This is a genomic window from Gilliamella sp. B14448G11, assembly GCF_016101765.1.
Classification (GTDB): Bacteria; Pseudomonadota; Gammaproteobacteria; order Enterobacterales; family Orbaceae; genus Gilliamella; species Gilliamella apicola_N.
Window position 1 is genome coordinate 1 of the sequence record NZ_JACFPX010000003.1, and the last position, 57,671, is coordinate 57,671.

54 protein-coding genes, 1 rRNA gene and 1 pseudogene (1 of these 56 running past the window's edge) are annotated in these 57,671 nt (G+C 33.5%); 34 read left to right on the forward strand and 22 right to left on the reverse strand.

Going from position 1 to position 57,671, the window contains the following annotated elements; all coding sequences use genetic code 11:
* Nucleotides 1-128: 128 nt before the first annotated feature.
* The 8 genes and pseudogenes from rrf (at nt 129) to H3S88_RS02590 (ending at nt 5,746) form a co-directional block, all read left to right on the forward strand.
* Nucleotides 129-244, forward strand: a 5S ribosomal RNA gene (rrf, locus tag H3S88_RS02555).
* A gap of 172 nt (nt 245-416) precedes the next feature.
* A complete protein-coding gene (locus H3S88_RS02560) occupies nt 417-977 on the forward strand; it encodes a pseudouridine synthase (protein ID WP_198227742.1) in 561 nt (186 codons plus the stop codon).
* Between the two features lie 180 nt (nt 978-1,157).
* Nucleotides 1,158-2,081, forward strand: a pseudogene (gene ftsY, locus H3S88_RS02565) (signal recognition particle-docking protein FtsY); the annotation flags it as partial.
* A 6-nt stretch (nt 2,082-2,087) separates the two neighbouring features.
* Nucleotides 2,088-2,747, forward strand: coding sequence for a cell division ATP-binding protein FtsE (gene ftsE, locus H3S88_RS02570; RefSeq protein ID WP_198227738.1), 660 nt, complete (start codon nt 2,088-2,090; stop codon nt 2,745-2,747).
* Nucleotides 2,748-2,749: 2 nt separating this feature from the next.
* Complete coding sequence (ftsX, locus tag H3S88_RS02575) at nt 2,750-3,718, forward strand: permease-like cell division protein FtsX (RefSeq protein ID WP_198227736.1); 969 nt, start codon at nt 2,750-2,752, stop codon at nt 3,716-3,718.
* Between the two features lie 136 nt (nt 3,719-3,854).
* Nucleotides 3,855-4,715 (forward strand): RNA polymerase sigma factor RpoH, encoded by an 861-nt coding sequence (rpoH, locus tag H3S88_RS02580; protein ID WP_065738159.1) that lies wholly within the window; start codon nt 3,855-3,857, stop codon nt 4,713-4,715.
* Between the two features lie 211 nt (nt 4,716-4,926).
* Nucleotides 4,927-5,514: a DUF2975 domain-containing protein gene (locus tag H3S88_RS02585; RefSeq protein WP_198227734.1), complete on the forward strand. Its 588-nt coding sequence runs from the start codon at nt 4,927-4,929 to the stop codon at nt 5,512-5,514.
* Between the two features lie 13 nt (nt 5,515-5,527).
* On the forward strand, nt 5,528-5,746 hold the full coding sequence (locus tag H3S88_RS02590) for a helix-turn-helix transcriptional regulator (protein ID WP_065738161.1): 219 nt from the start codon (nt 5,528-5,530) through the stop codon (nt 5,744-5,746).
* Here H3S88_RS02590 and H3S88_RS02595 read toward each other — a convergent pair.
* Nucleotides 5,736-6,428, reverse strand: coding sequence for an aspartate/glutamate racemase family protein (locus H3S88_RS02595; RefSeq protein ID WP_198227732.1), 693 nt, complete (start codon nt 6,426-6,428; stop codon nt 5,736-5,738). The genes H3S88_RS02590 and H3S88_RS02595 overlap by 11 nt on opposite strands.
* Before the next feature lie 155 nt (nt 6,429-6,583).
* Between H3S88_RS02595 and H3S88_RS02600 the strand changes: the two genes are divergently transcribed.
* Together H3S88_RS02600 and cobB are read left to right on the forward strand one after the other, a co-directional pair.
* Nucleotides 6,584-7,399, forward strand: a complete 816-nt coding sequence (locus H3S88_RS02600) for a hypothetical protein (RefSeq protein ID WP_198227730.1) — start codon at nt 6,584-6,586, stop codon at nt 7,397-7,399.
* A 49-nt stretch (nt 7,400-7,448) separates the two neighbouring features.
* Entirely contained in the window at nt 7,449-8,135 is a 687-nt protein-coding gene (gene cobB / locus H3S88_RS02605) for a Sir2 family NAD+-dependent deacetylase (RefSeq protein WP_198227728.1), read from the forward strand.
* A gap of 9 nt (nt 8,136-8,144) precedes the next feature.
* Here cobB and mtgA read toward each other — a convergent pair whose 3' ends face one another.
* Together mtgA and mobB are read right to left on the reverse strand one after the other, a co-directional pair.
* Nucleotides 8,145-8,837 carry a monofunctional biosynthetic peptidoglycan transglycosylase gene (mtgA, locus tag H3S88_RS02610; protein ID WP_198227726.1) on the reverse strand — a complete coding sequence of 231 codons (693 nt, stop codon included), beginning with the start codon at nt 8,835-8,837 and terminating at the stop codon, nt 8,145-8,147.
* Nucleotides 8,838-9,884: 1,047 nt separating this feature from the next.
* Nucleotides 9,885-10,385: a molybdopterin-guanine dinucleotide biosynthesis protein B gene (gene mobB / locus H3S88_RS02615; protein WP_198227724.1), complete on the reverse strand. Its 501-nt coding sequence runs from the start codon at nt 10,383-10,385 to the stop codon at nt 9,885-9,887.
* A gap of 72 nt (nt 10,386-10,457) precedes the next feature.
* Here mobB and H3S88_RS02620 point away from each other — a divergent pair, with 72 nt between their 5' ends.
* Nucleotides 10,458-11,489: a low specificity L-threonine aldolase gene (locus tag H3S88_RS02620; RefSeq protein ID WP_198227722.1), complete on the forward strand. Its 1,032-nt coding sequence runs from the start codon at nt 10,458-10,460 to the stop codon at nt 11,487-11,489.
* Nucleotides 11,490-11,679: 190 nt separating this feature from the next.
* Here the strand turns inward: H3S88_RS02620 and mobA are convergent, their stop codons facing one another.
* Nucleotides 11,680-12,264, reverse strand: a complete 585-nt coding sequence (gene mobA / locus H3S88_RS02625) for a molybdenum cofactor guanylyltransferase MobA (protein ID WP_198227720.1) — start codon at nt 12,262-12,264, stop codon at nt 11,680-11,682.
* 238 nt (nt 12,265-12,502) lie between these two features.
* Here mobA and H3S88_RS02630 point away from each other — a divergent pair, with 238 nt between their 5' ends.
* Nucleotides 12,503-12,772: a YihD family protein gene (locus H3S88_RS02630; RefSeq protein WP_198227718.1), complete on the forward strand. Its 270-nt coding sequence runs from the start codon at nt 12,503-12,505 to the stop codon at nt 12,770-12,772.
* Between the two features lie 14 nt (nt 12,773-12,786).
* Entirely contained in the window at nt 12,787-13,500 is a 714-nt protein-coding gene (locus tag H3S88_RS02635; RefSeq protein ID WP_198227716.1) for a DsbA family protein, read from the forward strand.
* Between the two features lie 124 nt (nt 13,501-13,624).
* Here H3S88_RS02635 and H3S88_RS02640 read toward each other — a convergent pair whose 3' ends face one another.
* Together H3S88_RS02640 and H3S88_RS02645 are read right to left on the reverse strand one after the other, a co-directional pair.
* Nucleotides 13,625-15,595 (reverse strand): MacB family efflux pump subunit, encoded by a 1,971-nt coding sequence (locus tag H3S88_RS02640; protein ID WP_198227714.1) that lies wholly within the window; start codon nt 15,593-15,595, stop codon nt 13,625-13,627.
* A gap of 2 nt (nt 15,596-15,597) precedes the next feature.
* Nucleotides 15,598-16,797 carry an efflux RND transporter periplasmic adaptor subunit gene (locus H3S88_RS02645; RefSeq protein WP_198227712.1) on the reverse strand — a complete coding sequence of 400 codons (1,200 nt, stop codon included), beginning with the start codon at nt 16,795-16,797 and terminating at the stop codon, nt 15,598-15,600.
* A gap of 362 nt (nt 16,798-17,159) precedes the next feature.
* Here H3S88_RS02645 and H3S88_RS02650 point away from each other — a divergent pair, with 362 nt between their 5' ends.
* Together H3S88_RS02650 and H3S88_RS02655 are read left to right on the forward strand one after the other, a co-directional pair.
* The gene (locus tag H3S88_RS02650) at nt 17,160-17,921 is read left to right on the forward strand and encodes an IclR family transcriptional regulator (RefSeq protein ID WP_198227710.1); all 762 of its coding nucleotides are present in this window, start codon (nt 17,160-17,162) and stop codon (nt 17,919-17,921) included.
* Nucleotides 17,922-17,972: 51 nt separating this feature from the next.
* Nucleotides 17,973-18,737: an IclR family transcriptional regulator gene (locus H3S88_RS02655; RefSeq protein ID WP_198227708.1), complete on the forward strand. Its 765-nt coding sequence runs from the start codon at nt 17,973-17,975 to the stop codon at nt 18,735-18,737.
* A 31-nt stretch (nt 18,738-18,768) separates the two neighbouring features.
* Here H3S88_RS02655 and H3S88_RS02660 read toward each other — a convergent pair whose 3' ends face one another.
* From H3S88_RS02660 to H3S88_RS02680, 5 genes are all read right to left on the reverse strand, one after another.
* Complete coding sequence (locus tag H3S88_RS02660) at nt 18,769-19,707, reverse strand: sugar kinase (protein ID WP_086327062.1); 939 nt, start codon at nt 19,705-19,707, stop codon at nt 18,769-18,771.
* An 83-nt stretch (nt 19,708-19,790) separates the two neighbouring features.
* A complete protein-coding gene (locus H3S88_RS02665; protein WP_065738175.1) occupies nt 19,791-20,255 on the reverse strand; it encodes a YhcH/YjgK/YiaL family protein in 465 nt (154 codons plus the stop codon).
* An 81-nt stretch (nt 20,256-20,336) separates the two neighbouring features.
* A complete protein-coding gene (gene kduD, locus H3S88_RS02670; protein WP_198227706.1) occupies nt 20,337-21,098 on the reverse strand; it encodes a 2-dehydro-3-deoxy-D-gluconate 5-dehydrogenase KduD in 762 nt (253 codons plus the stop codon).
* Nucleotides 21,099-21,127: 29 nt separating this feature from the next.
* Nucleotides 21,128-22,132 (reverse strand): zinc-binding dehydrogenase, encoded by a 1,005-nt coding sequence (locus H3S88_RS02675; RefSeq protein ID WP_198227704.1) that lies wholly within the window; start codon nt 22,130-22,132, stop codon nt 21,128-21,130.
* Between the two features lie 22 nt (nt 22,133-22,154).
* Nucleotides 22,155-23,099 (reverse strand): C-terminal binding protein, encoded by a 945-nt coding sequence (locus tag H3S88_RS02680; RefSeq protein WP_198227702.1) that lies wholly within the window; start codon nt 23,097-23,099, stop codon nt 22,155-22,157.
* Between the two features lie 466 nt (nt 23,100-23,565).
* Here H3S88_RS02680 and kdgT point away from each other — a divergent pair, with 466 nt between their 5' ends.
* From kdgT to H3S88_RS02695, 3 genes are all read left to right on the forward strand, one after another.
* Entirely contained in the window at nt 23,566-24,540 is a 975-nt protein-coding gene (gene kdgT / locus H3S88_RS02685; protein ID WP_198227700.1) for a 2-keto-3-deoxygluconate transporter, read from the forward strand.
* A 66-nt stretch (nt 24,541-24,606) separates the two neighbouring features.
* Nucleotides 24,607-25,044 carry a nuclear transport factor 2 family protein gene (locus tag H3S88_RS02690; protein ID WP_198227698.1) on the forward strand — a complete coding sequence of 146 codons (438 nt, stop codon included), beginning with the start codon at nt 24,607-24,609 and terminating at the stop codon, nt 25,042-25,044.
* Between the two features lie 317 nt (nt 25,045-25,361).
* The gene (locus H3S88_RS02695; protein WP_198227696.1) at nt 25,362-25,616 is read left to right on the forward strand and encodes a YfhL family 4Fe-4S dicluster ferredoxin; all 255 of its coding nucleotides are present in this window, start codon (nt 25,362-25,364) and stop codon (nt 25,614-25,616) included.
* Between the two features lies 1 nt (nt 25,617).
* Here H3S88_RS02695 and ispH read toward each other — a convergent pair whose 3' ends face one another.
* The 5 genes from ispH to folE all read right to left on the reverse strand — a co-directional run bounded on the left by ispH (nt 25,618) and on the right by folE (nt 31,890).
* Nucleotides 25,618-26,565, reverse strand: coding sequence for a 4-hydroxy-3-methylbut-2-enyl diphosphate reductase (gene ispH / locus H3S88_RS02700; RefSeq protein WP_198227694.1), 948 nt, complete (start codon nt 26,563-26,565; stop codon nt 25,618-25,620).
* A 1-nt stretch (nt 26,566) separates the two neighbouring features.
* Complete coding sequence (gene lspA, locus H3S88_RS02705) at nt 26,567-27,040, reverse strand: signal peptidase II (RefSeq protein WP_198227692.1); 474 nt, start codon at nt 27,038-27,040, stop codon at nt 26,567-26,569.
* A 107-nt stretch (nt 27,041-27,147) separates the two neighbouring features.
* Complete coding sequence (gene ileS, locus H3S88_RS02710; RefSeq protein WP_198227690.1) at nt 27,148-29,955, reverse strand: isoleucine--tRNA ligase; 2,808 nt, start codon at nt 29,953-29,955, stop codon at nt 27,148-27,150.
* Between the two features lie 37 nt (nt 29,956-29,992).
* The gene (gene ribF, locus H3S88_RS02715; RefSeq protein WP_198227688.1) at nt 29,993-30,931 is read right to left on the reverse strand and encodes a bifunctional riboflavin kinase/FAD synthetase; all 939 of its coding nucleotides are present in this window, start codon (nt 30,929-30,931) and stop codon (nt 29,993-29,995) included.
* 299 nt (nt 30,932-31,230) lie between these two features.
* The gene (gene folE / locus H3S88_RS02720; RefSeq protein WP_086326009.1) at nt 31,231-31,890 is read right to left on the reverse strand and encodes a GTP cyclohydrolase I FolE; all 660 of its coding nucleotides are present in this window, start codon (nt 31,888-31,890) and stop codon (nt 31,231-31,233) included.
* A gap of 201 nt (nt 31,891-32,091) precedes the next feature.
* Between folE and polA the strand changes: the two genes are divergently transcribed.
* The 6 genes from polA to asnB all read left to right on the forward strand — a co-directional run bounded on the left by polA (nt 32,092) and on the right by asnB (nt 40,796).
* Nucleotides 32,092-34,866, forward strand: a complete 2,775-nt coding sequence (polA, locus tag H3S88_RS02725) for a DNA polymerase I (RefSeq protein WP_198227686.1) — start codon at nt 32,092-32,094, stop codon at nt 34,864-34,866.
* Nucleotides 34,867-35,124: 258 nt separating this feature from the next.
* Nucleotides 35,125-36,555, forward strand: a complete 1,431-nt coding sequence (gene gltX / locus H3S88_RS02730) for a glutamate--tRNA ligase (protein ID WP_198227684.1) — start codon at nt 35,125-35,127, stop codon at nt 36,553-36,555.
* A 57-nt stretch (nt 36,556-36,612) separates the two neighbouring features.
* Complete coding sequence (locus H3S88_RS02735; RefSeq protein WP_198227682.1) at nt 36,613-38,226, forward strand: YdbH domain-containing protein; 1,614 nt, start codon at nt 36,613-36,615, stop codon at nt 38,224-38,226.
* 11 nt (nt 38,227-38,237) lie between these two features.
* The gene (locus tag H3S88_RS02740) at nt 38,238-38,423 is read left to right on the forward strand and encodes a YnbE family lipoprotein (protein ID WP_065738189.1); all 186 of its coding nucleotides are present in this window, start codon (nt 38,238-38,240) and stop codon (nt 38,421-38,423) included.
* Between the two features lie 134 nt (nt 38,424-38,557).
* Nucleotides 38,558-38,902, forward strand: coding sequence for a YdbL family protein (locus H3S88_RS02745; protein WP_086307948.1), 345 nt, complete (start codon nt 38,558-38,560; stop codon nt 38,900-38,902).
* Between the two features lie 220 nt (nt 38,903-39,122).
* On the forward strand, nt 39,123-40,796 hold the full coding sequence (asnB, locus tag H3S88_RS02750) for an asparagine synthase B (protein ID WP_025314311.1): 1,674 nt from the start codon (nt 39,123-39,125) through the stop codon (nt 40,794-40,796).
* 98 nt (nt 40,797-40,894) lie between these two features.
* On the opposite strand, the gene satP is transcribed toward asnB, so the two are convergent.
* Nucleotides 40,895-41,473, reverse strand: coding sequence for an acetate uptake transporter (satP, locus tag H3S88_RS02755; protein ID WP_086326013.1), 579 nt, complete (start codon nt 41,471-41,473; stop codon nt 40,895-40,897).
* Nucleotides 41,474-41,706: 233 nt separating this feature from the next.
* On the opposite strand from satP, the gene dnaK reads away from it, so the two are divergent.
* The 4 genes from dnaK to H3S88_RS02775 all read left to right on the forward strand — a co-directional run bounded on the left by dnaK (nt 41,707) and on the right by H3S88_RS02775 (nt 46,208).
* A complete protein-coding gene (gene dnaK, locus H3S88_RS02760) occupies nt 41,707-43,626 on the forward strand; it encodes a molecular chaperone DnaK (RefSeq protein WP_198227680.1) in 1,920 nt (639 codons plus the stop codon).
* Nucleotides 43,627-43,754: 128 nt separating this feature from the next.
* Nucleotides 43,755-44,885 carry a molecular chaperone DnaJ gene (gene dnaJ, locus H3S88_RS02765; RefSeq protein ID WP_198227678.1) on the forward strand — a complete coding sequence of 377 codons (1,131 nt, stop codon included), beginning with the start codon at nt 43,755-43,757 and terminating at the stop codon, nt 44,883-44,885.
* A 187-nt stretch (nt 44,886-45,072) separates the two neighbouring features.
* Nucleotides 45,073-45,567, forward strand: coding sequence for a MarR family winged helix-turn-helix transcriptional regulator (locus H3S88_RS02770; protein WP_198227676.1), 495 nt, complete (start codon nt 45,073-45,075; stop codon nt 45,565-45,567).
* The gene (locus tag H3S88_RS02775) at nt 45,567-46,208 is read left to right on the forward strand and encodes a peroxiredoxin-like family protein (protein ID WP_198227674.1); all 642 of its coding nucleotides are present in this window, start codon (nt 45,567-45,569) and stop codon (nt 46,206-46,208) included. The genes H3S88_RS02770 and H3S88_RS02775 overlap by 1 nt, the downstream gene beginning before the upstream one ends.
* A gap of 226 nt (nt 46,209-46,434) precedes the next feature.
* Here H3S88_RS02775 and grcA read toward each other — a convergent pair whose 3' ends face one another.
* Together grcA and H3S88_RS02785 are read right to left on the reverse strand one after the other, a co-directional pair.
* Nucleotides 46,435-46,818, reverse strand: coding sequence for an autonomous glycyl radical cofactor GrcA (grcA, locus tag H3S88_RS02780; RefSeq protein ID WP_025314317.1), 384 nt, complete (start codon nt 46,816-46,818; stop codon nt 46,435-46,437).
* Between the two features lie 251 nt (nt 46,819-47,069).
* A complete protein-coding gene (locus H3S88_RS02785; RefSeq protein ID WP_198227672.1) occupies nt 47,070-47,633 on the reverse strand; it encodes a DJ-1/PfpI family protein in 564 nt (187 codons plus the stop codon).
* 254 nt (nt 47,634-47,887) lie between these two features.
* On the opposite strand from H3S88_RS02785, the gene H3S88_RS02790 reads away from it, so the two are divergent.
* The 4 genes from H3S88_RS02790 to gntR all read left to right on the forward strand — a co-directional run bounded on the left by H3S88_RS02790 (nt 47,888) and on the right by gntR (nt 52,407).
* A complete protein-coding gene (locus H3S88_RS02790; RefSeq protein ID WP_198227670.1) occupies nt 47,888-49,408 on the forward strand; it encodes an MFS transporter in 1,521 nt (506 codons plus the stop codon).
* Between the two features lie 48 nt (nt 49,409-49,456).
* The gene (locus H3S88_RS02795; protein ID WP_086326276.1) at nt 49,457-50,596 is read left to right on the forward strand and encodes a glycoside hydrolase family 105 protein; all 1,140 of its coding nucleotides are present in this window, start codon (nt 49,457-49,459) and stop codon (nt 50,594-50,596) included.
* A 102-nt stretch (nt 50,597-50,698) separates the two neighbouring features.
* On the forward strand, nt 50,699-51,391 hold the full coding sequence (gene ung, locus H3S88_RS02800; RefSeq protein WP_198227668.1) for a uracil-DNA glycosylase: 693 nt from the start codon (nt 50,699-50,701) through the stop codon (nt 51,389-51,391).
* Nucleotides 51,392-51,411: 20 nt separating this feature from the next.
* Nucleotides 51,412-52,407 (forward strand): gluconate operon transcriptional repressor GntR, encoded by a 996-nt coding sequence (gntR, locus tag H3S88_RS02805; RefSeq protein ID WP_198227752.1) that lies wholly within the window; start codon nt 51,412-51,414, stop codon nt 52,405-52,407.
* Nucleotides 52,408-52,473: 66 nt separating this feature from the next.
* On the opposite strand, the gene H3S88_RS02810 is transcribed toward gntR, so the two are convergent.
* Together H3S88_RS02810 and H3S88_RS02815 are read right to left on the reverse strand one after the other, a co-directional pair.
* Nucleotides 52,474-52,821 (reverse strand): DUF805 domain-containing protein, encoded by a 348-nt coding sequence (locus H3S88_RS02810; RefSeq protein ID WP_198227666.1) that lies wholly within the window; start codon nt 52,819-52,821, stop codon nt 52,474-52,476.
* 620 nt (nt 52,822-53,441) lie between these two features.
* The gene (locus tag H3S88_RS02815) at nt 53,442-53,789 is read right to left on the reverse strand and encodes a DUF805 domain-containing protein (protein WP_144092066.1); all 348 of its coding nucleotides are present in this window, start codon (nt 53,787-53,789) and stop codon (nt 53,442-53,444) included.
* A 249-nt stretch (nt 53,790-54,038) separates the two neighbouring features.
* Between H3S88_RS02815 and upp the strand changes: the two genes are divergently transcribed.
* Both upp and H3S88_RS02825 read left to right on the forward strand, forming a co-directional pair.
* On the forward strand, nt 54,039-54,665 hold the full coding sequence (gene upp, locus H3S88_RS02820) for a uracil phosphoribosyltransferase (RefSeq protein WP_025314320.1): 627 nt from the start codon (nt 54,039-54,041) through the stop codon (nt 54,663-54,665).
* A gap of 111 nt (nt 54,666-54,776) precedes the next feature.
* Complete coding sequence (locus H3S88_RS02825) at nt 54,777-56,036, forward strand: uracil-xanthine permease family protein (protein WP_370528582.1); 1,260 nt, start codon at nt 54,777-54,779, stop codon at nt 56,034-56,036.
* 550 nt (nt 56,037-56,586) lie between these two features.
* Here the strand turns inward: H3S88_RS02825 and lysS are convergent.
* Nucleotides 56,587-57,671 carry the 3' portion of a lysine--tRNA ligase gene (gene lysS / locus H3S88_RS02830; RefSeq protein ID WP_198227662.1) on the reverse strand. Its footprint extends 430 nt past the window's final position, so 1,085 of the gene's 1,515 nt are visible here — the last part of the coding sequence; the start codon falls outside the window, past its right edge — the gene reads right to left on this strand; the stop codon is at nt 56,587-56,589.

Sequence of the window (57,671 nt, forward strand, 5' to 3'; positions counted from 1 at the left end):
ACAACTCGGAGTTGTTTTGGTTACGCGAATAATTGATTATGAGATAATCGAACAGTTTGTTCCGGATTGAGAGATGAGTGCAGATGTGAGATAATGCACTGATTGAGAGAAAGAGAAGACAGGATATGTCTGGCGGTAATAGCGCGGTGGTCCCACCTGACCCCATGCCGAACTCAGAAGTGAAACGCCGAAGTGCCGATGGTAGTGTGGGTATTACCCATGTGAGAGTAGGGAGCCGCCAGACTTTTAAATATAGAGAGAGCCCAGCAGGAATGCTGGGCTTTTTTGCATATAGAGATTATAAAACTGACTAAAATTTATATAAGATGCTATATTTAGTATATGGCTAAATAATAATTCATTTAGTGTATAATAAGTTTAGCATGATATTGAAACTAAAGTTAAAGCAGGATGAGATGCACTCATTAATAGCCTTTAATAAACCCTTTAATGTCACAACTCAGTTTTCACCTCATGAAAAGTATCAGACATTAAAAGATTTTATAAAATTACCAAAATTTTATCCGGCTGGACGTTTAGATACCGATAGCGAAGGATTGTTATTATTAACAAATGATGGTAAATTACAAGCTAAAATAAGCTCACCAAAATTTAAATTGCCAAAAACCTACTGGGTACAAGTTGAAGGTTCAATTAACCAACAAGCGATAGATGAACTGAGAAAAGGTATTCAGTTAAAGGAATTTTATACAGCGCCAGCTATAGTAGATTTTCTAGACGAGCCATTGCTCCTATGGAAAAGAGTTCCTCCTATTCGCGAACGTAAAACAATACCCACATCATGGATAAGTATTACTATCACTGAAGGAAAGAATCGCCAAGTTAGGCGAATGTGTGCAGCAGTGGGTTTTCCTTGTTTACGACTAATTAGAGTTCAAATTGGCAAATATAATTTATTTACTCACCAATTACCATTAGGTGAATGGTGTCATATTAAAACTTCGGATCTTTATTGATAATTATTTTTAATTATTCTTTATAGATAACGTATCATTCATTTTATAATTTAATAAAATGAGCAAAATAAATTAATAATGTTATTCCTTTTATTTGAATACATTGGGCTTTATTTTAAAATAATATAAAATGATCACTTATGATTGTCATGGGATAAACAATTTATGGTTGAACAAAAAAAAGAAGGATTTTTTTCTCGTTTGAAAAAAGGACTTTTTAAAACAAAACAGAATATAGGATCTGGATTCCTTAATTTATTTAGAGGAAAAAAGATCGATGATGCACTATTTGAAGAATTAGAAGAACAATTGCTTATCGCTGATGTAGGTTTTGATACAACACAAAAGATTATTAGTACATTAACTCAACATGCTTCAAGAAAAGAGCTAAAAGATGCAGATGCATTACACGAGCTTTTAAAACAAGAAATGAAATCTATTTTAGACGGAGTCGATAAGCCACTTAATATAGATAGTCATAAACCATTTGTTATTTTAATGGTTGGTGTTAATGGGGTTGGTAAAACAACAACTATTGGTAAATTAGCTCGTCAGTTTCAACAACAAGGCAAATCAGTTATGTTGGCTGCTGGCGATACTTTTCGTGCTGCAGCTGTAGAACAATTACAAGTATGGGGTGAACGTAATAATATTCCTGTTATTGCTCAACATACTAATGCCGATTCAGCATCAGTCATTTTTGATGCTATACAAGCAGCAAAAGCCAAAAAAATAGATGTATTAATTGCGGATACAGCAGGTCGTTTACAAAATAAATCTCATTTAATGGATGAATTAAAAAAAATAGTGCGTGTAATTAAAAAGCAAGATGAAACGGCTCCACATGAAATTATGTTAACGATTGATGCAGGTACAGGACAAAATGCTATCAGTCAAACAAAATTATTTAATGAGGCGGTTGGTGTTACAGGAATGGCATTAACTAAATTAGATGGAACAGCAAAAGGTGGTATTATTTTTAGTATTGCCGATCAGTTTAATATACCTATTCGTTATATTGGGGTCGGTGAAAAAATTGAAGATTTAAGACCTTTTGTTGCCGATGATTTTATTAATGCTCTGTTTGATCAAACAGAAGAGTAAAAAATAATGATCCAATTTCAACGTGTAAGTAAAGTTTATTCTGGCGGGAAACCAGCATTACAAAATATAACCTTTACTTTATTACCCGGAGAAATGGCATTTTTAACTGGTCATTCTGGTGCAGGTAAAAGCACCTTAATGCGACTAATTTGTGGATTCGAAAAAGCGAATGATGGCAAAGTTTTATTAAATGGTATTGATGTTTCAAGTTTAAAACGACAAGAAATGCCATTTTTACGTCGTACCATTGGTATGATTTTTCAAGATCATCAACTACTAATGGATCATACTGTTTATGATAACGTTGCTATCCCATTAATTATTTTAGGAAAATCACCTGAAGAAATTCGTCGACGAGTTTCTGCCTCATTGGATAAAGTTGGATTGTTAAATAAAATGAAATTTTATCCAATACAATTATCTGGTGGTGAGCAGCAACGTGTCGGGATTGCTCGAGCAATTGTAAATCATCCTAATGTCCTACTTGCTGATGAACCCACAGGAAATTTGGATGATAAACTTTCGAAAGACATTTTAAAACTATTTGAGGAGTTTAATCAAACAGGAGTAACTGTCTTGATGGCGACTCACAATATGACGCTTATTCGCCATAAACAACATCGTATATTGCATTTAAATCAAGGGCATTTAGAGGTTAAAAATTAATAATGAGCGCTAATATTAAACCGAATAAATCCAATGGAAAAGATAGCAATATTTTTTTTTGTCATTGGAGAAGGCAAATTGGTTATGCTTGGCGTAATACCTTTAATAATTTCACTCAACATATTTTTGCTTCATTACTGACAGTTTTTGTTATTGCGATTTCAATAACATTACCAACGATTAGCTATCTACTTTGGAAAAATGCTAATCACGCTTCGAATCAGTGGTATCCAACGCCAAATTTAACTGTTTACATAAATAAGGAATTAACTTCAACACAAACCACAGAATTGATTTCTAAGCTTAAATCTTATCCTGAGGTTGAAAAAATTGAATATCTTTCTCGAGATCAAACAAAAGAAGAATTTAAAACGTGGTCTGGATTTGGCAACGCGCTTGATCTTCTGGATGAAAATCCGTTACCAGCAGTAGCTATTATTATTCCAAAAGAAGAAGCGAAACAAACAGCTACATTGCATGCTTTTCAATCCAAATTACTAGAGATTAAAGGGGTTGATGATGTTCAACTTGACGATAGTTGGTTTACTCGATTAACTGCATTGACCGATATGGTAAAATCCATCGTGTGGATAATTTCGATATTTATGATTGGTGCTGTTTCGCTTGTCATAGGAAATAGTATTCGATTAAACATTTTTGCTCGTAGACAAGTTATTGTAGTGATGCAATTGATTGGAGCAACTGAAGGTTTTATATTACGTCCATTTTTGTATAATGGTATATTGATTGGATTTATTAGTGCAATTTTTTCGTTGATTTTATCAGAAGTATTTATTTTTCAAATAGATTCAATTATATTACGTGTTTCTGCTATTTTTGGTACACAATTTATACTTAAAGGACTTTCATGGGACGAAAGTATACTAATTGTATTGTTCTCTATGATTCTTGGTTGGTTTTCTGCACTGGTATCGACTAAGAAATATTTAAAAACGATGCACATTGCTTAATTATTTAAGTATAGTTCTTATTATTAAATTAATAATAAATGTGAACTAAATCACATTTTAGTGGTCTAATATTACAGTTATATTGTTGCCATTATGAATAAGCGACAAAACTAGTTTAAATTAAGGAGGGAGTTAAATGAGTACTGATTTAAAAATGCAAGTAGGTGCTTTAATCCCACAAGGAAATATTGAATCATATCTTCGTATGATTAATACTTATCCAATGTTAACTGCAGAGGAAGAAAAATCATTAGGCGAAAAACTTTATTATCATGATGATGTTGATGCTGCAAAACAATTAATTTTGTCACATTTACGTTTTGTTGCGCACATTGCTCGTGGTTATGCTGGTTATGGTTTACCTCAAGCAGATTTAATTCAAGAAGGTAATATTGGTTTAATGAAAGCGGTACGTCGCTTTAATCCTGAAATGGGGGTTCGCCTAGTTTCATTTGCTGTGCATTGGATAAAAGCTGAAATACATGAATATGTCTTAAAAAATTGGCGTATTGTGAAAGTTGCAACTACAAAAGCACAAAGAAAGTTATTCTTCAATCTAAGAAAAAATAAACAACGTTTAGGTTGGTTTAATAGTGCTGAAGTGGATATGGTTGCTGATGAACTTGGTGTAAGTCGTAAAGATGTTCTAGAGATGGAATCGCGCATGTCAGCACAAGATATGTCATTTGATATTGATAATGATGATGACGACAATTCAATTGTTGCACCAGCACTGTATTTAGAAGATAGTAATTCTGATTTTTCAAAATCAATTGAAAATGACAATTGGGAGAATGATGCAACCGATAAGCTACATGATGCCTTATCTCAATTAGATGAACGTAGCCAAGATATTATTAAAGCGCGTTGGTTAGATGCTGATGATAGCAAATCAACACTGCAAGTATTGGCCGACAAATACAGCGTTTCTGCCGAACGTATTCGCCAACTTGAAAAAAATGCGATGAAAAAACTAAGAATTGCTATAGAAGCATAATTGATTTTTATTAATAATAAATAAGCCCTACTTTGGTTAAAAGTGGGGCTTTTTTGTAATCTAAATTTAATTTATCTGTTTAATAAAAAGGATAATAATAGTTTTATTATTTTATAATAATAAAAAATTATCGTTTTATTTTAATTTATTGTTGTTTTGTATTTTTGGGAGTGATAAGCTGTATTTAATTTTTATACATAAGGAAATAAAAATGAATACAAATATCTTTCAATCTCAGTCACGTCTAAATAAATACTGTAAATTAATGGCATTGTTAACTTTTGTTCCTATAATAACGATATTAATTGGAATGGTATCTCCTTTATTATTTTATTTTTTTGATATACACAATATTGGTTTAGAATCGGGTGGATATTCCTTTTTTATTGCCCATAGTGCAGATAGCTCTGATATTGACCCAACTAAACTTTCTACATGGCAAGCCGTTTTAGTTACCTTAATTGATACCATTATTATTGCAATTTTAGTTTATGCTTTCTTTCAGCTTAGATTACTTTTTTTAAGTTATAGTAAATCGGACTATTTTTCAGTAAGTTCGGCTAATTATTGTTATAAGTTTGGTACAACATTAGTTATTTGGGAAGTGATACAATTAATCACTGAGCCATTATCATCATTAATCATATCTTTTAATAATGATCTTTCGGAACGTTACATTTCTCTATCATTCACCAGTGAAGATTTAATGTTATTATTTCCGTCAATAAGTATTATGATAGTTGGTCAAATATTGAAAAAAGCATGTCAAATAGCCGAAGAAAATAAGCAGTTTATTTAGCAAGGAGCCAAAAGTGCCAATTATAATAAATTTAGATGTAATGCTGGCTAAACGTAAAGTTAAATCTAAAGATTTAGCGGCTGCCATTGGTATTACTGAACAAAATTTATCTTTACTTAAACAAGGTAAAGTAAAAGGATTTAGGCTAGCAACACTAGAGGCAATCTGTAACTATTTAGATTGCCAACCTGGTGATATATTGGAATATATAAAAGAAGACGTTACGAATTAATCGCTAACCATGCTGCTTCTTGAGCATGTAATAGGGCTGTATCAAAGAAAGGGATGGCGTGATTTTGTTGATTTATTAATAAACCGATCTCAGTACAGCCTAAAATCACCCCTTCAGCACCTTGCTTAACGAGTTTATCAATAATATTGAGGTAAGCTTGCTTAGATTCAGGTTTAATTTTCCCAAGGCAAAGTTCATCATAAATAATATTATTGATGATTATTCTATCTTGTTCATCAGGAATTAAAACATTTAAACCTTTTTCGATTAATTTTGATTTATAAAAGTTTTGCTCCATGGTGTACTTGGTACCAAGTAACGCAACAGACTTTATTTTATCTTTGATTAAATATTTGGCGGTCACATCGGCGATATGAATGATCGGAATAGTAATAGTTTTTTGAATTTGATCAGCAACCTTATGCATCGTATTAGTACAGATAATAATAAAATTAGCGCCAGCTAGTTCTAATCTTTTAGCCGCATCAGTTAAAATAATCGCGCTTTTATCCCACTCATTATTTGCTTGGCAACTTTCTATTTCTTGAAAATCAACACTGTATAAAAGTGTTTTTGCTGAATGTAAACCACCAAGTGATTTGCTAATAAATTGATTGATGACTTGATAATAAGTTATTGTGCTTTCCCAACTCATCCCACCAATTAATCCAATTGTTTTCATATTACTCATACCTTATTTTTTATGATTACTTGCCACTAAAATCATTATCGTACATTATAATGATTTTATTGAATTTAAATTATTTAATATATTTTATAGTTTATTATTAAAATTATTTTTCGTGAATTATTATATAGATTAGGAATATAAAGCTAATGAAGAAAATCATTAATTATCTCTATATTATGCCAATAGTTTTTTCAATCTTTTCTTTTCAGGCTTTTGCAGAAACAAAAACTATTCATGTATTAGTCGCCTTATGTGATAACAAATATCAAAAAATAGTACCCGTTCCACAGGCAATTGGTAATGGTCAAGATCCCAAAAATAATCTTTATTGGGGGGCTGCTTATGGTTTTAAAACCTATTTCGCTAAACAAAAAGAGTGGCAAGTAATCAACATTAATAAGCCCACATCTGGAAAAATATTAGAAGAGATAATTTATAAACATCGAAATAAGGATGTGTATCTCATTGCTCAAGCATATAATGGGAAATATATTGATAATACTGTTAATGATTTTTTAGATTATTCGGCGGGTAAAAAAGCACAGCAAATTAGACTTAATGATAAAACAGTAATGGCAGGAGGAAATGCCGACCTAGTTATATATATTGGTCATGATTATTTAATGGAATCATCATGGCGTGATTATTTACCTGATAGTTGGCGTTGGAATACATTGTCAAAAACAGAGAAAGAAAAACAAAAATTACGTTACGCTGCGGTATTTGCTTGTAAAAGCCAGAAATATTTTACTCCACCATTATCTCGTTTAGGTATTACACCATTAATTTTAACCTTGCATCGAATGGCGCCAGAAGCTTATAGTGTGCATGCAATGATTAACAGCTGGTTAAATGGTGAATCGAAAGATGAAATAAGGTTTAAAGTAGCAAGTGCTTACAGCCAATATCAAAAGTTAAGCAAACCAGCCTTACACATATTTACCACAGAATATAGCCAATAATATTTTTTCAGTAATTTATTTAATTTATTAATAAAAAAGGCGAATAGATATGTTGAAAACACCAAAAATTGTCATCTTAACCGGTGCAGGTATTTCTGCTGAATCAGGGTTATCGACATTTCGTGCCCAAAATGGTTTATGGGAAGGTTATGATGTTAATGATGTCGCGACTTATGAAGGATATATGCGTAATCCGGTCGCTGTTCATGATTTTTATAATATGTTGCGTAGAAAACTACAAAATCCTGAAGTAAAACCTAATACGGCTCATTTTGCTTTAGCGCAATTAGAACAAAAGTTAGGTTCGGATAATGTATTAATTGTTACCCAAAATGTGGATAACTTGCATGAACAAGCTGGTTCTAAAAATATTATCCATATGCATGGTGAATTATTAAAAGTGCGCAATGAAAAAACAGGACAGATAATCGATTGCTATTACGATGTGAATTATCATGAAAATAAATTAATTCGCCCACATATTGTTTGGTTTGGTGAGATTCCACTACAAATGGAAGAAATTTATAACGCACTTTCACAAACAGACTATTTTATTTCGATTGGTACATCAGGTAATGTTTATCCAGCTGCAGGATTTGTTCAAATAGCTAATCAAGCGGGAGCCAAAACTGTTGAACTTAACTTAGAACCAAGTTTAGGGGAAAATTTATTTGAAACAAAAATTTATGGTCCAGCGAGTAAAATTGTACCAGAGTTTGTTAAAAAATTTATATAAACTATTAAATTAGTTTAGCTGTTTTAAATAATTTTTACCGCCAAGGTTATTCATTTGATTACGAATCCATTGCGCTTTTTTTTGTATATGATTATTAGGGTTAGCTGGATTCCATTTTCTAGGGTTAGGTAATGTAGCAGCGAGTAGACTTGCTTGATAAGGCGTTAACTTGTTAGCACTTACTTGAAAATAGTATTGCGAAGCTGCTTCTATACCAAAGATTCCCTCTCCCCACTCAACACTGTTTAGATAAATTTCAAGCGTTCGTCGTTTAGACCAGAGTAACTCAATTTCAAGAGTAAACAAGGATTCAAAACCTTTACGAATCCAACTACGCGAAGGCCATAAAAAAATATTTTTTGCTACTTGTTGACTAATAGTACTGGTACCACGAATTTTTTTATTATTTCGATTATGCTGTAGAGCAAGATCAATTGCTTTAAAATCAAATCCCCAATGATTAGCAAACTTTTGATCTTCAGCAGCGATAACCGCTATTTTTATATGATCTGATATTTGATTCCAATCTTTCCATGTCCGTTGTTGAGTAATATTCCAATGAGTGAGTTTTCTCTCTACCATTAACATAGAACCAAAAGGAGCAACCCATCTTAATAAAAGAACAATTAAAAAAGATAACAGTATAAATCCAATTATCATTTTTTTTGTAATGTTAAAAACTCTTTTTAATAAAGATTTCATGCTTATTCAGATAAAATAAAAAATTAGTGAAATAAGATACGATATATTATTATTTAAATAAATAAATTTTTCTAAACGCAACTATTTAATGAAAATAGCAGAATAAATAAAAAGATAGTGCTGAGATAATTACGGTATAGCATTTTATGGTGTGGAATATTAAAATTTTTCGGATTTAATTTCCTTGGGTTTGGATCCTAAAAAAGATAGTTAATTTTTTAAAATTGTTAAAATGTGTTTGAATCATCTAAAAAATTCATTAAAACTTATAAATTATTGCACTGTTAAAAAAATCTACTAAAATAGTATAAATAACAACTAAAGGAGGGGGGGCTATTTTGGATTATTTATATGTAATTTTTCTCAGTATATGCTTGGTTTATTTGTCTTCATTCCGTAGAGGCGGATTTGGAGATAAACGTCCTAAAAAAGTTCCAGGCATTGTTATTTTTCTTTATATCGTTGTAAGTTTCCTCTTTATTGATGAAATGCTTGATATACTTCCTCGAACAGGATGTACCCAAATTATAAATTAGAATCATAATTTTGTTCATACAATAGTATGAACTTTCGATTAACTTTCTAACTGATAGCATCGCTCTAGAGGGTAACAATTTCAGAAATTTAAAATTATTTTAATTAAAATTTTTAATATAGAAATTGTTAACTTTAGCCACGGTTAAGCAAATGGGATTGATCAAGTTATCCGCTAATAAACAATTTGATTGCCAATTTATAGAATTGTTTCGTGAATCAAATGGTTATTTAAGTAGCTTAATTAATAATATATGTTATCTAACCTATTAGATTATCAAATAAATCCAGCTATTCTTGATAAAGAAAAAAATAATGATCGTATTTTATTGCCTGATAATCGAAATGTACTTTTTTAGATTTTTTAAAACTAAATAAATAATCAGAGTTTTGTAAAAGCCCAAATGTTATAGATAATAAATAGTACATTTGGGTTTATTGTTTATATGAGTATAAGCCATTAGTCTGCGTAAATTATGCACAAAATTGGTGATACCTTTATGTCTTGGCTGTTTAATTTGATTTTAATTCAAAATAACTTTTTATAAATTCGGCTATCTGGCTCGGTTCATTGATATTAAGTTTTGGTAAATTAGTCTCTATTGGTTTATCACAGGCAATAGCGACAGTAAAATTATCTATAAAAAGAGGTTTTTGATTTGCGCTTCGGTGGCACATAATTTTAGGAATAGTTTCATCTTTAAATCCCTCAACTAATATAATATCGACATCTGAAAAGTGATTAATTAATGTCTGTATATCAACAGGTTTATCAGGTGTTTCATGAATTAACGCATAACGATTATTACATGCCACGATAGTTTGTAATGATCCAGCTTTATGCAATTTATAACTATCTTTCCCTGGTATATCAAATTCAATATCGTGATGGGCATGTTTTAACGTGGCGACTTTAAATCCTTGCTCAACAAGCAGTGCAATAACTTTTGTTAACAGTGTTGTTTTACCACTGCCGCTATACCCTGTGATTCCAATTATTTTTTTATCATTCATAGACTATGAACTCTAACATGTTATATTAAAGATAAATATTACATCATTTTATACAAGATTAAAGGTAATGATATGTACGATTTTTTAAATGATTATAATCAAACAGTGCACCCTAATTTATTAAAAGAATTTGTTGATATTAATAATAAAAAGTTGAGTGGTTATGGATTAGATGAATGTTGTGATGATGCAATAAATAGCATTAAGAAAATATTAAAATCACCGAATGCCGATGTGCATTTTATGGCAGGCGGAACCATTACCAATTTGACCATGATTTCACATATTTTAAAACCTTATCAGGCAGTTATTGCTGCTGAAACTGGTCATATCAATGTTCATGAAACAGGTGCGATTGAAGCGACAGGGCACAAAGTTGTTACAGTCAAAACTGAAGATGGAAAATTAACACCAGAATTAATTAAACCTGTTTTAGATTATCATTATGATGAACATATGGTGCAACCTAAACTTGTCTACATTTCAAACACTACCGAATTAGGTACTCTATATACGAAGCAAGAGTTAAAAAAACTGTATCAATTTTGTCAAAAACATCATCTTTATCTTTATTTAGATGGTGCTCGTCTAGCAATGGCCTTGGCGGCAAAAGATAACGATATTACTTTTCCTGATTTGGCTAAATACACTGACGCATTTTATATTGGCGGTACTAAAGTTGGCGCCTTTGCGGGTGAGGCATTGATATTTAATAATCTTTCAATTAATCATGATTTCCGTTTCAATATGAAACAAAAAGGAGCAATACTAGCAAAGAGTTGGATTATAGCTGTACAGTTTAAAGCGTTAATGGAAAATAATCTTTATATTTCGCTTGGTAAGCATAGCAATGATATGGCTGAAAAACTCAAAAATTTGTTTGAGAATGAAGGATTAACATTTGCAGCTAAACCACAATCCAATCAACTGTTTGTTAATTTTCCTAATCAACTTGCCAAAAAAATTATTTCACTGTATGCCCTAGATAATTTAGGCCAAACTGATCCAAGTCATATTGGCTTACGTTTTTGTACTTCATGGGCAACACAAGAAGTAGAAATAGAGAATTTTGCTAAACAGTTAAAGGCGCTACTTAGAAAATAATAATATATTTTTATAAATATATTTGCACGGCTATATAATATAAATTGAAAATATCGCCAACCGATCTGAAAAAAAGGTTAATGTTTGAAAATTACCTCTAGCTTTTAAGATTTTTAATTTATGTTTGAGTTATAAAAGATTATGTTTAATTTTGCACTATATAAACCAACTAAATATGGTTTAATAATAATTACTTGAATGAAATGTTAGCTCTTTCCAGCATTTCTAGAGTATTAATATTAGTAAAGCCTAAAGGATTTTCACTAAAATCAACAGCGATAGCATTAATTTGCTTAAGAAACAGCATAAGCTTACGATCTCCGTTGTCTAAATATTTTTTTAGTTGGGGGATGATATTTTTATGGATCAATAAAATAGTAGGGTGATCATTTTCTCCATCGAAAGGGTAAATCGCTTGATGGGTTGCTGTAAATTTTGCTAAACGATCGATAAGATCTTCAGGTAAAAAAGGCGTATCACAGCTCACAAATAAATTCCAATCTGTTGTACTTCTTAATAAGCCACTATAAATCCCTGATAAAGGTCCTAAAAATCCTTTTAAATCATCACAAAAAACAAAATAGCCTAATGAACTATATAGATCTGCATGTCGATTACAATTAATCATAACCAAATTGACTTGAGGTTTAATACGATCAATGACATGTTGATAAAGCGGTTTTCCTGCTAACAACATTAAACCTTTATCCTTACCATTCATACGGTTACTTTGCCCACCGGCTAAAATAATTGCAGTAATTGACAGTTTTCGCATAAATTATTTCTCTTTTACATTGCCAAAAAACAAAATAGCATTACTATATAGCAAAGTTATTTTTTAGTCGCAAATAACCTATATCAGCAGTTTATGATATCTTTCTAAATGCACTATTTAAATTTAAAGTCGAGTATATAATAGAGACCTTTTAATATATAGATAGTAAAGTAAAGATTAACATAAAGGTTTATATTATCACTTTCAACTTAGTTGAATATTTAATAAGGTAGTTATTATGAAATGTCATCGTATAGATGAGTTAATAGAGTTATTACAACCAGCATGGGAAGCAGATTCAGATCTGAATTTATTGCAACTTTTAGATAAATTGGGTAAAGAAGCTGGTTTTGACGGTGACCTAAAAGATTTGAGTGATGAAGTGCTAATTTATCATTTAAAAATGCGTAACTCAGATAAAAATGAAGCAATACCTGGGTTAAAAAAAGATTATGAAGATGATTTTAAAACCGCATTGTTAAAAGCCCGCGGAATTATTAAAGAATAAGGAGAATGAATTAAATGAAAAAAACGCTTATTGCTATGGGTGTATTGTTATTTTCGGTAAATTGTTTTGCGGATGATTCTTCGACAAATGCAATATCAAATACATCCCAAATCACTGCAACAACACAAGCACCAATTGAAGAGGGTAAACAATATATTGTATTACCAACTTATCCATCACCTGAAAAAGAAGTCATTGAATTCTTCTCGTTTAATTGTCCTAGTTGTTTTCGATTCGAAACAAAATATCATGGTACGAACCTTATAGCTAAAGCTTTACCAGAAGAGATGAAAGTTAAACGTTATCACTTATTGGACTTTGGATCGCTGGCTATGGAATTATCTGAAGCATGGGCGATAGCTAACGTTCTTGGCATAGAAGATAAAGCATCGGAAGCACTTTATAATGCAGTACAAAAAGATAGAACAATAAAAACGGCTGATGATATTAAGATAGTATTTGCAAAATTAGGCGTTGATGAGGAAACTTATGAAAAAACTAAAAATAGTTTCTTAGTAAAAGCATTTATAGCTCAACAAGCTGACGCTATTAAAGAAATGCAACCGTCATCTATTCCTTCTATTATTGTTAATCGTAAATTTTATATTAATTCTTCTGGTTTAGATACATCAAACGATGATGCTTATATAGCTGATTATGTTAGAGTTGCAAATTTTTTAGCTAGTTTAGATCCTAATGTTAAAGTTGACGCAAAAAAGAAAAAATAATTAAAGGATATGAGTGTTAATAGTCGATATAGAATAAAAGATTATTAAAAGACTCAAGTTTTAGTAAGTATTTAAAGCCTTTACGTGAAGAAATTCAGTAAAGGCTTTTTTGTAACTATTAAAGTTACTCTCGTTCTAAAGCATAAATTGGATCGAGCTTTGCAGCACGTTTGGCAGGAAAATAACCAAAAATAATACCAATGATACTTGAGCAACTAAATGCCGCAACAATAGCTATGGATGAAAAACTCATAGCAAAAGATGTAACTAACACATTAAAAATAAATCCAACAACAAATGACAGTAAAATGCCTATTATTCCACCGGTTAAACATACTAATACTGCTTCAATTAAGAACTGTTGCAAAATGTCACTTGAGCGTGCTCCAACTGCCATACGAACACCGATCTCTCGTGTTCTTTCGGTGACTGAAACGAGCATGATATTCATTACACCAATACCGCCAACAATAAGTGAAATTAATGCAATGGTTGACACTAATAGCGTCAAGACCCAAGCTGAAGAATTTATTGTTTCACGCACATTGTCTGAATTAAAAATGAAAAAATCTTTAGTGCCATGCCTTTGTAACATAATTCGATTAACGGCTTGCTCTGCAATCGACAAATCAATATTATCATTAATGCGCACAGTAATGCTTCTTAATGGAGTTTGCCCAACCATACGATTGATAACAGTCGTATAAGGTAACCAAACATTTAGACTCTCATTACTACCAAATCCTTGCTGTTGCCTTGTAGCAACTCCAATAATTTTAACTGGTAGCTGACCGACCATTAAAATTTTTCCGATTGGATCTTCATTTGCAAATAATCGCTTTACTGTGTTTTCATCGATTACGGCATCTTGTGCCGAATTATCAATGCTAGTTTGATTAAAAGAGACACCTTGTGTAATATCATAACCACGAACAGCAAAAAATTGCTCACCGACACCGTTAACAGTCCCTGTTACTGCTAGATTATTAATTCTGAAATAAACACTGGTTGATAGGTTAGGAGTAGTACTATGGACAAAACTTTGCTGAGCTAAAAAATCAGCATCCGATGAGCGTAAAGTTGTAATTTTATCTGCATTACGATCACCAAAACCATTACCAGCATAAATTTCTAATGTACTTGTCCCCATAGAATTAATATTTGATAAGATTTTTTGTTTTGTTCCTTGTCCTAATGCCACCATTGAAACTACAGAAGCGATACCGATAATAATACCTAACATCGTTAAAAAGGTACGTAATCGTTGCGAACACATTGATAAAATTGCCATTTTGAAAGCATCACGAAAACGATAATATTTTGCTCGAAAATTATCTTGAGTTTTAGCTTGTTCAATTTGTTTAACTTGGCGATTGTCGTTAATTTCTGATTGATAATTAGGATTGATTGAATCTGAAATAATATTGCCATCACTAATTTCAATGATTCGCTGTGCGCTTTGGGCAATATTTGCATCATGAGTGACAATAATAACTGTATGACCTTGACTGTGCAGTTCGCGTAGTATCGTCATAACTTCTAGGCCACTTTTACGATCAAGTGCACCTGTTGGCTCATCGGCTAAGATGATTTGCCCACCATTTATTAGAGCACGACCGATACTAACACGTTGCTGTTGTCCACCCGATAACTGATTAGGTTTATTGTGAATTTTATCCGCTAGCCCTAAACGAGTTAAAATTTCGGTAGCACGTTCTTGTCTCTCTTCATCATTGACACCAGCATAGATTGCTGGAATTTCAACATTCCCTTGAGCAGTTAATGCATTTAACAGATGATAGCGTTGAAAGATAAAACCAAAATGTTCACGACGTAGTTCAGCCAATTCATCAGGCGACAATTTACTGGTAATTCGACCACTTATAGTATAAGTACCGGTAGTCGGTTTGTCTAAGCATCCTAAAATATTCATTAAGGTAGATTTACCGGAACCCGATGCACCAATAATTGCCACCATTTCCCCAGCGTTAATTGTTAAATTTATACTTTTAAGAACTTGTATGGTTGAATCCCCTGCAGGGAATTCACGAACAATATTTTCAAGCTTAATTAGAGGTGTGTTTTTGTTTGCCATAATTAGAATCGCATCCTTGGCCCTTTTGCATTACTACTTAGTGATGCACCATTAGTGCTACTAACTATAACGGTATCCCCTTCTTTAATACCTGATTTTATTTCGACATTTATATTATTATTAATGCCTACTGTAACTTCTCGTTCTTCAATTTCGTTACTTTTATTTAATAGATAAACAATGGCTTTATTGTCTGCTAGATTTTTTTGGAGAGCTTGAGATGGAATAGTCAATACATCTTTTGCTGAAGATAATACAATGTAGACTTGTGCTGTCATGGATATACGTAAAATACGATCTGGATTATCAACATCAAGTAACCCATTATAGTAGATAGCACTTTTCGTTGTTGATGAACTTGAACTTGTTGTCGTTTCGGTATTAATTGAATCTGGAGCTGGTTCAATTGCGCGTAATGTTAAACCATCAAAACGCTTATTGGGTAGGCCTAAAATTGTAAAATAGACTGGCATACCTTTTTTAACATTAATGACATCGGCTTCCGAAATTTGAGCTTCAATCGTCATTTTATCAAGTTGAGCAACTTTTACGATGGTCGGTGCACTTTGTACTGAGTTAACGGTTTGACCTTGATCAACGGGAATTGCCACAATCACACCATCAATCGGCGAACGAATTTTGGTATAACCTAAATTAACTTTGGCGGTATCTACAGCAACTTGAGCATTTACAATATCTGCATCAAGGGCTGCAATATCGGCTTTAATTGCATCAAGATCAGCTTTTGCTGCATCTAAATCTGATTGAATACCAACGCCTTTATTAACCAATTTTAATTGGCGCTCATAAGTTAACTGGTAGTTTACCAATTTTGCTTTTTTAGATTTGCGTTGCGCTTCTAAACTATTAAGGGATGCTTCGGATTGCTTTAGATCATTATTTTGTTTTAGATCGTCAATCTCGGCAATCATATCACCTTGTTTAACTTCGTCGCCTAACTCAACATAAAGCTTTTTGATTTGTCCTGAAACTTGAGCCCCAACGCTTACTTGTTTAAAAGCACTAATTGTACCGTCTGCTAGAACTGATTTTTCAATGTTACCTTTGGTAACGGGGGAAGTAATATAATTAACAGTTGTTTCTGTTGGAAATATAATTAATTTCGCAATAAAGAAAATTACGAAAATAATGATTGCTATTACTATATATTTAATTTTAATGAACTTTAACAATCTTTTCATCCTTTAAATTTGTTATTATTGTAGTATTACATATTTTATCGCAATAATTTAAACGATATTAATAATTATTCCTAATAAACTGTAATGAATATGAAAATAAATAAAACGCTATAAAATAAAAAGTAATCTAGTTTATCTTTTTCTTAAAAAATTAATAATAGAAAGATGTTATTGAATTTATAGAAAAAAAAAGATTATTCTAGTAATATGTAGCCACTAACCCTAATTTATACATGTAATTAGATAAAAACAGTATACAGAAGTCTTTTTGAAAATGCGTATTTTATTTTCTATTGAACTGTTTTTTATTAATAAATTAATAGCAATCTATTTAAAAAGTATCCTTGTGTGGAGCTCAATAAATGTCTTTTCAAAAACAACAATCCACGTTAGATAATGCCTTAACTTTGCTTGAAATAATTAGCCATTATTCTTCTGGAATATCTTTGGCAGAAATCGTTAAACTAAGTCGGATGGCAAAAACAACAGTATTTAGAATTTTAGACATATTAAAAAAAAGACAATATCTCTGCTATGACGCCTCCACTGAAAAATATTTTTTAGATGTAAAAGCTTTTGAGTTAGGCGTCAAAGGATTGATGAATATATCTTTAGTGGGTATATCAATTCCTTTTTTAAAAAAACTTGCTGCAAAGCTTAATGAAACCTGTTTTTTAGCTGTCTATCATGATGGCAGTGTTATCTATTTGTATAAAGCCGAAGGTGAACTTGCTGTCAAAACCAACTCACATATTGGTAGCCGAATGCCAGTATATTGTACTGGACTGGGTAAATCATTATTAGCTTATCAACCGTTAGTTGAAATTAATAAAGTTTTAAGTCGTCCACTAATTCAATTCACCAGTAAAACCATTGTTGACCGAGAAGCCATCCATAATAGTTTAGCAAAGGTGTGTATTGATGGTTATTCTATGGATGATGAAGAAGTTGAAGAAGGCTTAACGTGTATTGCTGTACCAATCTTTATTAAGCAAAATAAAGTAGTAGGGGCAATAAGTGTTGCTGGATCTTCTTTTAGAATTATTCAGAAAAAAGAACTTATCATTAGTGAATTAAAAAGTATCTCATCATCTATATCGGTTGAACTAAAAAAGAAGAATTAACTTTATCTAAATGTTGAATTCATTTTATCTATTTTTTAAAGGTTTAAAACCATGATCCAAAAAGAGACAACTTCAGCAATAGATAAAGCCATTGCTGTTTTAGATGTAATTAGTAATTGTGCAGCAGGTGTAACAATTACTGAAATAATTGAAGCCACTAAACTTAATAAAATTATAATAAAGAAGATTCTAAACACATTGCTTGATCGTGAATATGTTTTTTTAGATGAAAAATCAGGTAAATATACTCTAGGTTTTAAATCGTTAGAGCTTGGAATATCCAGTCTTGTCAATGTTAATATTGTCGATATAGCGATTCCACATGTTAAATCGCTTTCAAATACAATCAATGAAACCTGTTTTTTAGGGGTTTATAATAGTGGCAATGTAGTCTATCTATATAAGAGTGAAGGTAACAATGCTATTCATACTAGTTCCAATTTAGGTCATATGCGACCGGCCTATTGTACAGGATTAGGTAGAATATTACTTGCTCATCAATCACAAGACGAGATTGAACGCATTTTACAATCATCATTGCCACAATATACACAAAAAACCATAACCGATTCACAGCAACTCAATGAGCTATTAGCAAAAGTTCGTTGTGAAAATATCGCTTATGATTGGGAAGAAGTTGAAGAAGGTCTTGTTTGTGTTGCTTCCGGCATATTTAATTATAGTAACGAGGTTGTAGCAGCTTTAAGTATTGCTGGTCCTAGCCATCGAATGCATAATCAAATTGAAAAATGCGCCTCTTTATTAAAAGAGACGACAAATTTGATTTCTAAACGATTAGGGTACATTTCGACATAACATTTGGATTAAAATAATTTTTAACTTCTGATTAAACAGATATTAGATTATTCATTGCTTCATAAGGTATGATTGCACCACGATATTGAATAACTGTTGCTGCTAAATCATGTCCTTGCTTAATTGCTGCCTTAATTGAACCACCGAGTAATCTAATTGATAAATACCCTGCACTAAATGAGTCTCCGGCAGCCGTTGTATCAACAATTTTTTGCTTAGCAATAATATTTGCTGGAACTTCTACACGATCATTTGCCGTCGCTACAATACAACTTTCACTTCCTCTTTTAATAATGATCTCTTTTACGCCCAATTTACGACTACGAACAATACTATCTTCATAATTATCATTTCCCCATAGCAGATATTCATCTTCTTGGGTTAAAAATGCGATATCGGTATAGGATAGAATTTTAGAATAGACGTTTTGAGCGTACTCCTGACTACGCCATAATCGTGGGCGATAATTATTATCAAAAATCACTTTACCACCGTTAGCTTTGAACGTTTCTAACAATTCAATGAGCTTATCTATACTGTATTCATCTAAAATAGCAACACTAATACCGCTTAAATAAATGTAATCAAATTTAGTTATTGTTTTACATATTTGTTGTGTTTGTTCAGTCTGTAACCAAAATTTTGCTGCAGCATCGTTTCGCCAATAATAGAAAGATCGTTCACCATGGCTATCGGTAACAATGGCATATAATCCAGGCATTTTATTATCCATTTGTTGAATAAGATTGGTTTTAATGTTTTCCTTTTGCCATTGATTCAACATTTCTTGGCTAAATGGATCAACGCCAAGACCCGTTACATAGTAAATTGCTGCTTGATTGTCAGTAAATAACCGAGACAAATAAACTGAAGTATTTAACGTATCTCCACCAAAGCCTCTTGTCGTTATCTTATCTTTAATTGAGAGTTCAATCATGCACTCGCCAATTACTGCTATATTTATGGTCATTACTTGTCCTTATCAGATATTATTGGTAATTGAAATTACGTAATTAGATCTCATGTGGCATTATTTCCACCATAAGTGGTCAACTAATCTAGGCTGACTTTAACGACCACTTTACGAATTTTTTCAGTCTTCCCACCGACAATACAAAGAGGTTTATGTACTTCATATGGGTAAAAAATTACAAAATCTTTTGGTTGTAATACAAACATGGTTTCTTCTATTGGCGCTTTCACAAAGGCAATATCCCCATTGATAAGCTTATCTTCAATTATTTCGCTATGAGGGGGTAAAGTTGATACAGCCATGCCTTCTTGACCAGATAATACAATTTGAATATCAATGTATTTAGCATGATATTCATATTTACCTTCTTCTTGCGTTCGGGATAACGTTTCTGAAACCATATAAAAAACTTTATCACCATCAATTGAGTACCGACCATTTTCGGTATTGTCATTTATCTGTTGTTTTACTAATTCTATTGCATGTTTTAATTTTTGAGGTAAATAAGGGGTTAAATCCAAATGTTCAATATTGCCAATAATCATTGTGATCTCCTTGAAAAGTTAATTATTGGCTGTAACAGCTAGCCAATAATTAAGCCAAAATACATGTAAATTTATATTGAATTATCTGCCTAACCAGCCGCCATCTACCGCAATGGTAAATCCATTAATATAATCGGATGCTGAGGAAGATAAAAATACAGCTGCACCCCCTAAGTCTTCAGGGTTACCCCAACGCCCGGCAGGGATCCGTTCTAGGATCTGGCGATTACGAATTTCATCATTCATTAAAGCAGTATTCATTTCTGTTGCGATATAACCAGGGGCGATACAGTTGATTGTGATACCTTTTGATGCCCATTCATTGGATAAAGATTTTGAAAACCCTGCTACCGCTGATTTTGCTGCTGTATAAGCGGGAATGGTATATCCACCTTGAAAAGCAAGTAATGAAGCAATATTAACAATTTTCCCGTATCCTCTTTCAAGCATATGTTTACCTACTTGTTGGCACATAAAAAATACAGCATTCATATTAATATTAATAACAAGATCCCAATCATGCTTAGGAAAATCCACAGAGGGATAACGTCGTTGTATACCAGCGTTATTAATTAAAATATCAATGCGCTGGTATTTTTGGATAATACTGGAAATAAGATCGGCATACTGCTCAAAATGAGATAGATCAAAAGTAATGGTTTCACAAGTTACATTATATTTTTGTATCTCTTGTTCGGTTTGCTCATCTCGTGTGACATCAATAATAATGATGTTAGCTCCGGCATTAGCTAAACTGATTGCTAAAGACTTACCGATTCCCCGTGATGCACCTGTAACAATTGCATTTTTACCTGTTAAATCAAATGGATTTTTATTTTTCATAATGATATACCTTAATTTTTATATTTTTATTAATCTGCAAATTTAAACAATGTTTTAATCACATTCTCACCCGTTAATGCATTAGCAAACCCTTGTTTTGCCTCTTCTGGAGTTAATATGGTGAGTAATTTCTTGTATGGAAAATCTTGTTGTATAAATTTGATTGCAGTTTCAAAATCTCTGGCTTCATATACTCGAGTACCAATAATCGTGAGTTCTTTAAATTCAATGTCGAGTAATTTAAATTCTGTTGGTTTTTTATATGATCCTACAATTTCGATTGTTCCTTGAACTTTAACTAAATCAGTTAATTGCAAAGCAACGGATGGATGTGCGGCACAATCATAAACAATATCAGCGCCTATATGATTGGTTAATTTTAAAACAGCAGTTAAAACATCTTCCTGTTTAGGATTAATGACGATAAAACCAAGTTCTTTGGCTAAATTAATACGGAAATCATTGGTTTCGATAACAATAACTTGTTTTGCGCCAGCAAGCTTTAGTACACTGGCAACACATAATCCAATGGTACCGGCACCAAAAACGACCACTGAATCACCAACCTTAAATGGCGTTCTTGATACAGCATGAATACCTACCGCTAATGGTTCAACAAAGGCACCTAAATCCATTGGAAAATCATCAGGTAGTATATGTATTTTGCTTTTATCTACTTTTACATATTCAGCCATACCACCTGCAGTATCAATACCATACAGTTTAAGCGTTTTACAAACATGGCTATTACCAGATTGACACGCTGAACATTGAACGCAGGAAATAAGCGGACGAACACATACTTTCGTTCCTGTTGGTAATTGTTCATCACCATTGACGACATACCCTGAAAATTCATGACCTAATACTAAAGGCGCTTTTGCTCTTGGATGTACACCAAGATAAATATTGAGATCAGAACCACAAATTCCAGCATGACTTACTTTAATTAGTACTTCGTTTTCATTAACTGATGGCTTGGATGTTTGTTCACAAACTACATTATTCGGTCCTTTATAAATTATTGCTTTCATTATTTATTTCCTTGATTTACTTTTAATTGTTTAGGCAATATAAAGGTTTTTCACCTTTAGCTAATCGGATAGCTTCTTGTGCAGCTTTACGTTTTAAATCTTTTTGGGATTGTTCGGAATACCAAGCTGCATGCGGGGTTGCAATAAAATTATCCAACTCGAATAACTTTCTATCTGTAGGGGGTTCATGCATAAATACATCAAGCGCTGCACCTGCAATTGTCTTATTTAATAAGGCATGATAAAGCGCCTCTTCATTTACAATGCCTCCTCTTGCGGTATTAACTAAATAGCAATTTTTTTTCATTACTGAAAATTGCTCATAACTAATTAAATTTTGTGTTTGTTTAATTAGCGGCAGATTAAGTGAAATAATGTCTGACTCAGTTAATAATTTTTCAAAGTTAACGCACTCGATAAAATCGGGAAGATCTTCTTGCTTCGCTAGGGGATCAAAACCAATGACTTTAAGTCCAATGCCATGTAGTTTTTTAGCTAATGAAAGGCCAATTCTACCTAATCCGATAATACCCGCTGTTTGTTCTTGTAAACGATAGATTGGAATTGCTTTCTCATAAGCCCAAATCCCCTTTTTTGTATCATTAACAAATAATGGCAATTTTCTTGTTAGCGCCATGATGAGTGATAAGGCATGATCTGCCACTTCATTGGTACCATAATCAGGCACATTGCAAACTGCGACATTATTTTTTGTTGCAGATTCAATATCAATAGTATTGACACCAACGCCGTAGCGTACAACACCCTTTAAATTTTTTAGATTACTTAAAACATCATCCGATATGGTTGCATATTGTAAAACTAAAGCATCAGCATCATGACAATATTTAATAATATCAGCTGGTTGCGTAATGTTTAGTATGGCAAAATCGACACCATTTTTTGTAAAAGTTTGTTTTTCTATTTCCATGGATTCATGGTCACAATCTGTAATATAAATCTTCATCTATTCTCCTTAATTAAATCGGAATAACATTCCTAAATAATATTAATTAAGAATTTAAAAGAATAGTATTCCATTTTATTGTTATTGTGATCGTAATCACATAAAACTTTAATATTAAAAAATATCAATATACAGATAAATTAAATTATTTTAATTAGTTATATGTTATTTCTGTCGTTCTTTACTGTAAGTTTTTTTATCCTCTTTGCTATATAAAAATTATTTAGTTGCTTTTTGTTTATTTATTTTTATTAAAAAAAGAAATTAAAATAATATTAATTTTCAATTAATTATTTTTTATTTGGTGATGTCTATCACAAAACTATTAAGCAAATTTGATTTTATTTTATTATTTTATATATTCAAAAAAGGAATGTTATTCCGAATATTTTAATTATGCTTGGTGTTAATTGGATAATCTAAATTAATTAATTTAAATCATGTTGTTATTTTTAAGGGATAGATAATGAAAATAAAAAAATTTATTGATCAAATACCTGGAGGACTAATGTTAATCCCTCTTTTCTTGGGGGCATTATGTAATACATTTTTTTCAGGAGGAGGTAAATATTTAGGCTCTTTTTCAAATGGTTTGATTTCTGGCACGATACCTATTTTGGCTGTTTGGTTTTTTTGTATAGGTGCATCTATAGAATTAAAAGCAACAGGCATGATGTTAAGAAAATCAGGTGTATTAGTTGTAACTAAAATTGCTACAGCTTGGGTTGTTGCGCTAATTGCTGGCACTTTTTGGAGTAAAGGTTACATGGTCGAAGGAGGCATATTTGCTGGATTTTCTATTATTGCACTCGTTGCTTCAATGGATATGACTAATGGAGGATTATATGCCGCCTTAATGAACCAATATGGCTCAAAAGAAGAGGCCGGTGCGTTTGTTTTAATGTCTTTAGAATCTGGACCACTTATGACAATGGTTATTCTTGGTGCTTCTGGTGTAGCTTCGTTTGAACCAAGACTATTTATCGGCGCAGTATTACCATTTTTAATTGGTTTTATGTTAGGAAACTTAGATTCTGATCTGCGTAAACTATTCGGTAGTGCCGTACAAACATTAATTCCATTCTTTGCGTTTGCACTTGGTAACAGCATAAAACTACAAGTCATTTTTGAAACAGGATTAGCGGGTATTTTACTGGGTTTACTGGTGATCGTAATTACTGGTATTCCACTTATTTTGGCTGACAAATTCTTAGGTAAAGGTAACGGTACGGCAGGTGTTGCAGCATCAAGCTCGGCAGGCGCAGCAGTTGCAACGCCTTTATTAATCGCTGAAATGGTACCCGAATTCGCGCCTGTTGCCTCAGCAGCTACAGCAATGGTTGCAACCAGTGTGATTGTCACATCAATTATTGTGCCAATTATTACATCAATCTGGGCAAAAAAATTCAGCCCTAACTTTGTTAAAAATGATACAATCTAAGTTGATTTTTAAAACAAAAATTCGAATAAAACAATTGAATTAATTTATTAACAAAGGAGAAATAAAATGAATAAACTATTAAGTCTAGTATTACTAATGGTGCTATCTATTGGCAGCTGTTATGCAGCAACATCAAATAATCAATCTACTGTAGAACAAGCGGTAGAAACCATGCGTTTAGCGATGCTTAATGCCGATAAAACTCAATTAGAAAATGTGGCTTTACCTTCATTAACTTATGGTCATTCAAACGCGGTTATTGAAGATAAGGCTGAGTTTGTGGATGCTATTGTCAGTGGTCGTTGGGGATTTATTACACTTGAATTTCAAGATCAATCCATTATTACCGAAGGTGATACAGCAATTGTTCGTCATGTATTTTCTTCTGATATGAATAATAGCGGCAAAAAAATTAAAGTTAAACTTGGTGTGATGCTAGTGTTTAAAAAAATTGGCGAGGATTGGAAATTATTAGCCCGTCAATCCTATCAACTTCCGCAATAATTATTCAAAATATTAAAATGTTTTGATTTCGATAAGAAATAATAGAAGCGTTGTTGATCAGTATTTAGGGGGTCAATAGCGCTTAAAATTATCAATTATTTAATTAAACAAATAGTTATATTCCATTTATAACATTATTCTCACTAATTTGGTTAAGTTTTTATACTCAAACATATACTCAAACATATAGTTAACCTGAAACTTTTTGACAAAAATTGACCTTGTTAATCAGTGATAATGTGATCTTTATTCGGAATTATTGGTGATTGCGCTATAATGACGCCAATTTTTTTCAGTTAATAAAGATAGTAAAGAGCATGGCGTTAAAAATAACCAACAAATGTATTAATTGTGATATGTGCGAGCCTGAATGCCCTAATGAGGCAATCTCAATAGGCTTTGATACCTATGAAATTGATCCCAATAAATGTACAGAATGTGTTGGCTATTATGATCACTCCACATGCCAGCGTGTTTGCCCAATTCAAAATGCTATTATTGCAGATCCCGAGCATGTTGAAACACAAGAAGAACTATTAGCCAAATTTGAACGACTTAAGCACTCATCTTAAATCAAAAAGCTTTAACTTCTATTCGTAGTTCTTTAGGAATTTCAAAAGTAATATTTTCTAAAATACCATCGGTTTCAATAAGTGATGTGCAACCTAAACCTTTTAAATGCTCGATAACTTGCTGCACTAAAATATCTGGTGCTGATGCACCCGCGGTTACGCCAATTGTCCGTGCGTTGACTAACCACTCTTGTTGAATATCCGACGCATAATCGATTAAATAAGCATTTTTGCTGCTTCGTCGTGCGAGCTCTGCTAAACGATTTGAATTCGATGAGTTTTTAGATCCAACAACTAAAACAATATCTGCACGAGATGACAATTGTTTAACCGCTTGTTGGCGATTGGTTGTGGCGTAGCAAATATCATTTTTACGAGGGCTACGAATATTTGGAAAGCGTTGTTTTAACGCGGCAATAATTTCGGCTGTATCATCAACAGATAAGGTTGTCTGAGTGGTAAAACAGAGATGATTTTCATCTTTAATTTTTAACTTATTTACATCTTCAATCGATTCGATTAAATAGATACCACCTTGGGGATTATTATATTGGCCCATAGTACCATCGACCTCAATATGACCAGCATGACCGATTAAAATGACCTCTTCACCTCGATAACTTGATCGAGCTACTTCCATATGCACTTTGGTTACTAATGGACAAGTTGCATCAAAGATGCGCAATTTACGTTGTTTGGCTTCTTCTCGAACCGCTTTAGATACGCCATGCGCTGAGAAAATAAGAATGGTATTATCAGGTACTTCATTAATATCTTCAATGAATATTGCACCTAACTGCTTAAGACGATTAACTACATAACGATTATGCACCACTTCATGGCGGACATAAACAGGAGCACCAAAAAGTTCAATGGCTCGCTCAACGATGGTAATTGCGCGATCAACACCAGCACAAAATCCACGAGGATTAGCTAAAATTATTTGCATATTACTCAGCAGTCTGTTTAGGTTTTTTATAGTTACAAAAAATAAATAATCCAATGCCTATACAGATAGCGCAATCTGCAATATTAAAAGTTGGATAGTGCCAACTACCAAAATTAACATCTAAAAAATCAACCACAAAACCATGGTAAAGGCGATCGAATAAATTACCTAATGCTCCACCTAAAATTAGTGATAATGAGAAATTTTCTAATTTTTTTTGGCGTGAATTACGATAGAGCATATGCATAATGACAACGCTGATAATCAAGGCAATAGCAACTAGCATTTCACGTTGTCCCTCGAAAAAACTAAACGCTGCGCCGATATTACGTACATAAGTAATAGAGAAGAACGGTAAAAGATTTACTGATTCAAACAGAGAAAATTTATCAATAATAAAAAACTTACTTGCGATATCAATTACAAAAATCACAATTGTAACGAGTAACCAGTAAAGTCCATTATCTTTTTTCATATAGTATGCTCATTATTATATTTCCGCCGACAGGTGTCGGCGGTAAAAATATTGAATTGCTATAGATTTTATTCTATAGCGGTTTTTTTATGTCAAATTATGAGTGACTAGGCGAAATGTCTAACTTCACCCTTACCATTAATATTTTCTTCACAGCGTTTACATAAATGCGTGGTTGGATCGTTATCGATAGTATAGTGCCAGCAACGAGGACATTTATCGCCTTGTGCTTTAGCTAGTTCAATTTTTAATCCATCAATATCACTTTGTACTGCATCTGCTGGTGCCGCTTGTAATGGCTTAACACTCGCTTGTGAGGTGAGTAATACAAAGCGTAATTCGTTTTCTAGTTTAGCTAAAGTTGCCATGATATCTTCATTAGCATAAAGGGTTACTGCAGCTTCAAGAGCCCCACCTATCACTTTATCATTACGACCTTGCTCAAGCACTTTATTTACTTCACTACGAATCGCTAAAATTTGTGCCCAATATTCACTATTTAATGTTTCACTTTCTGATAATGTAAATAGTTTTGTATACCACTCATCTTCAAAAACAAATTCCTGTTTTTCTGCTGCTGGTATATATTGCCAAATTTCATCTGCAGTGAAAGATAGAATTGGGGCAATCCAACGTACCATCGCTTGTGCAATATGATATAGCGCAGTTTGACAACTATGACGAGCAACACTATCACTTTTAGCCGTATATTGACGATCTTTGATGATATCTAAATAGAAAGAGCCCATTTCGATTGAGCAAAATTGCATAATACGTTGTACCACTTTGTGGAAATCATAGTTTTCATAGGCCTGAATAATTTGCTCTTGGGCTTCTTTAGCCATACTCACTGCCCAACGATCAAGTACAACCATATCTTCAGGTTTTATCATATCTTTGACTGGATCGTAACCATTTAAGTTTGCCAGTAAGAAACGTGCAGTATTACGGATACGACGATAGCTGTCCGCAGCGCGCTTGATGATTTCATCTGAATAGCTCATTTCGCCTGAATAATCGGTAGAGGCGATCCATAAACGTAAAATATCGGCACCTAATTTATTCATAACTTCTTGAGGAGTCACAATGTTACCGAGTGATTTAGACATCTTACGACCTTGTCCATCAACCACAAAACCGTGAGTTAAAACTTGTTTGTAAGGTGCTTTATTATCAATAGCTGTTGATAACATTAATGATGACATAAACCAACCACGATGCTGATCGGATCCCTCTAAATACATATCGGCTTCGTGTCCTGCAAATTCAGGACGAACACCAACCACTGAATAGAAAGTTGATCCTGAATCAAACCATACATCTAATGTGTCGGGTACTTTACGGTAATCATCGGCATCAGGGCCAAGTAGATCTTTAATATCGGCATCCCACCAAGCTTGAATCCCATTTTGTTCAACTAATTTAGCTACTTTTTCAACAAGTTCTAAAGTATCTGGATGCAGTTCTTCCGTCTCTTTATGTACAAATAGCGTCATTGGTACGCCCCATGTACGTTGGCGAGAAATACACCAGTCAGGGCGATTTGCTACCATAGTCTCAATACGTGCTTGTCCCCAATCAGGGATCCAACGGACTTGTTTAATCTCTTTTAATGATTGAGCGCGTAAACCTTGTTTATCCATGCTGATAAACCATTGTGGTGTTGCACGGTAGATAACAGGGGTTTTATGTCGCCAACAGCATGGGTAGCTATGTTCAATATTTTCAAAGTGTAGTAACGCATTGCGTTCTTTTAATAGTTCAACTACTACTTTATTGGCTTTAAAAACAAATAAACCATCTAAACCAGCGCCAGTTCCCGGTAAGTAACAACCATTTCCTCCAACAGGATTAGCGACTTCAAGACCATATTTTTGACCGACAATAAAGTCTTCAGCACCGTGTCCAGGTGCGGTATGTACAGCACCAGTACCTGCATCAACCGTAACATGTTCACCAAGAACAATTGGTTCATCAAAATCAAGGAAAGGGTGTTTGAAACGTAGTAATTCAAGATTCTTACCATGGCAAGAACCTAAAATTGTCCAATCAGTGATATCGGCGCGTTTCATTACTGATTCAACTAATTCTGCTGCCAAAATTAAGCATTCTTTATCGTTGATCTGTACTAGTTGATATTCTACCGTTTCATTAAGTGCGATTCCTCGGCTAGCAGGAAGAGTCCAAGGTGTTGTTGTCCAGATAACGGCATTAATCGTTAAATCAGTATTAATACCAAATTTATTCGCTACCGCTTGATTGTCGGTTGCTTTAAATTTTACATCAATTGCAGGTGATGATTTATCGTAATATTCTACTTCAGCTTCCGCTAATGCAGACATACAGTCAGTACACCAATAAACAGGTTTAGCGCCTTTTACTAAATGCCCATTTTTTATTACTTTACCTAATGCACGAATAATATTCGCTTCAGTATCGTAATTCATTGTGCGATAAGGATTTTGCCAGTCACCTAATACGCCCATTCGGATAAAGTCGGCTTTTTGTAGTTCAACTTGTGAAGCGGCATAATCACGACAAATTTGACGAAATTCAGCAGGTGTTACTTTTACGCCTGGTTTCCCGACTTGTTCTTCAACCTTTTGCTCAATGGGTAAACCATGACAATCCCATCCTGGAATATACGGGGAGTCATAACCACTTAACCCTTTTGATTTGATGATAATGTCTTTAATAATTTTATTGACAGCATGACCAATATGAAGTTTACCGTTTGCATAAGGAGGGCCATCATGCAAAATAAAGGCTTTTTTACCTTTTTTTACTTGGCGGATTTTACGATAAAGCTCTTTATCATACCAATTTTGCAACATCGCAGGTTCACGTTTAGCAAGATCACCTCGCATTGGAAACCCAGTTTCCGGTAAATTCAATGTATTTTTATAATCTGTCATGCTGATTTATTCCAGTTAATTTTGTTGATACTACTTTTTAATTGGTTAATTTTGCACTGATCTCTTTCGCAGTGCAAATATCTTGTGTTATTTGTTCTTTTAAGTCTGACAATGAATCAAATTTTTTCTCATCACGTAATTTATAAACAAAGGTAACGTCTAAATATTGTCCATAAATATCACCTGAAAAGTCAAACAGATTCACCTCTAATATTGCTTTTTTGCCTTGAATTGTGGGTCTTATTCCTATGTTGGCAATACCCTGATAATCTTGATTACTACAGCAGTTTTTGACTTTAACCAGATAAACACCTTGTAGCGCTGGTTTTTTGCGATGTAGATGAATATTGGCTGTGGGAAACCCTAACTGTCTAGCTAAAGCATTGCCATGTATTACACGCCCTTCAATAGTATAATCACGCCCTAAAAGGGAATGTGCTAATTTAAAGTCGCTATTTAATAACGCTTCTCGCACCGCAGTGCTACTGATTCTTAAGTTATTCCAAACCAATGTTGGCATACTTTGAACGACAAAGTGATGGTTGTGAGCATAATTTTGTAAAAGATGAATATCGCCTTTGCGCTCATGACCAAATCGAAAATCATCACCAATAGCAATATATTTAGCTTTTAATTTGTTAATTAACCAATCTTGAATAAAAGTATTGGCTGACATATTGGCAAAGGTTTGGGTGAATGGAACCGCAATAATATAGTCGATACCGAGCTTTTCAATTAACATCACTTTTTCTTTAAATGAAGTTAATCTTGCTGGGGCTTGTTGCTTGCAAAAAAACTCTAATGGTTGAGGTTCAAATAACATAACCACTGTGGGTAAATTTAATTTTTTACCTTGTTCTATTAAATGATTAATTAATTTTTGGTGTCCTAAATGCACACCATCAAAATTGCCCAATGTTAGTACACATTGAGTAAATTCATTGTTTAAATTGCCAATACCGCGGATTATCTTCATTAAAGCGTGTTAATTAATTGTTATGTTTTAACTAAAATAGTTGCCAATTATACCAATCTTTCTTGAAGATGCACGCAATAACAACTGTGCTTTTTATGGTTATATATGGAATATTATGCTTATTGAATAAATAAGACTTGATTGTGATATCAAGTCTTAACGCATATTTTGGGTTTGCGTAAATTAATATTGATTATTAGATAAAATTTCACAACAAAATAGCTCATTAGCTTGTTATTTATACTTTTATTACTTTACTGATAAATAACTCATCGTATTGGTATATATCTATAATTTTATTAATAGTGTTTTAATGCCCTTAAAAATTCTTGCCGAGTGCTTGGATTGGTTTTAAATCCTCCACCTAAGGCGGTTGTTGTCGTTAGACTGTTCGAATCTTTAATTCCGCGAGCTTTTACGCAATAGTGTGTGGCATCAATTGAAACGGCAACATTAACCGTTCCTAACAGAGTTTGCAGTGCAACCAAAATTTGTTGGGTTAATCTTTCTTGTACTTGTGGACGTTGTGAAAAAAACTCAACAATCCGATTAATTTTCGATAGGCCGATCACTTTATCTTTTGGGATATAAGAAACCGTAGCTTTACCATCGATAGTGACAAAATGGTGTTCACACACACTCGTTAAAGTAATATCCCGAACGGTTATCATTTCATCAACCTGCATTTTATTTTCAATTAGGGTGATTTTGGGAAAGTTATGATAGTTAAGTCCAGAAAAGATTTCGTCAACATACATCTTTGCAACGCGGTGCGGAGTTTCAGCGAGGCTATCATCACTCAAATCAAGTTCCATAAGCTTCATAATTTCTCGAAAGTGTGCTTCAATTTTAGCTTTCCGTTCACTATTATCCATATCTAAACGACTTGATGGGGTTTCAAGATTTTTAGCGGCGAGAGCTTCTTTGACTTTTTGCGCAGCAAGACTTAATTCTGTCATCTATTACATACTCAGGCGAAAACAAAAGCAGCATTATATAACACTTATTAAACAATATACAGTTGTTTACTGGTTTTTTATACTGAAACGTATAGTTAACCTGAAACTTTTTTACATTATATTATGGTTATAAATAAGAATATTAAGGCTAATTAGGTTATACTATCAGCCATTGACTTGAATAACATTTGGGTAATAGAAATGCCAAATAACACACCAATTATTTTAATTGATGGATCTTCATATCTTTACCGTGCTTTTTTTGCATGCCCTCCATTAACTAATGCCAAAGGTGAGCCAACTGGTGCTATTTTTGGTGTGATTAATATGATTCGCAGTTTGATTAATCAATATAACCCTACCCATATTGCGGTGGTCTTTGATGCGAAAGGGGGCTCATTTCGTAATGAGATCTATAGCGAATATAAAGCTACGCGTGAAGCGATGCCTGAAAATCTTCGTCCCCAAATTGAACCGATTCATACTATTTTGAAAGCGATGGGGTTACCATTACTATGTATTGAAGGTGTTGAGGCTGATGACGTTATTGGTACCTTAGCCAGACAAGCTGAACGTGAAAATCTGGACGTGCTAATTAGTACTGGCGATAAAGATATGGCGCAGTTGGTGAGTGATAAAATCACTCTAATTAATACAATGAATAATGCTGTGCTTGATCCAAAAGGTGTGATGGATAAATTTGGTGTTCCGCCCGAAAAAATTATTGATTATTTAGCGTTAAGAGGTGATTCCTCCGATAATATACCGGGTGTGCCGGGTGTGGGTGAAAAAACGGCACAAAGCTTATTGACTGAATTTACCAGTGTTAAAGATATTTATGCACGCTTAGATGATATTGAAAAATTATCGATCCGTGGTGCAAAATCCTTAAAACAAAAATTAATTGATAATCAAAATCAAGCTGAACTTTCCTATTTGCTTGCTACCATCAAAACCGATGTAAAATTAGATTTTACTAATGAGCAACTGCTCATTACTGATATTGACGTCAATAAATTGGTTGAATTGTTTGCTTATTATGGTTTTCATCGTTGGCAAAAAGAGTTAATTGCAGGTACGTTCCTAAAACAGCAAAAAAATGGCATCGTAGGTGAAAGTTTATCGTTATTGGCAGATCAACAACATTCAGTTACTGCACAAAAGAAAGAGACCGATTATCAGTGTATATTAACGCATGAACAGCTTGATGACTGGGTTATCAAGTTAACCAATAGCAAGCAATTTGCTTTTGATACTGAAACCGATAATGTTGATCATGTACATGCTAAATTAGTGGGTATATCGCTGAGTGTTGAACCTTATCAAGCCGCCTACATTCCACTGGCTCATCAGTATTTAGGGGTACCAGAGCAATTACCTTTAACCGAGGTATTAGCCAAATTAAAACCTGTACTTGAAAACCCAGAGATTAAAAAAATTGCGCAAAATGCTAAATTTGATTACAGCATATTAGCTAATTATGGCATTAAGGTGAGTGGTATTGCCTTTGATACCATGCTTGAATCTTATGTATTAAATAGTACTGAACGTCATGATATGGATAGTATGGCAAATCGTTATCTCAATCATAAAACCATCACTTATGATGAGCTCACTAAAGTAGATAAAAAGAAAGTTACCATTGATGCTATTGAAGTAGAAAAAACCACTCAATATGCGGCTGAAGATGCCGATATTACATTGCAACTGCATGAAAAATTGTGGCCAGAACTTGAAAAAGACCAAAAATTAACAAAGCTATTTACTGATATTGAGATGCCACTGGCTATTGTATTAGCTGAAATGGAAAGAACCGGTGTATTAGTTGATGCTAAACAATTAAATGACTATTCTAATGAGTTAGCTAAACAGTTAATTGAAATTGAAGCGCAACTGCAATCACTCGCTGGCGAAAAATTTAATCCAGCCTCACCAAAACAGATTCAAGCGATTTTATTTGATAAGCATAATTTACCTGTTTTAAAAAAGACACCAAAAGGTGATCCATCAACCAGTGAAGAAGTATTAAGTGAACTGGCTAACGAATACGAATTACCGAGAATGATTTTGTTCTATCGTGGATTAGCTAAATTGAAAAATACTTACACCGATAAATTGCCATTGATGATTAGTCCAATCGATCAGCGTATTCATACTAACTATAATCAAATCGGTACTATTACGGGACGATTATCATCTAACGATCCGAACTTACAAAATATTCCGGTACGTAATGAAGAAGGACGCCGTATTCGCCAAGCATTTATTGCGCCGAAAGGTTGTAAAATCATTTCTGCTGACTATTCACAAATTGAGTTACGTATTATGGCGCATTTGTCGCAAGATGAAAGTTTACTTAATGCTTTTGCTCATGATAAAGATATTCACCGAGTAACCGCTGGTGAAATATTAGGTAAAGCTGAATCGGAAGTTACCAATGAAGAGCGAAGACGCGCTAAAGCGGTTAATTTTGGTTTAATTTATGGTATGAGTGCTTTTGGGTTATCTAAACAGATTAATATCCCTCGTAAAGAAGCGCAGTTTTACATCGATCGTTATTTTGAACGCTATCCTGGTGTTCAACAATATATGGAACAAACTCGCCAACTTGCTGCTGAGCAAGGTTATGTTGAAACCTTGTCTGGTCGTCGTTTGTATCTACCTAAAATTAGATCAACTAACGGTATTGAAAAGCGTGGGGCAGAACGAGCAGCAATTAATGCACCAATGCAAGGTACCGCGGCCGATATTATCAAAACCGCCATGATAAAAATGAGTGAGTGGATAAAAAATCAATCCGAAGATAATATTAAAATGGTGATGCAAGTACACGATGAATTAGTATTTGAAGTAAAAGATGCGTTTGTTGAGCAATATTGTACAGAAATTAAAAAGATTATGGAAAATTGTTATCAGTTATCTGTACCTTTAAAAGTCGATGTCGGTATCGGCAATAACTGGGATGAAGCGCATTAATTATTCAAAATACAAAGGTTAAGTATCAATGTTTTATACTCAAACGTATGCTTAACCTCAAACTTTTTTACAAGTTAGTTATTAATTTTCTAACATTAACATGACTATTGCCGAAACCTTTTAGCATGTTAGAATAAGCAACTAAAATGAATGTATATCAAAAAGTTATTCTATTAATTGATATTGTCAAAATAAAAAGAGCGCAAATGATAACCTTATAGTATCGGCGCTCATTTCTGTTATTATTAGGATTATTTCATGAAAATTAAAACCCGTTTTGCACCTAGCCCAACAGGCTATTTACATGTAGGTGGTGCACGTACAGCGCTTTACTCTTGGCTCTATACTCGTCATGCAAAAGGTGCGTTTGTATTACGCATTGAAGATACAGATCTCGAGCGTTCAACACCAGAAGCGATTGAAGCGATTATGGAAGGTATGAATTGGTTAAAATTGTCATGGGATGAAGGCCCTTACTATCAAACTAAACGTTTTGATCGCTACAATCAAGTTATTGATGAAATGTTAGCTAAAGGTACCGCTTATCGTTGTTACTGTTCGAAAGAACGTCTTGAAAAATTACGTGAAGATCAAATGGCGAAAGGTGAAAAAGCTCGCTATGACGGTCATTGTCGTTGTGATGAAGTACAAAAACAGCACTCACATACTGAACCGCATGTTGTCCGTTTTGCTAATCCAGTAGATGGCGTAGTTGTTTTTAATGATTTGATCCGTGGTCCAATTGAAATTGCTAATAAAGAGCTTGATGATCTAATTATTCGTCGTACTGATGGTTCTCCAACTTATAACTTTTGTGTTGTTGTTGATGACTGGGATATGGAAATCACCCATGTTATTCGTGGTGAAGATCATATCAATAATACGCCTCGCCAAATTAATATTTTAAAAGCATTGGGAGCGCCACTGCCTGAATATGGGCACGTATCAATGATTTTAGGTGATGATGGACAAAAATTGTCTAAACGTCATGGTGCAGTAAGCGTGATGCAATACCGTGATGATGGTTATTTGCCAGAGGCATTACTGAACTATTTAGTTCGTCTTGGTTGGTCTCATGGTGATCAAGAGATATTTTCAGTGCCAGAAATGATTGATTTCTTCTCACTAGATGCAGTGAGTAAGTCTGCAAGTGCATTTAATACTGAAAAATTACTTTGGTTAAATCACCATTATATTAATCATTTAGATGCTGATTATGTTGCTCAGCATTTAGTTTGGCATATGAATCAACATGGCTATGATTTATCACAAGGCCCAGATCTGATTACAATTATTAAGTTATTTGGTGAACGTTGCAAAACACTAAAAGAGATGGCTCAATCATGTGCTTATTGTTATCAAGATTTTTCTGATTTTGATGCTGATGCTGCAAAAAAACATCTACGCCCAGTTGCCAAAGAGCCACTAGAAAACATCCGAGCAAAAATTGAAGCTATTGCTGATTTTGATTGGGAAATTCATAAAATCCATGAGGTTATTGAAGCAACGGCTGCTGAGCTTGAAATAGGCATGGGTAAAATAGGTATGCCTCTTCGTGTTGCAGTAACAGGTATTGGTCAATCCCCATCTGTTGATGCAACGGTATTTGCTGTTGGTAAAAAACGCACGCTAGCAAGAATCGATAAAGCACTAGCATATATTAAACAGCGAGAGCAAACACCCGCATAATCATCCTATTATTGCCGGATGATTCCGGCAATAATTTTAGCTAAGTCGAGAACGAATATGGCTCGTTTAAAAAAACGCTATTGGATTTCACTCAGTATTTTAGTATTTATCATGGTACTTGGTCTATTTGGTTGGCGTTATTGGCAAGAATTTAAACAAGAGTATGGATTCTCAATAAACTGGCAGGGTGCCCATATTAACCTATCCGGTCTTTCATTTGATCAATTAACGGTTAATAAAGAGGCGCAATTTACGGTTACGGCTAAAGATGTATTGATTTCCTGGTCAAAACTATCAGCGCAAAATCTTAATATTAATTGGCAATCAAGTGACCATAAGAACGTCACTGATAATACCAAAAATATCATTGAAACGGCATCTGAAAAGCAAAATCAATCGGGGTTTGATTATTCATCCATACCAACCATTGTTTACTGGCTACCATCGACGATCGATATTGACTCATTGCGATTTTATGAACAAAATCGTGAACTGTTTGATGTGAAAGTTAAAGCAACGAAACAGCAACAAGCTATTCATTTGGATGTATCGGCAAATAACCAATATGTTGCGAATCTTTCGGCCACATTATTATTTAATCAAAATGATTTGCGTATTGATATCCAAAATGGTGTTTTAACCACTACTTTAAATCAGTTTGGTATAGAAAACGGGAAAATATTATTGCCATTCACGGGTTGGATCACCAATAATCGATTTAAATTAACTAATTCTGGCAATGCTTCAGTAACTATAGAGAAAGCGAATTTATCTGACGATTCTATATTTAGCCAATTAAATGGAGCGTTAACCTTTAAAGTACAATCTCCCATTCCGGTTGAACCTAAACAAATATTAGCTACAGCTAAATTAACTCTTAATAAATTCAACGGTATTTACAAAAACAGTGAAATAAAATCTGCTACGGGTAATATCAATGTTGATATCAAAAATAAGCAATTTACTGTTTCATTGCCAACACTCAATATACAAGAGATAAATATGGGGATCACTTTGCAACAGGTAAAATTGTCTGGTAGTTATACCGCATCGTTTAATAGACCAAGCAAAGGTACGATTATTTGGAAAAAGGCACAAGCGACTATTTTTTCAGGCTCTATCTTTCTTGAAGCCGGTAAATTGAATTTAGCTAAATTACCCCAACAATTTAATTTAAGGTTAAAGCAGATACAATTAAAAGATATTTTCGCCGCATATCCTGCTGAAGGGCTGGCTGGTGAGGGTGCTATTGATGGATTATTACCTATTACATTATTATCTGTGAATAAAAAAGAAGGTGTGACTTTTAAGCCCATAATTAAAAAAGGACAGCTAACCACAACCAATCAAGGCTATTTACAGTTTGAAAACTCAGCTCTAAAAAATTATGCTAAAAGTAACCCTAATATGAAAATACTCACAGATATTATTAAAAATTTTCATTATACTAAACTAGATGGAACGGTTGATTATGCTGATGATGTTGCTAAATTAGGGCTTCATATCCAAGGACATAATTTGGATGTTGAAGATGGCAAAGCCGTCAATTTAAATGTAACATTAGAAGAAAATATCGCCAAGCTGCTCATGAGTTTACAATTATCAGATCAAATTAGTGAACCAATTCGTAAACGTATTGAAGCACATTTAAAAAAGGAATCTGCAAAATAAGAGGTCATTTTATGATACGACGAGTTATTGCAATAATGATATTAGGTAGTGCGTTAATGGGATGTTCGCCAACGGTCAAAGTGCAAACGCCAAGCGAACCTATTAATATTAATTTAAATGTAAAAATCGATCATGAGATTAATATTAAAGTCGATAAGGCATTAGACAATATTATCAATAAATCTGGACTATATTAAAAAGTAAAATTTTATTAATGAGTGATTTATGGTAGGAAAATGGCAAAGATGGTTGATAATACAAATTATTATGCATGAAAAATCTTTTGCTACTTTTAAATTTAATGATAAAAAGTATGATTAAGGAGTGTGCTATGAGTATCTATAAAAAAGTGACAATAGCTTTATTTACTGCTGTTTTATCTTTTTCTGTATCAGCACTGACTTTAGAACAAGCTATCGATTCACTAAGCCAAGCTAAAGCGCAAGGATTAGTAGGAGAACAAGCAGATGGCTACTTAGGTGTAGTAAAAAATGAAGGCAATGCCAGTGAGATTGCAAATTTAATTAATCAAGCTCGCAAAGCACAGTACCAAAAAGTTTCTGCTGAAAGTAAAGTTCCATTAAATGAAGTGGAAAATCGAGCTGGTAGTAAAGCACAAGACAAAACGCCAGCAGGTCAATATATAAAGCAACAAGGTCAATGGCAAAAAAAATAATTGTGATCTTTTTGCAATGATAGGAAAAGTATAACGATATTGTACTTTAATTGTGTATCAATAATGTGTATGCTGTTTATTTAGAATTTTGCTCACATTCATTAATTTGAAAAGAGCATAATTACCAATAACAACAAAATGATATGAATATTTTCATACAGATAGTTAGTTTTTTACTTGTAAATTGTATCGCCTAGGCGATTTTAAATGGAGAAAATCAATGTGTTCGATTTTAGGTATTCTTGATATTAAATCAGATCCAGAACAACTACGAACAAAAGCATTAGAGCTATCAAGTCTACAACGTCACCGTGGTCCTGATTGGTCTGGTATTTTTGCTTCTGATAAAGCTATTTTAGCTCATGAACGTTTATCAATTGTAGATGTTAATACAGGATCTCAGCCACTTTATAATAAAGATAAAACTTTAGTTTTAGCAGTCAATGGCGAAATTTATAATCATCAAGAACTCCGAAATCAGTACAAAGATCGTTATGAATTTCAAACAGGCTCTGACTGTGAAGTAATCTTAGCTCTTTATCAAGAAAAAGGTATCCATTGTCTTGATGAATTACAAGGTATGTTTGCTTTTATCCTTTATGACATCAATAAAGGTACTTATTTCATTGGTCGTGATCACATAGGTATTATCCCTATGTATATGGGATATGATGAAAATGGTACGTTTTATGTTGCTTCAGAAATGAAAGCACTAGTACCCGTTTGTAAAACCATTGAAGCTTTCCCTCCTGGAAGTTATTTATCTAGTACTGAAGGTGAAATTAAAACTTATTACCAACGTGACTGGATGGACTACGAGAATGTAAAAGATAACAAGACCGATATTAATGCGTTACGTATTGCTTTAGAAGAGTCTGTTAAAAGCCATCTTATGTCTGATGTGCCTTATGGTGTGTTATTATCTGGCGGTCTTGACTCTTCAGTTATCTCTGCCATTACCAAAAAATTCTCAGCGCGCCGTGTTGAAGATCATGAAAAATCAGAAGCTTGGTGGCCGCAGCTACACTCATTTGCGGTAGGTTTAAAAGGTGCGCCAGATTTGAAAGCTGCGCAGGCTGTTGCTGACCATTTAGGTACAGTTCATCACGAAATTAACTTTACTATTCAAGAAGGTATTGATGCGATTCGTGATGTCATTTATTACATCGAAACTTATGATGTAACCACCATTCGTGCTTCAACGCCAATGTATTTAATGGCGCGTAAGATCAAAGCAATGGGTATAAAAATGGTTCTATCTGGTGAAGGTGCGGATGAAGTATTTGGTGGTTATTTGTATTTCCATAAAGCGCCAAATGCAAAAGAGTTCCATGAAGAAACCGTACGTAAATTAGCTGCATTGCATATGTACGACTGTGCGCGAGCAAATAAAGCTATGGCTGCTTGGGGTGTTGAGGCTCGAGTACCATTCTTAGATAAAAAATTCTTAGATGTGGCGATGCGCATTAATCCAAAAGATAAAATGTGTGGCAGCAACGGTAAAATGGAAAAACACATTGTTCGTGAAGCATTTGAATCTTATTTACCTGCATCGGTAGTTTGGCGTCAAAAAGAACAATTCTCTGACGGCGTTGGTTATAGCTGGATTGATACATTAAAAGAGATTGCTGAAAGCAAGATTACTGATCAGCAGTTAGAAAATGCAAAATTCCGCTTCCCTTACAATACGCCTGCATCGAAAGAAGCATACATGTATCGTGAAATTTTTGATGAATTATTCCCAGTTGAAAGTGCTGCCCATTGTGTACCAGGCGGTCCAACGGTTGCGTGTTCAACGGCTAAAGCAATTGAATGGGATGAATCATTTAAAAACTTAAACGATCCATCAGGCCGAGCGGCAGTTGGTGTGCATAATGATGCTTATAAAAAATAATCGACTTTAATCGCTCTTATTGGACATAAAAAAACGGGGATATTTCCCCGTTTTCATTGCTCACTTAAAAAAGTCAATTATATGACTGCTTAATTTTCTTAATGCGCTGCGCCTTTAGGTGCACCAATAGGCAAAATAGTACGACCAAATTGTTCGTTAATCACTTCTGCCATTGCCAAATAAATTGCACTTGCACCACAAATAATGCCTTCAAATCCAGCAATATGAATAATGCCATGATCACCTGAAATATTACCAATTGCCAATAGAGCAAATAACAGTGTTAGGCTAGCAAAAACAAATTGTAATACTCGATTGCCTTTCAAGGTACCAATAAACATAAAACCAGTAAAAATTCCCCATAAAGCAAGGAAGATACCCACAAAGGTTGCATCAGATGGTGCAGTTGCTGGTGAAGTTGGTAAATACCAAATACCAACTAATGCGATCCAAAAGAAACCATAAGAGGTAAATGCTGTTGTTCCAAACGTATTGCCTTTGCGGAATTCTAAAATACCAGCAATAACTTGTGCAAGACCACCATAAAAAATACCCATTGAGACAATTACAGTCATAACAGGAAAGAATCCTGCATTATGAATATTTAATAAAATTGTTGTCATACCAAATCCCATTAAACCTAAAGGGCCAGGATTTGCAAGTTTTGTTTGTTCCATAAAGATCCTATAAATTAAGTTCTACAATAAAAAAAGAGCGGCAATGATAAGTGCAGAGAACCCAGCAATCAAGATATATTAAAAAATTTTTATATTGCCCCTTGATATTAACAATATTGTTCCCATCTATGTGGAAACAAAAAATATTACTTTGTATAAATTTAAAGCTTGAAAATTAAAATTTAAGACTTATATACAAGAAATAAAATACAGGTTTTGAGGAGACAAAGATTATGGGTAAAATTATTGGTATCGATTTAGGTACAACAAATTCATGTGTTGCAGTGATGGACAATGGGCAAGCAAAAGTATTAGAAAATGCAGAAGGTGATCGCACAACCCCTTCCATTATTGCTTATACACAAGATGGTGAAATTTTAGTTGGTCAACCAGCAAAACGCCAAGCAGTAACAAATCCACAAAATACATTATTTGCTATTAAACGTTTAATTGGTCGTCGTTTTGAAGATGCTGAAGTACAACGTGATGTGGGTATTATGCCATACAAAATTGTAAAAGCTGACAACGGCGATGCGTGGGTTGATGTTAAAGGACAAAAAATTGCTCCACCACAAATCTCTGCTGAAGTATTAAAGAAAATGAAAAAAACAGCAGAAGATTATCTTGGTGAACCCGTTACTGAAGCCGTTATCACTGTTCCAGCTTATTTTAATGATGCTCAACGTCAAGCAACAAAAGATGCTGGTCGTATTGCTGGTTTAGATGTTAAACGTATCATCAACGAACCAACAGCAGCAGCGCTTGCTTATGGTTTAGATAAAGATGTGGGTAACCGCACTATCGCCGTATATGACCTTGGTGGTGGTACATTCGATATTTCAATTATCGAAATTGATGATGTTGATGGTGAAAAAACATTTGAAGTATTAGCTACAAATGGTGATACTCACTTAGGTGGTGAAGACTTTGACTCTCGTTTAATTAACTATTTAGTTGATGAATTTAAACGCGAACAAGGTTTCGATCTTAAAAACGATCCACTTGCAATGCAACGTTTAAAAGAAGCTGCTGAAAAAGCGAAAATTGAATTATCATCAGCACAACAAACTGATATCAACTTACCATATATCACTGCTGATGCAACCGGACCAAAACATTTAAATATCAAAGTAACACGTGCAAAACTTGAATCTTTAGTAGAAGATTTAGTTAAACGTTCAATGGAACCAGTTAAAACTGCTTTACAAGATGCTGGTCTTTCTGTATCTGATATTAAAGATGTAATTTTAGTCGGTGGTCAAACTCGTATGCCAATGGTGCAAAAAGCGGTTGCTGACTTCTTTGGTAAAGAGCCACGTAAAGATGTAAATCCTGATGAAGCAGTAGCAGTTGGTGCTGCAGTACAAGGTGGTGTGCTTGGTGGTGATGTTAAAGATGTATTATTGCTTGACGTAACACCATTATCACTTGGTATTGAAACTATGGGTGGTGTAATGACTACCTTAATTGAGAAAAACACAACTATCCCAACTAAACATAGTCAAGTGTTCTCAACAGCTGAAGATAACCAATCAGCAGTAACTATCCATGTGTTACAAGGTGAACGTAAACGTGCTAGTGATAATAAATCTTTAGGTCAATTTAACCTTGATGGTATTCAAGCTGCACCTCGTGGTATGCCACAAATTGAAGTAACTTTTGATATCGACGCTGACGGTATTTTACATGTCTCAGCGAAAGACAAAAATACAGGTCGTGAACAAAACATTACTATTAAGGCTTCTTCTGGTTTAAGTGAAGAAGAGATCCAAAAAATGGTAAATGATGCTGAAGCAAATGCCGATGCTGACCGTAAGTTTGAAGAGTTAGCTCAAGTGCGTAACCAAGCGGATCATCTTGTTCACTCAACTCGTAAAAAAGTGACAGAAGCTGGTGATCAACTATCAGCAGATGATAAAAAAGCGATTGAAGATGCCGTAAGCGCTTTAGAAATTGCTGCTCGCGGTGAAGATAAAGCTGAAATTGAAGAAAAAATCAATGCGTTGATGGAAGCATCTAAAAAATTACTTGAATTAGAACAACAACAAGCTCAAGCAGGTCAATCTGCAAACCAAGCTAACAGCGGTTCTGCGGCGCAAGATGATGATGTTGTTGATGCTGATTTTAAAGAAGTTGATGACGAGAAAAAATAATAAGCATTGATAAAGATGTTTTTTAATGAGTTATTTCAACGAGTTTTAAACATGTAACACATTAAACGGGCGCGAGGTAACTCAAGCCCGTTTAGTTGTTTATGTTATGATAAAAATAAAGGTTAATTATGGCGAAGAAAGACTATTATGAAATATTAGGCGTAAGCAAAACAGCCACAGAAAGTGAAATAAAAAAAGCCTATAAACGCCTTGCCATGAAATATCATCCTGATAAAAATCAGGATAATAAAGCTGAAGCTGAAGCAAAATTTAAAGAAGTCAAAGAAGCATATGAGATTTTGACCGATGCCCAAAAGAAAGCTGCTTATGATCAATATGGCCATGCAGCATTTGAACAAGGTGGCGGCGCTGGAGCAGGTGGTTTTGGCGGTTTCGGTGGTTTTGGTGGGGGTGCATTTGATGATCTATTCAGTGACTTCTTCGGTGGAGGGCGTGGACGTGGTCAAACGGCATCACGAGGCGCTGATCTGCAATATAATATTACGCTAACGCTAGAAGAAGCGGCTAACGGTGTCAGCAAAGAAATTAAAGTACCAACTTGGGTCACATGTGATACTTGTCATGGACAAGGTACTGAAAAATCATCGGATGTCGTTACTTGTGATACCTGTCATGGTTCTGGTGTTGTACAAATGCGCCAAGGATTTTTTGCTGTACAACAAGAATGTCCAACCTGTCATGGTCGTGGTAAAGTTGTTAAAAATCCATGTAAGAAGTGTCATGGTGAAGGTCGTGTACAAAAAAATAAAACACTATCAGTAACTATTCCAGCGGGTGTTGATACTGGAAACCGAATTCGACTTGCTGGTGAAGGTGAAGCTGGTTTAAATGGTGCTCCAGCAGGTGATTTATATGTTCAAGTACAGATCAAACAGCATGCGATTTTTGAACGTGATGGCACTAATTTACATTGCGAAATACCGATTAACATTGTTTTAGCATCACTGGGTGGTGAAGTTGAGGTTCCAACCCTTAACGGAAAAGTAAGTTTAACCATTCCAGCCGAAACGCAAACAGGCAGAATGTTCCGATTACGTGGTAAAGGTATTAAATCATTGCGTGGTAGTTCGGTTGGTGATCTTTACTGTCATGTCGTAGTTGAAACACCAGTTAATTTAACCACTAAACAAAAAGAGCTACTGAAAGAGTTAGGTGAAAGTTTTAAAGCGGATAAAAGCTCTAAACATAGTCCGAAAGAAAAAAGCTTTTTTGATAAAGTGAAAAAGTTTTTCGGTTAATATTAATCAATAATAATGCAATCGAGCCATTAAGGCTCGATTTTGTTATTGTCTTATTCATATTGTAATTTTTATCTTCTTTCCTTTCCTGCATATCCAATATTTAAAACAAATGTTTGACATTAAACCATACTTTATTTAGCATATAAAAATAGTAAGGTCACTAACTAATTTGTGAAATTTATATATGCAACTAGAAAATCGATATTTATCTTTTTGTAATATTTTGAAAAAAGAAAATACTATTAATTTAGAAAAAATTCGAACATGCTTTACTTTGTTATCAGTGTCTAATTTGATTGATATTGAATGTTCTAAGCGTCTGCAACAATTTGACCTCTCAGAGAGTCGGTTAATTATTTTAGTTTTATTACAAGAATATCAAGAATTATCTTTACAAGAAATAGCTAAAAAACTAGGAATAACTAAAGCTTCTACAACCACTCTTATTAGTTCATTAGTTAATAAGCAGTTAATATCCAAAAAAAACGATAAAAAAGATAAAAGGATTACTTTGGTTTCTTTAACTTCTGCAGGTACTGTCTTATTAACAGAAACATTGAAACAGCACAGTTTATGGATAGAAAAAATAACGAATAATTTATCTGATAATGATGTTGCTATATTTAAAAAAGTATTGAGTCAAATTTATGAAAATGTATTAACAAAGGATCTTACTTAATGAAAACAATTGAAGAGTTAGAATTATTAAAACAAGGTATGATTGAACAATTACCTCAAGATATGTTAAATATCATGGAAAGTTCATTATCAGATATGTTAAGTAAAAAATTAGATAGTCATGCTTTGCAATATGGAGATATTGCACCAAATTTTTCATTACTATCAACAGAGAATCAGCCGATTAATTTATATAAATTACTTGAAAATAAACCAGTCGTAATTAGTTTTTTCCGTGGTAGTTGGTGCCCATTTTGTGTCAAAGAATTAGAACATTTCGAAAATAATTTAAAATTGATCCAACAAGAAAAAAATATGCATTTTATTGCCATTTCACCACAAAATTCTGAAATTAGTGCACAATTAAAAAAAGAAAAATCGCTATCAATTAATATATTATCTGATGTTGAAAATCAGGTAGCTAATAAATTTGGTTTAGTTTTTACATTACCAGAAAATGTTAGAGAACTATACAAGTGTTTGGGGGCTTATTTACCTGATTTTAATGGTGATGATAGTTATAAATTACCTATACCTGCAACTTACTTAATTGGTCAGGATAAAAAAATTCATTTTGCTTATGTAAATGTTAATTATATGGAGCGAGCTGACATATCAGCATTAATTAATTCATTAGATTAAAATATAATTTATTGTGATGATTTTTTAACAATTTTGATTTTTGGCGTTTAACCTTATCAATTTGCTTTGATCAGATAGTGGGGATTTTTTATTTTTGACTTAACACTAGGATTATTAAGTTATTTAATAATTGTATAAGTAAATGATCATTTCAACAAAAAAAAGGATAATTTTCATTATCCTTTTTATGTTAATTATTATTAGGCACAAATAATATTAATACTAATTACATTTTTGTAGTAAAAGTACGTGCAATAACATCACGCTGTTGTTCTGCTGTTAAAGAATTAAAACGTACAGCATAGCCAGAAACACGAATAGTTAATTGTGGATATTTTTCTGGATGTTTTACTGCATCTTCCAAGGTTTCACGACGAAGAACGTTAACATTTAAATGTTGACCACCTTCAACTTTGATTGTTGGTGCTACATCTAAAGGTACTTCACGATATTCAAATTGACCTAATTCAGCAGTTGGAATAATTTGATCTTCTTTATAAACAGATTTAGCAGCTACACAACGAGCTTCTTTTGTTGAATCATCTAATAACCAAAAAGAGTTAAGTAGTGCAGCATTGTCAGCTTTAGTAATTTGGATACCTGTAATCATTTTTAAATCCTCCTAACGGGCCTTATTGCCCTTATTAATTATAGGTTAATATAGCACTTTCAAAATTTGATTAAAGTCAAAAAGAACTATCAATTCAATAAGTAATACCTTTGTTTAGCTTTTTCACTGTAATTGCAATGCTTACAAGCAACTGTTTAAATCTTTTAAAATTTATTGTGTAATTTAGATGGATCTTTTTTGAGGAAATTTAAAAGATACAGCAACAATTAAAACTCCAAAAATTAATATGATCAATAAGAGATATAAATATGTTCAGCTTGAAATTTAACCTCTTTTTTATCTATATTAAGCAATTCTCCAAGTGTAAAAGCAAATTTAAATGCCATACCAAGACCTTTACCACTAAAAAGATTTTTATCTAAAACGATATCTTGATCAACGAAAACACCGTCATGAGCATTTTTATACAAATCACCGGAGCATACGTACTTTCTGCCTTTGAGTAAATTGTTTTTATTTAATACTTTTACGGCAGCAGAGCAGATTGGACAGATCCATTTACCAGCAGCATCGTGTGATTGAATAAATTGAATTACGTCGGGATTCTTACCTAAATTGATCGTTCCGTCAGGCCCACCTGGCAAAATGATAGCATCATAAAGAGTTGATTGTTTTTCCATAAGTAACGCATGTGCTTTCATTTCAATATTATGATAACTCGTGACTATAATCTGATTTTGGCATGCTAATAAATGAACTTCAATTTTGAGACGACAAAGCGCGTTATAAATAATGATTGCTTCAGCTTCCTCAAAACCCTCTGCTAATAGAATAGCAACTTTTGGAACAGTCATATAAATACCCACAACTTAATTAAAATAAATTTTAAATTATTGTTTCATAAATTTTTTTTAAAAATAAAAAGATTTTGAAGAAAATAAGATATTTGTGATAAAAATCACGCCGACTTTTAAATTTTTGCCACTTTTATAAAAAGTTGGCATTCACGTTAAAGTTTAAGGAATTCTCTCACCATAGACTACAACTAGGATCAATCTAGAAGTGATACTTCTTTTTTGGGATAAGTTGGAAAATGTGTGGGGTAAATATGAAAAATAGAGTAATAGGATTAAAAAATTACTTAGCTTATGGTGGCGGTGATTTTTTAGGTGCAGGAACGACTGCATTAACTGCGGTATGGTTATTATATTTTTATACCAATTTCTGTGATTTAACCCCTATTGAAGCAACATTTATTTTTGCTGCAGCTAGAGTACTTGATGCCGTAATTAGTCCATTAATGGGATATTTAACGGATAATTTTGGTCGAACTCGCTTAGGTCAGCGTTTTGGTCGACGTAAATTTTTTATACTACTCGGTATCCCTCTCATTTTTAGTTATAGCGTAATGTGGGCTCCAGGTATGAGCTATATCTATTACTTATTAACTTATCTCTTCTTTGATATGGTTTACACCATGGTTCTTGTTCCTTACGAAACGCTTGTTCCAGAAATGACCGATGATTTTAAGCAAAAGACAAAATTTTCTGGTGCGCGTATATCTATGGCGCAATTGTCTGCAATTTTGGCGGGTTTTTTACCGGGCGTATTACTTACTTATTTTGGGAAAGATAATGCTATATCGTTTTTTTACGCCAGTTTAGTATTTTCCATTTTATGCTCTTTTGCTCTTTGTATGGTGTACTTATTTACTTGGGAAAGACCAAAAGAACTTAAATCTAAAGAAGCTTTACAAGCTGAACAAGAAGCCGCTTCATTATCATTCAAAGAAAGTATTCGTCATTTAATTATTGAACTCCTATCTACATTTAAAATCAAAATTTTCAGACAGCATTTAGGTATGTATTTAGGGGGATATATTGCACAAGATGTTTTTAATGCAGTATTTACTTACTATGTGATTTTTGTGTTATTACAAGAACCAACAGTTGCATCTATGCTAGTTGGTACTATGTCCATAACACAGTTTGTTGCGGTATTAGGAATGATGCCGTTATGTATTAAATATGGACCAGCACCTGCATATCGCGGTGTTATCACCATTTTTGGTATTAGTTGCTTAGCTTATGGTGTGATTTGGTATTACAACTTAAGTAATATTCATACACTATTAGTTACTGTATCTGCGATAGCTGGATTGGGACGCGGAGGTATCAACTATGTCCCTTGGAATATCTATACTTATATATCTGATGTGGATGAAATTATTACTGGTAAACGTCGCGAAGGAATTTTTGCCGGTGTAATGACTTTTACACGGAAAGCTTCTCAAGCAGGAGCGGTAATGTTAATTGGTATTTGTTTACAATACTCAGGGTTTGTTAAAGGGCAAAATGAGCAACCACCAGCGGTATCACAAACTATTTTAATCTTATTAGTCGTTGGAACTATCTTTGTTTTAACTTTGGGTTTTTTGATTTCATTAAAATTTAAACTTAATTTGAAAACTCACAAAATATTAATTGATGAAATTAATAATATAAAAGGAATTGGAACAAATTCAGAAAAAAGAATTAGTGATAAAGGTAAACCTATTGTTGAAATGTTGACTGGAATGCCAGTTGCCAAACTTTGGGGCAATAATAATATTGGTTATAAAGCTAAATAAATGAGTGTTAGTTGTTTTTATATAAATTTAATCAAAGGATGAGAAGAGATGCAAATATTTCCTGTAAAACATAGTAAATTGCTCTGTAAACCTGAGTACTTAATTTCTAGAACTGAGTTGCAAGAATTAATTCACAACATTATAAATAATTTAATTAATATAAAGGATGAAACAGGTGAATTTTTATTGCGCTTGGACGATGGACGAATTATTGATACTAAAGGTTGGGATGGATGGGAATGGACTCATGGCATTGGTCTTTATGGTATGTACCAATTTTATCAACAGACTGGCGATAAGACTACGTTAGACATTATTGATAATTGGTTTAAGCGACGTTTATCTGAGGGTACACCAACTAAAAATGTAAATACTGTATGCCCATTTCTAACATTAGCTTACCGTTATGAAGAAACTAAAAATCCAGTTTTTCTACCATATTTAGAACGCTGGGCAGATTGGGTAATGTATGAGATGCCTCGAACTAAATTTAAAGGTTTACAACATATCGTTTATAACAATGAAAATCATCAACAACTCTGGGATGATACATTGATGATGAGCGTATTACCTATTGCCAAAATTGGTAAATTACTCAATAAACCTCAATACATTCAAGAAGCAATTTATCAAATATTAATTCACATTCAATATTTAATGGATCGTCAAACAGGTCTTTGGTTCCATGGTTGGACTTTTGAAGGTAATCATAATTTTGCTAAAGCAAGATGGGCCAGAGGAAACAGCTGGTTAACCATAGTGATTCCTGAATTTATTGAACTACTTGATCTTCAGGAACATGACCCTATTGGTAAAATGTTGATTGAAGTTTTAAATGCTCAAGTGGAAGCATTAGCCAAATATCAAGATGAAAGTGGTTTATGGCATACCATTATCGATGATGCTAACTCGTATTTGGAAACATCAGCAACTGCAGGTTTTGCCTATGGAATATTAAAATCAATAAGAAAACGTTATATATCTGATGATTACAAAGTTATTGCTGAAAAAGCAATTAAAGGTGTAATGGCAAACATTAATGATAAAGGTACACTCTTAAATGTTTCATTTGGAACGGCAATGGGTAACGATCTGGAGTATTATAAAAATATTCCACTAACATCAATGCCATACGGACAATCTATGGCGATTTTATGTTTAACGGAATATTTAAGAGTCTTTATTTAAATTGCATAAAATTGATTAGCAATAGGCTTATTATTATTTTTAGGTATAATTATTGCAACCAGTAAATAATGTTGTTGAGCCATAAAATAATATAGGTATTGTATGAATAATCAATTAACATGGCATGATGTCATTGGATCTGAGAAAGAAAAACCTTATTTTCAACAGATAATGCAATTTGTCGCATCACAACGTGCTGACGGGAAGATTATTTATCCTCCTCAGCACGATGTTTTTAATGCTTTTCGTTTTACTCCATTTAATGAAATTAAAGTGGTGATTTTAGGGCAAGATCCTTATCATGGCCCTAATCAAGCGCATGGGCTTTCATTTTCAGTGTTACCGGGTATAAAACCACCTCCTTCTTTATTAAATATTTATAAAGAACTCTCAACTGATATTGAAGGATTTAAAATTCCTTCTCATGGTTACCTTGCCTCTTGGGCAACGCAAGGCGTATTATTGTTGAACAACGTATTAACTGTTGAGGCAGGTCAGGCTCATTCACACGCGAAAATAGGTTGGGAAACATTTACCGATCACGTAATCGCTGCAATCGATAAATACCTTGAAGGGGTGGTTTTTTTGTTATGGGGATCACCTGCGCAGAAAAAAGGTCAATTTATTGATCGTCAAAAACATCATGTTTTAACTTCCGTTCATCCATCGCCATTGTCTGCACATCGTGGTTTTTTTGGTTGTAAGCATTTTTCAAAAGCGAACGATCTTATTCGGCAACAAGGAAAAACACCAATAAATTGGCAACCTGTGCTTTTGGAAAATATTAATGAGTAGTATAAAAAAACATGGTTAGTATAAAAAAACGTCGCACAGGTTTGCAGGAAATAGCTGATTTTATTGGTATTAGTAAAATGACAGTAAGCCGTTTTTTACGTGATCCTAATCTTGTATCAAAACCACTTCAGTTACAAATTTCAGCAGCAATAGATGAACTTGGCTATATCCCTAATAAAGCGCCAGATATGCTGTCTAATGCAAAAAGTAATGCGATTGGTGTTTTATTACCATCATTGACCAATCAGGTATTTGCTGATGTATTGAAAGGCATCGAACTTGTAACAGATAAACATGGTTATCAAACCATGATTGCACACACAGGATATAATCCTGAAAAAGAAGAAATGCGCTTGCGATCGTTACTTGCTTATAATATTGATGGATTGATACTAACTGAACGAACTCATACCGCTGCAACACGAAAGATGATTGAAATATCAGGTGTACCTGTAGTTGAAATTATGGATAGTGTTTCGCCTTGTATTGATATGGCTGTTGGTTTTGATAATTATGAAGTAACTAAAAATATGGTTATTCGCATGATTAAGAAAGGTCATAAACATATCGCTTATTTTAGTGCGCGTCAGGATGATAGAAGCATTATTCGCCAGCAAGGTTATGAACAAGCCATGCGAGACGCAGGACTGTCTACCAAAACTTTTGCGACAAAAGAATCTTCGTCTTATTCATTAGGTAAGTACTTACTTCATCAAGCATTGAAAGAGTATCCACAAATTGATGGTGTTTTTAGTACTAACGATGATTTAGCACTTGGGGTATTGTTTGAATGTCAACGGTTAGGTATTAAAGTACCTGAACAACTAGCTATTGCTGGTTTTCATGGACATGATGTTGGGCAAGTCGTCACGCCGAAACTAGCTTCTATTTTGACACCGAGAATTGAAATCGGTCAAAAATCAGCAGAAATGTTACTAAAACGTATTAATGGAGAACAAATAGACCAAAATGTAATTGATCTGCCTGTTAAGTATTTAGATGGTGAAAGTATTTAATAAAGTAATAGATAACATTGAAATTTAGTTAACCTCATTACATCTAGTAATGAGGTCATTGACACATTAAAGCCCTTTAGGATTTTCACCGTATTGATTAGGTCCAGGTGTCGAATCTATTAAACAAAAGACAAATAATATAATACTGCCAAAAGGAACAAATTGTAGCAATATCCACCAGCCTGATTTGCCTGTATCATGTAAGCGTCGTACAGTAACAGCTAAAGAAGGGAGTAATATTGCCAACGTATATATTAAAGTCAATACATATTCAAGTCCCAACAAAGAATCAAGCAGCATTACAACAAAGCAAGCAATAACATTAAATAAAGTATACATCCAATACTCTTTTCGACGCGCTCTTCCGTTGAAATTTACATAATTTTTTGTAATACAATCAATAAACCAATTCATCCTTAAATATTCCTTTTTAATTTAATTAGAAAAATACCCTCTTGGGGCTAGGTATTTTAATAAAAAAAAAATTAAAATAAAACTGATTTTTATCATTAAAATTAATTTTTTTATTTTATTTTCAATGGCTATATTATCAGATCTCTTATTGATTTCGAGTTTTTCTATCGCGATATTTATATTCGTATTATCGATCAATGGCTATTTATACCTACTAATTATATCTTCAAAAATAGCACAGGGTTTTCATGAAAACTATTTAAGTAAAATATCCTTTTAAATACCATAGAGATAGCTTAATGAGCAAACATGATATTATCAAAAAAGATTTCGATATTTGTTAATTAAGCTGATTACCCATTTACCTACTGAAGCAAGTGCAAATTTCTCGTTTAAGATTGTAATCATTAAAAGTTGATGTAATTCTGTAAATAGTCGGAATTGAAAGAAAAATTTCTATATTTCCAATTTTGCGTGAAAGATTAATTATGATGAATGATGTATTTCAACAAATTGATTTTCTAGTTGATTATTTAGGCGACGAAAGTATTTAATAACATATTAGATAACACTAAAAATTAGTTAACCTCATTACATCTGGTAATGAGGTCATTGACACATTAAAACCTTTTAGGATTTTCTCCGTATTGATTAGGTCCCGGTGTCGAATCTATTAAACAAAAGATAAGTAATATAATATTGCCAAATGGAACAAACATCAGCAATAACCACCAGCCTGATTTGTCTGTATCATGTAGGCGTCGTACAGTAACAGCGTAAGAAGGAAGCAATATTGCCAGCACATATATTAAAATCAATATATTGTTAAGTTCCAAAAAAGAATCAAGCAGCATTACAACAAAGCAAGCAATAATATTAAATAAATTAAACATCCAATACTCTTTTCGACGTGCTCTTCCGCTGAAGTTTACATAATTTTTTGTAATACAATCAATAAACCAATCCATCCTTAAATATTCCTTTTTAATTTAATTAGAAAAATACCCTTTTGTGGTAGGTATTTTAATAAAAAAAAATCAAAATAAAATTGATTTTTAGAATTAAAATCAGTTTTATTTATTTTATTTTCAATAGTTATGCTAACAGTTCTCGTATTGATTTCAGGTTTTCATAAAATGAGATTTATGTTAGAATTACCGCTCAGTGGTTATTTATACCTACTAATTATGTCTTGAAAGAATAACACTGAGGCCCCCATGAAAATTGTTGAAGTAAAACACCCTCTTGTACGTCACAAAATTGGTTTAATGCGTGAACATGATATTAGCACAAAAGATTTCCGTGACCTTGCCAGCGAAGTAGGCAGCTTATTAACTTATGAAGCAACGGCAAATCTTCCAACCGAAACGGTAACCATTGAAGGTTGGTGTGGTCCTGTTCAAGTAGAACGCATTAAAGGTAAAAAAATTACTGTAGTGCCAATTTTGCGAGCAGGCTTAGGTATGATGGATGGAGTATTGGAACATGTACCGAGTGCAAGAATTAGCGTCGTTGGTTTTTATCGTAATGAAGAAACATTAGAACCAGTTCCTTATTTCCAAAAATTAACTTCTGATATTGAAGAACGAATGGCTTTAGTTGTTGATCCAATGCTTGCAACAGGTGGTTCAATGGTTGCAACTATTGATCTGCTTAAGAAAGCGGGCTGTAAAAATATCAAAGTATTGGTTTTAGTTGCTGCTCCCGAAGGCATTAAAACACTTGAGCAGGCGCATCCTGATGTCGAACTTTATACCGCTTCAATTGATGAAAGGCTGAATGATAAAGGCTACATCTTACCAGGGCTTGGTGATGCTGGCGATAAAATATTTGGCACCAAATAAAATCTCAAATTTTAGACCGGTTTATCCGGTTTTTTTATGCCTGTTAATTAATTATTAAATTATTTATGAGCTACATATTAAGTTGAAAAGGAGATTGTCAACGTGGCAAAAATCACAACAGATGAAGTAAAGCATCAAGCCCCCCAGTCTAAACACTCATGGCAGGACATTTTTACCGGAGCTCAAATGTTATTTGTCGCATTTGGTGCATTAGTTTTAGTTCCTCTATTAACTGGATTAAACCCAAATGTCGCACTGTTTACCGCTGGTGTTGGTACGCTATTGTTTCAACTTACCACTAAAGGAAAAGTGCCAGTATTTTTAGCTTCTTCCTTTGCCTTTATTGCACCAATTTCATTTGGTGTAGCGCAGTGGGGAATACCTGCAACGTTAGGCGGTTTAGTTGCTGCAGGTTTTGTGTTTATGTTTTTTGCTTTTTTAGTAAAAATTAATGGAAATAATGTAATTAACCGAATTTTACCACCCGTAGTGACGGGGCCCATTATTATGGTTATTGGTTTATCCCTAGCGCCGGTCGCAGTCGGCATGGCAATGGGTAAAGATAGTGGTTTACCCGCTGAAAACTATCAATTAATTATTATTTCAATGGCATCACTCATTACTACTTTAGCTATGGCGATTTGGGCAAAAGGTTTTTTTAAATTAGTACCCATCATTGCTGGGATCATCGTAGGATATACGCTTTCGTGTTTATTTGGTATTGTCAATTTTCAATCTGTTATTGATGCTCCATGGTTTAAAGTTCCTGATTTCACGTTTCCAACATTTCAATGGCAAGCTATTTTATATATGATTCCAATTGTTATTGCACCAACCATTGAACATGTAGGTGATATTATGGCAATTAGTTCTGTTACAGGTAAAGATTATACCCGTGAACCTGGTTTACAACGTACTTTGTTAGGTGACGGACTCGCGACCTCAACTGCTGGACTTTTGGGGGGACCACCTTGTATTACTTACGCTGAAGTAATTGGTGCAGTAACGTTAACGCGTAATTTTAAAACAAGAGTGATGACGTGGGCTGCAATTTGGGCGATTTTAATGTCTTTTGTCGGAAAGATTGGCGCTTTTTTAAGCTCCATTCCAACGGTAGTTATGGGCGGCATTATGGTGCTACTGTTTGGCTCAATTGCATCGGTTGGCATCAATATTCTAGTCAAACATAAAGTGGATCTATCCGTTTCTCGTAATATGTGTATTGTTTCATTGGTGTTAGTGTTTGGTATTGGTGGAATGATTTTTGATTTTGGCTCTTATGCACTACAAGGAATTAGCTTGTGTGGCATTTTAGCTATTGTATTAAATTTAATATTACCTCATCACACTAAACCGACCAATGTTGGTTAATCTAAATTAATAGGCCGTTAATGATGAATATCATTAACGGTTACTTATTCTCATAACTGACTATTTTATAAATGTTGTTAATTCCATCGTGACTTGATATGAGTGATGACGTTCTTTGCAATAGTTTGAGTTTTTACTAAAGGTGTTAGCTTAATTTTTTCTTTTATTATCATTAAAAAACTTAATCAATATTGATTAGGGATGTTAACTATTGTTGTCTCAATAGACCGATTAATAACGATCTAATTATTATATCTCTAACCATTAACTAATCAGATTTCAGGGTAATATTTAGAAAGCCTATAAGTGTTCTTTGTGAAGTTTAGAGTTGGTATAAATAATAATATTTTAATTTAATTGCAATGAATAAAAGATTTTTACTCAATTATTTTAAATGTTTTAATGAGATAGAAATACCTAAATAAAGTTAATATCAAATTTTTTTATTATAATAAAAAATAATCTTGTAAAAAAGTTTGAGGTTAACTATACGTTTGAGTATAAAACCTCACCTATTTATAATAAGTGAGGTTTATTATGGTAAGAAATTTTATTTTATTGGACGCATGGTCGGGAATAAAATTACGTCACGAATGGTATGACTGTTAGTAAATAACATTACTGTGCGATCGATACCAATACCAAGTCCTGCTGTTGGCGGTAAACCATGTTCAAGTGCAGTGATATAATCATCATCATAGAACATCGCTTCATCATCTCCAGCATCTTTTTGTGATACTTGATCAGCAAAACGTTGTGCTTGATCTTCAGCATCATTAAGTTCTGAGAATCCGTTACCAATTTCTCGTCCACCAATAAAGAACTCAAAACGGTCGGTAACAAATGGATTTTCATCGTTACGACGAGCAAGTGGTGATACTTCCGCTGGGTATTCAGTGATAAATGTTGGTTGAATTAAATTAGCTTCTGCAACTTCTTCGAAGATTTCTGTAACAACACGACCAAGACCCCAACCTTTTTCAACTTTGATACCAACAGCTTTTGCAATAGTACACGCTTTATCAAAATCATCTAAATCGGCATTATTGGTTTCTGGTCGATAATGACAAATAGCTTCGCGCATGGTCATTTTGATGAAAGGTTTTCCAAAATCAAAAGTATGATCGCCATATTGCACAACAGGATTACCTGTTACCGCAATGGCTAAACGACGGAATAACGATTCAGTTAAAACAATCAGATCTTTATAATCCGCATAAGCCATATACATTTCCATCATGGTGAATTCTGGATTATGTCTTGGCGATACTCCTTCATTACGAAAGTTCCGGTTAATCTCAAACACACGTTCAAAACCACCCACTACCAAACGTTTTAAATAAAGTTCAGGGGCAATACGCAAATACATATCAAGATCGAGCGCATTATGGTGCGTGATAAATGGTTTAGCCGAAGCGCCACCAGGGATCACTTGCATCATTGGCGTTTCAACTTCCATAAAGTGGTTTTCAAGCATAAAGTTACGAATCTCTGTTACCACTTTTGAACGAGCAATAAAGGTATTACGCGACTCTTGGTTAGTGATAAGATCTAGGTAACGTTGACGATAACGCATTTCTTGATCAGCAAGACCATGGAATTTGTCAGGTAATGGGCGTAGCGCTTTAGTTAACA

What these genes read in the sequence shown, in the direction of transcription:
- H3S88_RS02775 (WP_198227674.1), top strand. Translation starts at nt 45,567, where the DNA reads ATGAAAACAATTGAAGAGTTAGAATTATTAAAACAAGGTATGATTGAA.
- ung (WP_198227668.1), top strand. Translation starts at nt 50,699, where the DNA reads ATGAATAATCAATTAACATGGCATGATGTCATTGGATCTGAGAAAGAA.
- kduD (WP_198227706.1), bottom strand. Translation starts at nt 21,098, where the DNA reads ATGAAAAATAAAAATCCATTTGATTTAACAGGTAAAAATGCAATTGTT.
- H3S88_RS02745 (WP_086307948.1), top strand. Translation starts at nt 38,558, where the DNA reads ATGAGTATCTATAAAAAAGTGACAATAGCTTTATTTACTGCTGTTTTA.
- upp (WP_025314320.1), top strand. Translation starts at nt 54,039, where the DNA reads ATGAAAATTGTTGAAGTAAAACACCCTCTTGTACGTCACAAAATTGGT.
- H3S88_RS02695 (WP_198227696.1), top strand. Translation starts at nt 25,362, where the DNA reads ATGGCGTTAAAAATAACCAACAAATGTATTAATTGTGATATGTGCGAG.
- H3S88_RS02770 (WP_198227676.1), top strand. Translation starts at nt 45,073, where the DNA reads ATGCAACTAGAAAATCGATATTTATCTTTTTGTAATATTTTGAAAAAA.
- ispH (WP_198227694.1), bottom strand. Translation starts at nt 26,565, where the DNA reads ATGCAAATAATTTTAGCTAATCCTCGTGGATTTTGTGCTGGTGTTGAT.
- folE (WP_086326009.1), bottom strand. Translation starts at nt 31,890, where the DNA reads ATGACAGAATTAAGTCTTGCTGCGCAAAAAGTCAAAGAAGCTCTCGCC.
- lspA (WP_198227692.1), bottom strand. Translation starts at nt 27,040, where the DNA reads ATGAAAAAAGATAATGGACTTTACTGGTTACTCGTTACAATTGTGATT.
- dnaJ (WP_198227678.1), top strand. Translation starts at nt 43,755, where the DNA reads ATGGCGAAGAAAGACTATTATGAAATATTAGGCGTAAGCAAAACAGCC.
- mtgA (WP_198227726.1), bottom strand. Translation starts at nt 8,837, where the DNA reads ATGAAATCTTTATTAAAAAGAGTTTTTAACATTACAAAAAAAATGATA.
- H3S88_RS02810 (WP_198227666.1), bottom strand. Translation starts at nt 52,821, where the DNA reads ATGAATTGGTTTATTGATTGTATTACAAAAAATTATGTAAATTTCAAC.
- H3S88_RS02640 (WP_198227714.1), bottom strand. Translation starts at nt 15,595, where the DNA reads ATGGCAAACAAAAACACACCTCTAATTAAGCTTGAAAATATTGTTCGT.
- ribF (WP_198227688.1), bottom strand. Translation starts at nt 30,931, where the DNA reads ATGAAGATAATCCGCGGTATTGGCAATTTAAACAATGAATTTACTCAA.
- H3S88_RS02650 (WP_198227710.1), top strand. Translation starts at nt 17,160, where the DNA reads ATGTCTTTTCAAAAACAACAATCCACGTTAGATAATGCCTTAACTTTG.
- H3S88_RS02735 (WP_198227682.1), top strand. Translation starts at nt 36,613, where the DNA reads ATGGCTCGTTTAAAAAAACGCTATTGGATTTCACTCAGTATTTTAGTA.
- gltX (WP_198227684.1), top strand. Translation starts at nt 35,125, where the DNA reads ATGAAAATTAAAACCCGTTTTGCACCTAGCCCAACAGGCTATTTACAT.
- H3S88_RS02675 (WP_198227704.1), bottom strand. Translation starts at nt 22,132, where the DNA reads ATGAAAGCAATAATTTATAAAGGACCGAATAATGTAGTTTGTGAACAA.
- H3S88_RS02635 (WP_198227716.1), top strand. Translation starts at nt 12,787, where the DNA reads ATGAAAAAAACGCTTATTGCTATGGGTGTATTGTTATTTTCGGTAAAT.
- H3S88_RS02560 (WP_198227742.1), top strand. Translation starts at nt 417, where the DNA reads ATGCACTCATTAATAGCCTTTAATAAACCCTTTAATGTCACAACTCAG.
- H3S88_RS02630 (WP_198227718.1), top strand. Translation starts at nt 12,503, where the DNA reads ATGAAATGTCATCGTATAGATGAGTTAATAGAGTTATTACAACCAGCA.
- satP (WP_086326013.1), bottom strand. Translation starts at nt 41,473, where the DNA reads ATGGAACAAACAAAACTTGCAAATCCTGGCCCTTTAGGTTTAATGGGA.
- mobA (WP_198227720.1), bottom strand. Translation starts at nt 12,264, where the DNA reads ATGCGAAAACTGTCAATTACTGCAATTATTTTAGCCGGTGGGCAAAGT.
- kdgT (WP_198227700.1), top strand. Translation starts at nt 23,566, where the DNA reads ATGAAAATAAAAAAATTTATTGATCAAATACCTGGAGGACTAATGTTA.
- H3S88_RS02785 (WP_198227672.1), bottom strand. Translation starts at nt 47,633, where the DNA reads ATGACTGTTCCAAAAGTTGCTATTCTATTAGCAGAGGGTTTTGAGGAA.
- rpoH (WP_065738159.1), top strand. Translation starts at nt 3,855, where the DNA reads ATGAGTACTGATTTAAAAATGCAAGTAGGTGCTTTAATCCCACAAGGA.
- dnaK (WP_198227680.1), top strand. Translation starts at nt 41,707, where the DNA reads ATGGGTAAAATTATTGGTATCGATTTAGGTACAACAAATTCATGTGTT.
- polA (WP_198227686.1), top strand. Translation starts at nt 32,092, where the DNA reads ATGCCAAATAACACACCAATTATTTTAATTGATGGATCTTCATATCTT.
- grcA (WP_025314317.1), bottom strand. Translation starts at nt 46,818, where the DNA reads ATGATTACAGGTATCCAAATTACTAAAGCTGACAATGCTGCACTACTT.
- ileS (WP_198227690.1), bottom strand. Translation starts at nt 29,955, where the DNA reads ATGACAGATTATAAAAATACATTGAATTTACCGGAAACTGGGTTTCCA.
- H3S88_RS02595 (WP_198227732.1), bottom strand. Translation starts at nt 6,428, where the DNA reads ATGAAAACAATTGGATTAATTGGTGGGATGAGTTGGGAAAGCACAATA.
- mobB (WP_198227724.1), bottom strand. Translation starts at nt 10,385, where the DNA reads ATGAATGATAAAAAAATAATTGGAATCACAGGGTATAGCGGCAGTGGT.
- H3S88_RS02795 (WP_086326276.1), top strand. Translation starts at nt 49,457, where the DNA reads ATGCAAATATTTCCTGTAAAACATAGTAAATTGCTCTGTAAACCTGAG.
- H3S88_RS02665 (WP_065738175.1), bottom strand. Translation starts at nt 20,255, where the DNA reads ATGATTATTGGCAATATTGAACATTTGGATTTAACCCCTTATTTACCT.
- H3S88_RS02660 (WP_086327062.1), bottom strand. Translation starts at nt 19,707, where the DNA reads ATGACCATAAATATAGCAGTAATTGGCGAGTGCATGATTGAACTCTCA.
- H3S88_RS02655 (WP_198227708.1), top strand. Translation starts at nt 17,973, where the DNA reads ATGATCCAAAAAGAGACAACTTCAGCAATAGATAAAGCCATTGCTGTT.
- H3S88_RS02585 (WP_198227734.1), top strand. Translation starts at nt 4,927, where the DNA reads ATGAATACAAATATCTTTCAATCTCAGTCACGTCTAAATAAATACTGT.
- H3S88_RS02740 (WP_065738189.1), top strand. Translation starts at nt 38,238, where the DNA reads ATGATACGACGAGTTATTGCAATAATGATATTAGGTAGTGCGTTAATG.
- H3S88_RS02620 (WP_198227722.1), top strand. Translation starts at nt 10,458, where the DNA reads ATGTACGATTTTTTAAATGATTATAATCAAACAGTGCACCCTAATTTA.
- H3S88_RS02645 (WP_198227712.1), bottom strand. Translation starts at nt 16,797, where the DNA reads ATGAAAAGATTGTTAAAGTTCATTAAAATTAAATATATAGTAATAGCA.
- cobB (WP_198227728.1), top strand. Translation starts at nt 7,449, where the DNA reads ATGTTGAAAACACCAAAAATTGTCATCTTAACCGGTGCAGGTATTTCT.
- H3S88_RS02680 (WP_198227702.1), bottom strand. Translation starts at nt 23,099, where the DNA reads ATGAAGATTTATATTACAGATTGTGACCATGAATCCATGGAAATAGAA.
- ftsX (WP_198227736.1), top strand. Translation starts at nt 2,750, where the DNA reads ATGAGCGCTAATATTAAACCGAATAAATCCAATGGAAAAGATAGCAAT.
- H3S88_RS02790 (WP_198227670.1), top strand. Translation starts at nt 47,888, where the DNA reads ATGAAAAATAGAGTAATAGGATTAAAAAATTACTTAGCTTATGGTGGC.
- asnB (WP_025314311.1), top strand. Translation starts at nt 39,123, where the DNA reads ATGTGTTCGATTTTAGGTATTCTTGATATTAAATCAGATCCAGAACAA.
- H3S88_RS02690 (WP_198227698.1), top strand. Translation starts at nt 24,607, where the DNA reads ATGAATAAACTATTAAGTCTAGTATTACTAATGGTGCTATCTATTGGC.
- H3S88_RS02600 (WP_198227730.1), top strand. Translation starts at nt 6,584, where the DNA reads ATGAAGAAAATCATTAATTATCTCTATATTATGCCAATAGTTTTTTCA.
- H3S88_RS02815 (WP_144092066.1), bottom strand. Translation starts at nt 53,789, where the DNA reads ATGGATTGGTTTATTGATTGTATTACAAAAAATTATGTAAACTTCAGC.
- ftsE (WP_198227738.1), top strand. Translation starts at nt 2,088, where the DNA reads ATGATCCAATTTCAACGTGTAAGTAAAGTTTATTCTGGCGGGAAACCA.